Here is a 49,637-nt window from a genome sequence, read left to right as displayed (position 1 = left end):
CCACGATCGGTGTCCCGGCCCTCCGCCGTCTCCCCTCGCCTCGCGCCCCCGGCCTCCCTCAGGAGGCGGAGCCGCCGGCCCCGTCCTCGTCGCCGTCCTCGTCGCCGTCCTCGTCGCCTTCGTCGTCGCCCTCGTCATCGGCGTCGTCATCGGCGTCGTCATCGGCGTCCTCGTCCTCGTCGAAGACGGAGCTGACGTCGAAGCGGCAGACGATCCGCTCCGGATCGGCGTGCTCGAAGGGGGCGTTGAGCCACTCCCCCGGTTCCGGGAGTTCCTCGGCGGCGGTGACCCAGAGCGTGGAGTCTCCCTCCTCCAGGCCGAACTCCTTGTGCCGGGAGGCGATCTCGTCCGGTTCGTACTCGCCGAAGAGCACACCGAGCGCGGCCAGCGGCGAGACCCCGGCGCGGGCGCCGGGCCCGGTGGCGTCCGCCCCGCCGTCGATCTCGGCGATGCGGCGCGCCTGGGCGAGCAGCCGCTTCGGCTCCGCCACGGCGTAGTCCCGGCGGATCAGGAGGCTGAGCGCATGCGGTTCGTCGGGTCCGGCGTACGGCGGCAGCGAGCCGTCCGCTCCGGGGATCTCGAAGGGAGTGACCTCGTCGTAGCGGTCGTAGAGGAGTTCGTCGTACGCCTCGGCCGCCCCCGCGAGGGCGTTGAAGGCTTCGTAGACGGCCGGGTCGTCGTCACCCGTGCGGCGTTCGACCGCCGCGAGGTGACGGTCCAGTGCGGCTTTGACCGCCTCGGCGGCGGCGCGTACCTCGGCAGCGGTGGGCTGCGCAGCATCAGACATGGGACGCACGCTATCCGTAGCGGGCCCGTGCCCGCACAATAGATGCGATGCCGGAATACGAATTTGTCGACGTGTACGTGCCGCGCGGTGTCTCCCGCAAGGAGGCGACGCGGCTGTTGACCGACCATGCCGAGTACGGACACTGGGAGTTGGACCGTCTGAGCCTGCACCGGGACGGGAGCCGCAGAGTGCGGTTGAAGCGGCGGATCATCCGCCAGGTCCGAGCGACCTGGTAGAGCGACGAGAAGGGGCCCCGCGGTCTGCGGGGCCCCTGTGCGTGGTGCGTCGCGGGTCAGGCGGCGCTGCGGGACCGGCGGTAGATCAGCGAACCGGCGAGCAGCAGACCGGCGCCGGCGGGGACGATCACGCCGAGCGGACCGGAGCCGGTCTCGGCGAGCTCCTCGACGGCACGGGGCGGGGTGACGCTGTGCTCACCCGGGGTGTTCGGCCCACCCTCACTGCCGGGGTTGCCGGGCGTACCCGGGTTGCCGGGCGTACCCGGAGTACCAGGGGTACCGGGGTTGCCGGGGTTACCCGGAGTGCCAGGGTTACCGGGATTCCCCGGGTTGCCGGGATTGCCCGGGTTCCCAGGGTTGCCGGGGTTACCCGGGTTACCCGGATTCCCAGGGTTGCCGGGGTTCCCCGGATTCCCGGGGTTACCCGGATTGCCGGGGTTACCAGGGTTCCCAGGATTGCCAGGGTTGCCCGGGTTCCCAGGGTTGCCCGGGTTCCCAGGGTTGCCCGGATGCGTCGGCTCGATGCCGTTGCCGCAGCTGTTGCCCGCGGCGGCGTTGCCCAGGCCGATGCCCGTGACGCTATTGCCGCACACGTTGACCGGGACGTCGACGGGCACCTGGACGGTGTTGCCGGACCCGACTCCCGGGGAGTTGCCGGTGTGCCCGCCGGCGGAGGAACCGCCGCCCGGCTTGCCGGGCTTACCCGGCTTGGAGATGTTGGCGCACTTGTTTCCCATCGCCGGATTGAGCACTCCGACGACGTTGACGGTGTTTCCGCAGGCGTTCACCGGCACGTGCACCGGGACCTGGACGGAATTTCCGGACGCGACGCCCGGGGAATTCATGGCCGCACCGTGCGCACCGGAATCGGCGTGCGCGTAACCGCCGCCCACGGCGGCGAAGACGCCTCCGGCTGCCGCAACGGTGACAAGACCCTTGCGCGTGACCTGTCGCATAGCTTGTTCCCTGCCTGCTCGGCTTCGAAAGAGTGCCACCGGGTGGAACACCCGGGGCGGAAATGGCCACCGGCCCCGGAGTGCATGGCACGCACTCCGGGGCCGGACCGGCTCACACCCTCACGGGGCGAGGCACAACGTCAGGCGTTGACGCAGGTGTTGCCGAAGGCGGGGTTCAGCAGCCCGATCACGGAGACCGTGTTGCCGCACACGTTCACGGGGACGTGAACCGGCACCTGGACGACGTTGCCCGAGAGGACACCGGGGGAACCGATGGCCGCACCCTGGGCACCCGAGTCGGCAACGGCCATGCCCGCGCCCGCGAGAACCAGACCGCCAGTGGCAGCCGCAGCAGCGACGACCTTCTTGATCATTATTCCTCCTAGTTGGAAATGCGGCCCCAGCCGCGGACCGCACCACCTGTAACGAGGGGGAATGGTGGGGGCTACGAGCCCCCGAGTGCATTCACTCTTTCCGGTCACATGCAAACGCGCGGACGAATTCGCCGGACGGGGTCGGCGGACGGCCGTACCGGCGACGGTGTCAGCTGTCGGAGCGGAAGGCTCCGTGGACGCGCAGGTCCCCCTGGACGGAGATCTGTCCGTCGTCGGTGTGCATGATCCAGGCGTCCTCGTTGCGGACCGACAGGTGTCCGTCGGCGTTCACCTTGCCTCGGAAGCGGGACTCCCCGTGGACACGGAGAATCCCCTCGGTGGAGAGGTCTCCGGCGACGACGACCCCTCGGGCGGCCGCCACCTCACCCTCGGCGTCGAGCCGTCCGTGGACGATCAGCCTGGGCGGGCCGTCAGGACCGCGGCACCCTGGTCGGTGAAGGTGATGCGCCCTTCGTGCCCGGTTCCCCTCACCCACGGGGTGGAGACCCCGGCGGTCGCGGTGACGCCTTCGAACTCGGGGCTGCGCAGGTGCACCGTGGTGGTGAGGTGGTACCCGGGCCGATGCGGGCTCTGGGGGGTGGCGATCAGGGGGTACGTGGCGTCCCGCCGGGGCTCCTCACTCCTGGCCGGGCGACCAGTGCCAGGGGCCCGAGGCCTGCTGGACGGGGTGGAGCCGGCCGTCCGGCCCCTGGATCTGGTAGCGGAGGTCGTCGGGTCCGTCCCAGCGCAGCGTGACCTGCTCCGTCGCAGCCAGCGGGGTCTTGTCCGCGCGGAAGTTGCGCGGCACCCCGGGGGCCCGCTTCAACAGGCCCAACGTGACGAGGTGGTCGTTCCTGGCGCCGCGGCCGTGGGAGTCCTCCGCCACGGACAGCCGCACCGGTCCCTCCTCGGAGGAGACGGGGAAGCCGGTCAGCTCGATGACCAGGACCTCGCCCTTCCGCAGGCGGACACCCGAGAGCGCCTCCAACCGGTAGGTCCCGCTCGCGCTGTTCCAGCTCTCCGTGAGGCCGACCGAGGTACTCAGGGTGCTCCCGCCGAGACGGGCCTGAAGCTGCACCGGATCGGTGAGCGCCTCGTACGTGAACCGCTGAAACCTCCCAGAAGTGTCCGATTCATGATGAAGGCGGATACATCACCATCACTCGGGCCTCCTGAGCATCACAGTTGTCCGGCCACGACACCTGCGATGCTCAGTCACAGCCGTCGTCAGCAGGCGTCGATGAACCGGTCCAGGACCCGGGCGCCGAACTTGAGGCCGTCGACCGGCACCCGCTCGTCCACGCCGTGGAACATGCCGGCGAAGTCGAGCTCCGGCGGCAGCTGGAGCGGGGCGAAGCCGAAGCAGCGGATGCCGAGGTCGTCGAAGGACTTCGCGTCGGTGCCGCCGGACAGCATGTACGGCACGGCGCGGGCGATCGGGTCCTCGGCGCGCAGGGCCAGCTGCATGGCGTCGACCAGGGCGCCGTCGAAGCTGGTCTCGAGGGCCTTGTCGCCGTGGACGTCCTCGCGCTTCACGTTCGGTCCGAGGATCCGGTCGAGGTCGGCGAGGAACTCCTGCTCGTAACCGGGCAGGAAGCGGCCGTCGACGTGCGCGGTGGCCTGGCCGGGGATCACGTTCACCTTGTAGCCGGCGCCGAGCATGGTCGGGGCGGCCGAGTTCCGCAGGGTGGCGCCGACCATCTTGGCGATGCCGCCGAGCTTGGCGAGGGTGCCGTCCATGTCCTCGGGGTCGAGCGGGGTGCCGAGCGCGTCGGAGAGCTCGTCCAGGAAGGAGCGGACGGTCTTGGTGACCCGCACCGGCCACTGGTGGCGGCCGAGCCGGCCGACGGCCTCGCAGAGCTCGGTGATGGCGTTGTCGTCATTGGTCATCGAGCCGTGGCCGGCCGTGCCCTCGACGGTCAGCCGCATCCAGTGCATGCCCTTCTGGGCGGTCTCGACCAGGTAGAGCCGCAGGTTCTCGTTCACGGTGAAGGAGAAGCCGCCGACCTCGCCGATGGCCTCGTCGACCCCGTCGAAGAGGTCCCGGTGCTTGTCCACCAGGTGCCGGGCTCCGTAGGTGCCGCCGGCCTCCTCGTCGGCGAGGAAGGCGAGGACGATGTCGCGCGGGGGCTTGCGGCCGCTGCGCAGCCGGTCCCGGACGACCGCGAGGGTCATCGCGTCCATGTCCTTCATGTCGACGGCGCCGCGGCCCCAGACGCAGCCGTCGGCGATCTCCCCGGAGAAGGGGTGGTGGGTCCAGTCCTCGGCGTTGGCCGGGACGACGTCGGTGTGGCCGTGGATGAGCAGGGCAGGCCGCGACGGGTCCTCGCCCTCGATGCGGGCGACGGTGGAGGCCCGCCCCTTGTGCGACTCGATGATCTTGGGCTCGAGTCCGACCTCCGCGAGCTTCTCGGCGATGTACTCCGCCGCCGCCCGCTCACCCGGGCCGGAGTGGTCGCCGTAGTTGCTGGTGTCGATGCGGATGAGGTCGCGACAGAGGTCCACGACCTCGTTCTCGGCGGTCTCGGCGTTGCCGCTTCGGCCCGTGTTCGACTCGCTCACGCTGCTTCCTCCCACTACGTGCCCCACATGATTGCTTCGGTCCTCGTCCCATCCTCCCGCGTGCCCCCCTCCCGGCCCAAGGGCGGCCCTCGGCCGACACGCGGCTGTCACATGTCGGGGGCGACCAGGGGTGGTGATCGGCCACCCCGAATGTTTGCTATGGTTTTCCTCGTCGGAAGGGCCCAGCGGCCAGGAAGACAGACACCTTGTCCGGGTGGCGGAATGGCAGACGCGCTAGCTTGAGGTGCTAGTGCCCTTTATCGGGCGTGGGGGTTCAAGTCCCCCCTCGGACACCACACGAAGTCCCGGTCGATCTCATCGACCGGGGCTTTCGGCATGAGTGCGTACATGTGCGGTCACGAGGCGGAGCCGTGAGACGGAGAGCGAAGGCGCCGGTCGCGCCGTTGCCGCAGCGGGACGGGATCGATCCCGTGCGGCTGCGGCTGCCGGACGACCCGGACGGGGTCTGGGCGACCGTGCGGGAGCATCTGCTCGACCGGTACGGGGCGGCCGTCGGGGCCGGGCGGGTCGAGGAGATGCTCGGTGAGGGCCGGTTCGTCGGGGTCGACGGGCCGGTGGCCGGGGACGATCCGTACACCGTGGGCCGCTATCTCTGGTTCCACCGGGACTTTCCCGTGGAGGAGACGGTGCCGTTCCCCGTCGGGGTGGTCCACCGGGACGAGCGGATCGTCGTCGCGGACAAGCCGCACTTCCTCGCCACGATGCCCCGGGGGCGTCATGTCACGGAGACCTCGCTCGCGCGGCTGCGGCGGGAGCTGGAGCTTCCTTCGCTGCAGCCCGCGCACCGGCTCGACCGGCTGACGGCGGGCCTGGTGCTCTGTGTCGTGCGGCCGGAGGACCGGGGGGCGTACCAGACGCTGTTCCGGGACCGGCTGGTGCGCAAGGAGTACGAGGCGGTGGCGTCGTACGACCCGGCGGTGGGGCTGCCGGTGACGGTGCGGAGCCGGATCGAGAAGGAGCGCGGGGTGATGGCCGCCCGGGAGGTGCCGGGCGAGCCGAACAGCGAGAGCCGGATCGCGCTCGTGGAGCGGCGGGGCGGGCTCGGGCGGTACCGGCTGGTGCCGGAGACCGGGCGGACGCATCAGCTACGGGTGCACATGAACGCGCTGGGGCTGCCGATCCTGCACGATCCGATCTATCCGGTGCTCCGTGAGGACGGGCCGGAGGACTTCCGGCGTCCGCTGCAACTGCTCGCGCGGACGCTGGAGTTCACCGACCCGTTCACGGGTGCGCCGAGGCGCTTCGAGAGCCGGCTGGCTCTCAGTGGCCTCGGCTGATCCACTCCTGGAGCTGCGGGGCCTCGGCGCCGATCGTGGTGCTGTCGCCGTGGCCGGTGCGGACCACCGTCTCCGGCGGGAGGGTGAGGAGCTTCTCGCGGATCGAGTCGACGATCGTCGGGAAGTCCGAGAAGGACCGGCCGGTGGCGCCGGGGCCGCCCTGGAAGAGGGTGTCGCCGGTGAAGACCGTGCCCAGGTCGGGGGCGTACAGGCAGATGCCGCCGGGGGCGTGGCCGGGGGTGTGCAGGACCGTGAGGTCGGTGCCGGCGATGGTGAGGACCTGGCCGTCGGCGAGTTCGCCGTCCGGGCTGTGGTCGGGGTGGGTCTGCTTCCACAGCGGCTGGTCGGCGGCGTGGAGCAGGATGCGGGCGCCGGTGGCGGCCGCGAGCGCCGGGGCCGCGTCGATGTGGTCGTTGTGGGCGTGGGTGCAGACGATGGCGCGCAGGGCGCGGCCGTCGAGTGCGGCGAGGATGGCCTCGGCGTCGTGGGCGGCGTCGATGACGATCGCCTCGCTGTCGTCGCCGACGATCCAGACGTTGTTGTCGACGTCCCAGGTGCCGCCGTCGAGGCTGAAGGTGCCGGAGGTGACGAGGTGGTCGATGCGGGCGGCCATCAGAACACCACCACCGAGCGCAGGACGTCGCCCTCGTGCATGCGGCCGAAGGCCTTCTCGACGTCGCCGAGGCCGATGGTCTCGGTGACGAAGGCGGCGAGGTCGATGCGGCCCTGCTGGTGCAGGTCGACGAGCATCGGGAAGTCCCGGGAGGGCAGGCAGTCGCCGTACCAGGAGGACTTGAGCGCGCCGCCGCGGCCGAAGACGTCGAGGAGCGGGAGTTCCAGCTTCATCTCGGGGGTGGGGACGCCGACGAGGACGACGGTGCCGGCGAGGTCGCGGGCGTAGAAGGCCTGCTGGTACGTCTCGGGGCGGCCGACGGCCTCGATGACGACGTCGGCGCCGAAGCCTCCGGTGAGCTCGCGGATCGCCTCGACGGGGTCGGTGGAGCGGGAGTTGACGGTGTGGGTGGCGCCCATCGCCTTCGCCGTCTCCAGCTTCCGGTCGTCGATGTCGACGGCGATGATCTTCGCGGCTCCGGCGAGGCGGGAGCCGACGATCGCCGCGTCGCCGACGCCGCCGCAGCCGATGACGGCGACGGTGTCGCCGCGGCCGACGTTCCCGGTGTTGATCGCGGCGCCGATGCCGGCCATGACGCCGCAGCCGAGGAGGCCCGCGACCTCGGGGGCGACGGCGGGGTCGACCTTGGTGCACTGGCCGGAGGCGACGAGGGTCTTCTCGGCGAAGGCGCCGATGCCGAGGGCCGGGGACAGCTCCGTGCCGTCGAGCAGGGTCATCCTCTGCTTGGCGTTGTGGGTGTCGAAGCAGTACCAGGGGCGGCCGCGCAGACAGGCGCGGCACTGGCCGCACACCGCGCGCCAGTTGAGGATGACGAAGTCGCCGGGCTCGACGTCGGTGACGCCCTCGCCGACCGACTCGACGATTCCGGCGGCCTCGTGGCCGAGCAGGAAGGGGAACTCGTCGTTGATCGCGCCCTGCTTGTAGTGGAGATCGGTGTGGCAGACGCCACAAGCCTGGATCTTCACGACGGCCTCGCCGGGGCCGGGATCGGGGATCACGATCGTCTCGACCCGTACCGGTTCGTTCCTGCCGGGGGCGATGACCCCCTGGACGTGCTGCGGCATCGCGAACTTCCCTTCCTCCGACCGGATCTTGTAAGGCTCTTGCGTACCACTATCTCCTGACAAAAGGCGAGACCCCCGCAGGCCATGCCTGCGGGGGCCGCTCCGTTCCCGTGGGGGGAGGTCAGTCGCGGTGCGCGGCGGCGGTCGTACGGACCCGCTTGCGGACGAGGAACCAGCCGCCGACGAGGGCCGCCGCGATGAGCGGCAGGCAGTTGACGGTGGTGCGGCTGATGCCGCCGTCCATCCACATGAGGACGAGGACGGAGCCGAGGAAGACGAGGGTCACGATCTGGGTGTACGGGGCCCAGGGCAGGTTGTAGCCGGGGCGGGTCAGCTTGCCCTCCTGGGCGTTGCGCCAGAACAGCAGCGAGCAGACCATGATCATGGCCCAGGTGCCGATGATGCCGATGGAGGCGAAGTTGAGGACCAGTTCGAAGGCCTCGCCGGGCATCACGTAGTTGAGCGCGACGCCCATGACGCCGAAGGCGGCGGTGAGCAGGATGCCGCCGTAGGGGACGCCGCCCTTGTTCATGACGCCGGTGAACTTCGGCGCGGAGCCGGAGAGCGACATGGAGCGCAGGATGCGGCCGGTGGAGTAGAGGCCCGAGTTGAGGCTGGAGAGCGCGGCCGTGAGGACGACGAGGTTCATCACACCGGCGGCGCCGGGGATGCCCAGCTTGTCGAAGACGGTGACGAAGGGGCTCTGGTCGCCGGAGTACGCGGTGTACGGGAGGATCAGCGCGAGCAGGACGACGGAGCCCACGTAGAAGAGGCCCACGCGCCACATGATCGAGTTGATCGCCTTCGGCATGATCTTCTCGGGGTTCTCGGTCTCGCCGGCGGCGACGCCGCAGAGCTCGACCGAGGCGTAGGCGAAGACGACGCCCTGGATGAGCAGCAGCATCGGCATCATGCCGTTGGGGAAGATGCCGCCGTTGTCGGTGATGTTGGCGAGGCCCGGGGTGCTGCCGCCGACGTCGTGCGAGGTCACGACGAGGAAGATGCCGATCAGCATGAAGGCGACGAGGGCGCCGACCTTGATGATCGCGAACCAGAACTCCATCTCGCCGAAGTACTTCACGGAGATGAGGTTGGCGGCGAGGACGACCGCGAGGGCGATGAGCGCGAGGATCCACTGCGGGACGTCGCTGAACATCGACCAGAAGTGGGCGTAGGTCGCGGCCGCGGTGATGTCGGCGACGGCGGTGGTCGACCAGTTGAGGAAGTACAGCCAGCCGGCGGTGTAGGCGCCCTTCTCGCCCATGAACTCACGGGCGTAGGAGACGAAGGCGCCGGACGAGGGGCGGTAGAGCACGAGCTCGCCGAGGGCCCGCACGACGAAGAAGGCGAAGACGCCGCAGACCGCGTACGCGATGAAGAGGGAGGGGCCCGCCTGGGACATCCGGCCGCCGGCTCCCAGGAAGAGGCCGGTGCCGATCGCGCCGCCGATGGCGATCATGTTGATGTGGCGGGACTTGAGGTCCTTGCGGTATCCGGCGTCGCCGGCGTCGACGTGGGGGGCGGCCGGGTTCGCCGTGGCGGCGGACAGCGGGTCGGCCGCGGTGACGCGGTCACTCATGGAGTTGTTCGCCTTCGTGAGGGGGCTGTGCGGTACCCGGCCGTGCCTGGTGGGGGGGGGTGACCCCGGCACGGCCAGCGCACATCCTCACGGCAAGGAGCGGTAACTGACTGTGGCGCATGTCACTGAACGCCCATATTTGAGCTAGTTCAGAGCTTGACCGCACCTTGACGGCACCTTGACGGGGCCTTACGGAGCGAGGACGTCCAGTTCCTGGAGGGCGCCGACCGCGATCTGCCGGGTGAGCTCCTCGGCGCGGGCCGCGTCCCGCTCCCGTACGGCCTCGGCGACCTGGACGTGGAGGGTGACGGCGGCCGGGTCGGGGTCCTCGAACATCACGTGGTGATGGGTGCGGCCGGTGAGGACCTCGGCGACGACGTCGCCGAGGCGGGCGAACATCTCGTTCCCCGAGGCGTTGAGCACGACGCGGTGGAAGGCGATGTCGTGGACGAGGTACTCCTCCAGGCGCCGGCCGCGCGAGGTGGCGACCATGCCGAGGGCGTGCTCGGTGAGCTCGCGGCACTGCTCGGGGGTGGCGTTCTCGGCGGCCAGGCCGGCGGCGACGGGTTCGACGGCCGAGCGGAGCACGGTGAGCGAGCGGAGCTGGCGGGGGCGGTCGGCGCCGGCCAGGCGCCAGCGGATGACCTGGGGGTCGTACACGTTCCAGCCGGCGATGGGGAGGACGGTCACGCCGACGCGGCGGCGGGACTCCACGAGGTGCATGGACTCCAGGACGCGGACGACCTCACGGACCACGGTCCGGGACACGTCGAAGCGCTGGGCGAGCTCGTCGGTGCGCAGCACGGTGCCGGGCGGGTACTCCCCCGCGGTGATCGCGAGACCCAGGGTGGCGAGGACCTGCGAGTGGAGCCCCTGGGCCGGTGTCGTCATGGTGGCAAGCCTATGCGCGCTCGCGCGGATGATCACATCGGGAATTAAAAGTACTACTTTTATGTCACAGCCTCTTGAATACGTCGTACCCAATGGGTTTCATGGGCGCGACGGATCGATGTCGAAGAAGACAGCGAGGCACCACCCATGAGCACCACCCCCCAGCCCGGGACGAGGACGGTCGTCGTCGTGATGGGCGTCGCCGGGACCGGCAAGACCACGATCGGTCCGCTGGTCGCCGAGGCCCTCGGCCTTCCCTACGCCGAGGGCGACGACTTCCACCCGGCGGCCAACGTGGCCAAGATGTCGGCCGGCACACCCCTGGACGACAGCGACCGCGAGCCCTGGCTGGACGCCATCGGCTCCTGGGCGCACGACCGGGCCGGGCTCGGCGGTGTGGTGAGCAGCTCCGCTCTGAAGCGCAGCTACCGGGACCGGCTCCGCGCCGCGGCCCCCGGTGTGGTCTTCCTTCATCTGACCGGTGACCGGGAGCTGATCGAGCAGCGCATGGGAGCCCGCAAGGGCCACTTCATGCCGACGGCGCTCCTCGACTCCCAGTTCGCCACCCTGCAGCCGCTGCAGGAGGACGAGGCCGGCGTCGCCGTCGACGTCTCCGGCACCCCCGAGGAGATCGCCGCCCGGGCCGCCGCCGCGCTGCGCGCCCTCGCCGGCTGATCCCCTCCCCGCCCCCGTCCCCCGTTCCCCCGCTCGTACGAAGGACACCACCGTGACCAGTCTCAGCGTCGAGATCCTGGCAGCGGACGCCGCCGAACCGATCACCTCGGCAGGCAACGCCCAGCTCGGCATCGCCGTACTCGCCGGCATCGCCGTCATCGTCGTGCTCATCACCAAGTTCAAGCTGCACGCGTTCCTGGCACTGACCATCGGCTCGCTCGCCCTCGGCGCGTTCGCCGGTGCGCCGCTCGCGGACACCATCAAGTCGTTCACCACCGGCCTCGGCAACACCGTCGCCGGCGTGGGCGTCCTGATCGCCCTCGGCGCGATCCTCGGCAAGCTGCTCGCCGACTCGGGGGGCGCCGACCAGATCGTCGACACCATCCTCGCGAAGGCGAGCGGCCGGGCGATGCCCTGGGCCATGGTCCTGATCGCCTCGGTGATCGGTCTGCCGCTCTTCTTCGAGGTCGGCATCGTGCTGCTGATCCCGGTGGTGCTGCTCGTCGCCAAGCGCGGCAACTACTCCCTGATGCGGATCGGCATCCCGGCCCTCGCCGGCCTCTCCGTGATGCACGGCCTCATCCCGCCGCACCCCGGCCCGCTCGTCGCGATCGACGCGGTCGGCGCCAACCTGGGCGTCACCCTGGCCCTCGGCCTCGTCGTCGCGATACCGACCGTGATCATCGCCGGTCCGCTGTTCTCCCGGTACGCGGCCCGCTGGGTCGACATCCCGGCCCCCGAGAACATGATCCCCCCGCGTCCCTCCGAAGACCTCGAGAAGCGCCCCGGCTTCGGCGTCACCGTCGCGACCGTGATGCTGCCCGTCGTCCTCATGCTGGTGAAGGCGCTCGTCGACATCGTCGTCGACGACCCGCAGAACGGCGTCCAGAAGGTCACCGACGTCATCGGCTCCCCGCTGATCGCGCTGCTCGCGGCCGTCATCGTCGGCATGTTCACCTTGGGCCGCGCGGCCGGCTTCACCAAGGAGCGGCTGTCCACGACCGTCGAGAAGTCGCTCGCCCCGATCGCGGGCGTGCTGCTGATCGTCGGAGCGGGCGGCGGCTTCAAGCAGACCCTGATCGACATCGGCGTCGGCCAGATGATCCTGGACTTCTCCGAGAACTGGTCCATCCCGGCCCTGCTGCTCGCCTGGCTGATCGCCGTCGCGATCCGGCTGGCGACGGGTTCCGCGACGGTGGCGACGATCTCGGCGGCGGGGCTCGTGGCTCCGCTGGCGGCGGGCATGTCGACGACCGAGACGGCGCTGCTCGTCCTCGCGATCGGCGCGGGTTCGCTCTTCTTCAGCCACGTCAACGACGCCGGGTTCTGGCTGGTGAAGGAGTACTTCGGCATGAGCGTCGGCCAGACGATCAAGACCTGGTCGGTGATGGAGACGATCATCTCGGTCGTGGGCATCGGCTTCGTGCTGCTGCTGTCGCTGGTGTTGTAGCCCGGCGCCTCCGATACGGCTCCGAGGGCCGGTCGTGGCTGACAGACTGTCGGCCATGACCGGCCCTCACGCGCTGAAGCCCTTCCTCCTCGCCTTCCCCGGCCCCCTGCGGGACCGGCTCGTCGCGGCGGTCCTCTCCGGCGAGAAGACCGCCACGACGGGGCTCCTCGTGGAGTACGAGGTCGAGAACGAGGAACTGCCGGAGGCGGGCGAGCGGTCGGCGCTCATCGACTCGGACGGTCGCGAGGTGGCGGTCGTCGAGATCACGGAGGTCGAGGTCCTGCCGCTGGGCAGCGCGGACCTGCGGCTCGCGCTCGACGAGGGCGAGGGCTTCCTGTCGGTCGCGGACTGGCGCGAGGCGCACGAACGCTTCTGGCACAGCGCGGAGATGCGGGAGGGGCTGGGGGACCCGGGGTTCGTGGTGGACGACTCGACGATGCTGGTGGTGGAGCGGTTCAGGGTGGTGGAGGCGATTCAGCTCGACGGCTGACGGGCGAGGACGGCGAGGAGGGCGGCGGCGAGGTCGCGGATCCTCCGGTCCTCGGAATCGGTCGCCCGGTGGAGGAGCGGGAGGAGCTCGGGATCGTCGCGGCGGAGGTCTGCGAGGATGCGCAGCGCGATGAGCTGCACCGAGGGGTCGGTGTCGTGGACGAATCGGTCCTGTGTGACGGCCGCGAGTTCGGGACCGGAGCTCAGCGCCCGGAGAATGTCCAGGGCGGCGAACCGTGTGCCGCCGTGCTCGTCGTGCACGGCCCGGTCGAGGACCAGGCGCACCGCCTCGGCGTCGTCCGCGTAGGTGGCCAGCAGGTGGACGAAGGCCGCCCTCCGGCCCTCCTCGTCGGGGTGGGTCCGGGCCCGGTCGACGACCAGGTCCCGGGCGAGCGCGTGATCCAGCTCCACGAGCCCCGTCAGGGCCTGGTTCTGGACCGAGGCGCTCGGATCGTTCCGCACCCGGTCGAGCAGGACGTCCCCGACCGCCGCGTCGTCCGCGACGTGCGTCATGAAGAGCCGGAGCGCGGTCTCCCGGACCCAGCGGGACTCGTCCTGCGCCAGCCTGCGGGAGAGCAACTCCACGGACGACCCGTCCAGGGTGCAGCCCTCGGCCAGGCAGCGGAGGACCGCCCTGCGCACCGCGGGGTCCGGGTGACCGGAGAGCTCGTGCAGGAGCGCGTGGGTGTCGGAGGCGTCGGAGCCGATCTCCCGGACGGCGTCGACCGCCGCGGCCACGACCTCGGGGCTCTCGTCGTTCCTCATCCGCTCCTGGACGAGCGCGCGGACGGCCGGCTCGTCGCCGGCCCTCTCCACCACGGCGGACAGCGCCATGGCACGGAGTGCGGGATCGGGGTCGGCGAGAGCCTCCCGCAGGAATTCCGCCGCCCGTGCTCCGTCCTCGGCATGCGCGACGAGCGGGCGCACGGCATGTCGGCGGACGAAGGGGTCGGGGTCGTCGATCAGTCGGGCGATCTCGGCACGTGCCTCCGGGCTGTCGGTCCGGCGGCCCTGCAGGCACTGGAGTGCCGCGAGCCGCACCCGCAGGTCGTCGTCCGCCAGCTGCTCGAGGGCGAGCCGGACCACCCAGTCCGGGTCGACGTCCTCGACGAACGCCAGGTGTCCCAGCAGGGCCGACCGCACCTCGCCGCTCGTGCCCTCGCGCAGACAACGGTCCACCAGTTCCATGGTCGCCGGCTCACGGCCCGTCGAGCGGACGAGCAGGCGGGCGGCGCCGAGTCTCGCCATCGTGCTGTCACCGGTCATGACGGTCTCCGCGAGGTAGGCCGCGCGGGGCAGCTCTCCCCCGCCCCGGAGGCACAGGAGGATGTTCGTGGCGAGCTGGTCCGTCGAGTTCAGCGAGAGGGACCAGTCGCCGAAGGACCCCTCGTCAAGCCTCCATCCCTCGTGCCAGCGCGCGTACGCCTCCCTGCCCGTCCAGCGGTCGCCGAGGGCCGCCAGCGCCGGGCCCAGGGACTCCACATGTGCGTAGGGGTAGAAGACGGGCACGCCCAGCACCCTGGCGAACTCGAACAGCCGGACCACCGTCCGGACCGTGGCCGCGCTCTGCGCGGCCAGCGCCCCCGGTCGGCGCACCTCGGCCAGACAGCGGGCCACGAAGGCCACTTCGGCGAACGCGTCGTCGACTCGGGACCCCAGCGGTACCGCGATCGCGCGCGGCGCAAGCAACCGGTCGATCACCCCCGCCACGAACCGCTCGTCCAGCAGGCCCACCAGCAACAGCAGGATCTCGTGCCACGTCGGGTCGTGGAGCTTCGCAGCGAAGAGGTCCTGGAGGTCCTCCTCCGACAGGCTTCGTTCGTGGTTGAAGCGGTGCGCCAGGTCCGTCGCCGCCAGGTACTCCAGGAACGTGCGGTGGACGAAGCCGTAGATCTCGCCGCCGTAGCGGCTCAGGATGAAGTTGCGGTGGCGGAACTGGTCCAGCATCACGCGGGCCGCCGTCGCCGCGCGGTCCGGCGGGAGGGCGTAGCGGTCCTTCACGTACTCCTCGAAGCTCCTGAGGAGGTCCGGGCCGGCGATGTGGTTGCCGGAGATGCCGCCCTGGCCCTCCTGCATCTGGCGCGCGATGAGGCGCAGGAGTTCGCGTTTGTCCTCGGGGCCGAGGTACGGGAGGTGCTCCTCGACCTGGCGGTCCTTCAGGTACTTGCTGGGATCCCAGTGCTCCACCAGGACGTCGACGGCGTGCTCGTACACCGTCCGCCGGTCGCGCGGGAGTTCGCGGCGGCGGCCGATGATCGCCAGGATGGTGAGGATCAGCGGGTTGCCCGCGAGCTCCCGGACCGAGGTCGACGCGTCGACGGCCGTCGTGACGCGTTCGACCAGCCGCCGGGCCTGGTCCGGGTCGTCCGGGCACGCCAGCGCGAACCACTGCCCCGCGAACGCGCCGATCTGTTCCCGGTCGAGGTCCTGGAGCATGAAGTCGGTGAAGCCCGCGCCGTCCAGGACGGCCCGCTGGTAGCCGTAACCGCGTGAGGTGACGACGATCCTGGCCCGCGGGTGGCGGGCGGCGAAGCCCGCGATGCGGCGGGTGACCGCGTCCCTGATGTCCCCCTCGAAGAGCTCGTCGAGGCCGTCGAAGACGATGAGGGCGGAGTACGGGCCCTCCCCCGCCAGGAGCGCGGCCAGCGTCTCCGGCGGCAGTCCGAGGCCCTCCGTCGCGTACTGGTGGGCCAGGAAGTCCTCGAAGGTCCGCTCGCGCCAGGCCGGCTGCGCGTACTCGCGGAGTTCGACGATCAGCGGGAGGGTGCCGTGCAGTGCCGCGAGGCCCGGAGGGGGCTCGGGGGAGGTGAGGACGAGTGCCAGGTAGCGGGCGAGGGTGGACTTGCCGGAGCCCGGGTGGCCGAGCAGGACCACACGGTCGTGCTCGGGCCGGGTCAGGACGTCGAGCACGGGCAGCGGCGGCCGCTCCTGGTAGGCGCGGCGGACGCGGTCGACCGTCTCCCGGTCGATGCCGGGCGGCAGGTCGTGGAGCTCGGCCTCGGCCGGGTCCATGAGGCGGCGCAGGAGCTCCTGGGGCAGTTCCACGGGCGGCGGGTCGGCCCGTACGGACTGGGGGACGAAGACGTCCCGCAGGTGCAGGACCGGGCGCTCGTCCTGTTCCCGGAGGGGGGTGAGGACCTCCAGGTCGAGGCGGCCGTAGCGCTGGCGGACGCGGGTGGCGTAGGCCTCGCGGGCCGACTCGATCTCCGGTGATCCGTGCTGGGGCGGGACGGGTGCGAGCGTGACGTGGACATCGCCCCGGACGCCGCTGATCTGGGTGAGGGGGCCCTGGACGGTGGCTCCCGGCGCCGACTGGCGCGCCGTCCAGCGCTTGAAGAGACCCCTCACGGCGTCGAGGACGTCGGCGGTTCGACGCGGACCGAGCCGCCCACTCCGTCGATCTGGTGCAGGTCCCCCGCCGTCCTGGCTCCGTGGGCCGACTGCGTTCCGCCGCCCTGCCCCTCCGTGGGGGTGGCGGGGGTGGTGGGGGTCGGCGGGGTGCCCGTACCGCCGCCGGTCCTGATCACCACGTCCCCCGTGACGTTCCTGATCTGGTGCAGCGATCCCCCGGTCGCGGCCCGGTCCGCCGACTGGGCGGAGGGGCGGTTGAGCAGGCCCACCGCGGTCAGCGCGAAGCCCGCCACCGTGAAGAACAGGCTCAGGACGCTGCTCCACTTGTCGGCGGCGTCCAGGCCCTGGAGGACGAGGAAGGCCGCCAGGCCGCCCAGCGCCAGGAACCCGCCAACGGCGAGGAGCATCACACGTTTTGTCACACCGTCATCTTGCCCCGGCGGGGAGCCCTCCGTCAGCTCACCGCCTTGGCCGCCGCCCTGCCCGCCGCGCGGCCCGAGAAGATGCAGCCGCCGAGGAAGGTGCCTTCGAGGGAGCGGTAGCCGTGGACCCCGCCGCCGCCGAAGCCGGCCGCCTCGCCCGCCGCGTACACGCCTTCCAGGGGTTCGCCGCCCTCCGTGAGGACGCGGGAGTCGAGGTCGGTCTCCAGGCCGCCGAGGGACTTGCGGGTCAGGATGTTGAGGCGGACGGCGATCAGCGGGCCCGCCTTCGGATCGAGGATGCGGTGCGGGGCGGCCGTGCGGATCAGCTTGTCGCCGAGGTACTTGCGGGCGCCCCTGATCGCCGTGACCTGGAGGTCCTTGGTGAAGGGGTTGGCGATCTCGCGGTCGCGGGCGGTGATCTCCCGGCGGAGGGCGTCCTCGTCGATGAGGGGCTCCTCGGTGAGCGCGTTCATGCCGCGGACGAGGGCCGGGAGGTCGTTCTCGACGACGAAGTCGGCGCCCTTGTCCATGAACGCCTGGACCGGGCCCGGCACATCGGCCCGGGCGCGGCCGATCACGTCGCGGACGGACTTGCCGGTGAGGTCGGGGTTCTGTTCGGAGCCGGAGAGGGCGAACTCCTTGCCGATGATCCGCTTGTCGAGGACGAACCAGGTGTGGTCGTGGCCGGTCCGCATGATGTGTTCGAGGGTGCCGAGGGTGTCGAAGCCGGGGAAGAGCGGGACGGGCAGCCGCTTGCCGGTCGCGTCCAGCCAGAGCGAGGACGGTCCGGGGAGGATGCGGATGCCGTGCCTGGCCCAGATGGGGTTCCAGTTCTCGATGCCCTCGGTGTAGTGCCACATGCGGTCGCGGTTGATGTGGTGGGCGCCGGCCTTCTCGGCGATGCCGAGCATCAGGCCGTCGACGTGGGCGGGGACGCCGGAGAGCAGCTTGGCGGGCGGGGTGCCCAGGCGCTCGGGCCACTGGGCGCGGACGAGCTCGTGGTTGCCGCCGATGCCGCCGGAGGTGACGATCACGGCCTGGGCGCGCAGTTCGAACGCGTCGGTGGCCGTCCGGCTGCTCGCGGTGCCGCGCTCGGCCGCGGAGGGCTCCAGGATCTCGCCGGTGACGGTGTCGACGGCTCCGGCGGTGCGGCCGAGTGCGGTGACCCGGTGGCGGAAGCGGAGCTGGACGAGGCCGCGGGCGACGCCCTCGCGGACCTTCCGCTCGAAGGGGGCGACGAGGCCGGGGCCCGTACCCCAGGTGATGTGGAAGCGGGGGACGGAGTTGCCGTGGCCGTTGGCGTCGTAGCCGCCGCGCTCGGCCCAGCCGACGACGGGGAAGAACCGCACCCCGCGCGCGTGGAGCCAGGAGCGCTTCTCGCCGGCGGCGAAGTCGACGTACGCCTCGGCCCACTTCTTCGGCCAGTGGTCCTCGGTCCGGTCGAAGCCGGCGGTGCCGTACCAGTCCTGGAGGGCGAGGGCGTGGCTGTCCTTGACGCGCATCCGGCGCTGCTCGGGCGAGTCGACGAGGAAGAGGCCGCCGAAGGACCAGTGGGCCTGGCCGCCGAGGGACTGTTCGGGTTCCTGGTCGAGGAGGATCACGGTGCGGCCGGCGTCGACCAGCTCGGCGGTGGCGACGAGGCCGGCGAGGCCCGCCCCGATCACGATCACATCTGCGTCGTAGGACATGGACCGCATCTTGGATACACGGATGTATCGAGTCAACCTTTTCGCCGTTCCGCCGCGACTCCCACCCCCCCCTCCCGTTTTCTAATGGTGAGCATTAATATGGATGCATGGCGAGGACATCGGGGCCCGAGACCCGGGACAGACTGATCCGCGCGGCGGAGGAGCTCTTCGCCGCCCAGGGCGTCCACGGCGCGCAGCTGCGGGACATCGTGAGCCGCGCGGGCCAGGCCAATCCCTCCGCGGTGCAGTACCACTTCGGCTCGCGCGCCGGGCTGGTCGACGCCGTGATGGCCGGCCGGCAGGCCCGTACGGAGGGCGTGCTCGCCCCGCTGCTCGCGGCCGCCCCCGACGCGACGCACGCCCTGGTCGGCGCCCTCGTCGCCGCCGAGGCCAGTGAGCTGCGCACCGACCGGGGCCGCCGGTGCCTGCGGATCTCCGCGCAGCTCAGCCATGAGAGCGGCGTGCGCACCCGGACCCCCCATCCGACGCTCGCCGGCACCGGCTACTGGCGTCTGATCGAGCGGATCGCGGACCGGCTCGCCGCCGACGGCCTGCCCGAGCCCCTGCTCCTGGAGCGCCTCGACCTGGCGCTGACCGTGGTGGGCGCGGCGATGGCGGACCGGGCCAGGCAGTACCTCGACGGCACCGAACCCCTGACCGGTGAGGCGCTCTTCCTCGCCGATCTCGTCGAGACCACCACCGCCCTGCTGCGTGCCGCACAGCCGGAGCAGGCGCATCTCCCCCGAAAGGACCTTTCATGAACGACCTCACCGGCAGGACCGTCCTCATCACCGGCGGCGCCCGCGGTCTCGGCGCGGAGGCCGCCCGGCAGGCGGTCGCGGCCGGCGCGAACGTCGTCGTCACCGACGTGCTCGACGAGGAGGGCCGGGCGACCGCCGAGGCGCTCGGCGAGCGGGCGCGGTACCTCCACCACGACGTGACCTCGGAGGAGGACTGGGCGGCGGCCGTCGCGTACGCCGTGGCGGAGTTCGGCGGGCTGCACGGCCTGGTGAACAACGCGGGCATCTCCACGGGCGCGTTCCTGGAGACCGAGTCCGTCGAGCACTTCCGCAAGGTCCTCGACATCAACCTGACCGGTGTCTTCATCGGCATGAAGGCCGCGATACCGGCGATGAAGGCGGCCGGCGGCGGCTCCATCGTCAACATCTCCTCGGCCGCGGGCCTGATGGGCCTGGCGCTGACCGCCGGCTACGGCGCCTCCAAGTGGGGTGTGCGCGGGCTGACGAAGATCGGCGCGGTGGAGCTCGGCACGGCGGGGATCCGCGTCAACTCGGTCCACCCGGGCATGACGTACACCCCGATGACGGCCTCCGTGGGCATCGAGCGCGGTGAGGGCAGGTACCCGAACACGCCGATGGGCCGGGTCGGCGAGGCCGACGAGATCGCCGGGGCGGTCGTCTTCCTGCTGTCGGACGCCGCCTCGTACGTGACGGGCGCGGAGCTGGCGGTGGACGGCGGCTGGACCACCGGGCCGACGGTCAAGTACGTGATGGGACAGTGAGCCGGGCGGCGCGGCCCCGCGGCCCGGGCGGTTTGCTTGGATGGCGGGATGAGCGCCGCTGAAGAGATTCTCGATGTCGTCGACGAGCACGACCGGGTGATCGGGCAGGCCCCGCGCGGTGAGGTGTACGCGCGGGGCCTGATCCATCGCTGCGTCTTCGTCCGGGTCCGGGACGCCGAGGGCCGGATCTTCGTGCACCGCAGGACGCCGACGAAACTGGTCTTCCCTTCGATGTACGACATGTTCGTCGGCGGGGTCGTCGGCGCGGGCGAGTCCTACGACGAGGCCGCGCTGCGCGAGGCCGAGGAGGAGCTCGGGGTACGGGGCCTGCCCCGGCCCGAGCCCGTCCTGACGTTCTTGTACGACTCCGCGGGCGTGGCCGGCAAGTGGTGGTCGGCGGTCTACGAGGTGCGGTGCGAACTGCCGGTGAACCCGCAGGTGGAGGAGGTCGCCTGGCACTCCTTCCTGACGGAGGAGGAGCTGGCGGCGCGGCTCGGCGACTGGGCGTGGGTGCCGGACGGGCTCGCGGCGTACGAGCGGCTGCGGGAACACGGGGCGGGCGGGACGCGCCCGGTGGACTGAGCTCTCGCGCGGACCGGGCCCGGTGGTCACTCGCCCATGGGCGCCCGGCGGGCCGATCACTCGAACGTTAGGGTGCGCGTGTGAGCGATTTCGTACAGAGCCTGCGGCTGTGGTTCGCACCGCAGCGGATCCGGGACGAGGGAGACACCCCGGACTACCGGTTCTCCCTCGCCAACGAGCGGACGTTCCTGGCCTGGATCCGGACCGCGCTCGCCCTGGTCGGCGGCGGATTCGCCGTCGACCAGTTCCTGCCGGACCTGCGCTGGGGCGTCCGGGTCGGGCTCGCGCTCGCACTGCTCGCGGCCGGGGTGCTGTGCGCGCTGCGGGCGGTGAACCACTGGGTGCGCTGCGAGCGGGCCATGCGGCGCGGCGAGGATCTGCCGGGGTCCCGCTTCCCCGCGGTGCTGAGTCTGGTCGTGGCGGTGGTGGCGGTCGCGATGGTGGTGGTCGTGCTCTTCGGCTGGGCGGGGCGGTGACGGAGGCCGCCTCCGGGCTGGACGCGCGTGATCCCGGGCTCCAGCCGGAGCGGACCCGGCTCGCGTGGCGGCGGACGACCCTGTCGTGCACGGTGGTGGCGGTGCTCGCCGTCAAGCTGGCCGTGAGCGACGAGATCACCGCCGTGGGGATCACCGGGCTCGCGCTGTCGGCGCTCGTGTGGATCGGGTTCCTGGCCGTCGCCCACCGCCGGATCCGCTCCCTGAGCCCGGCCAGGCCGCAGCCGCTCTCCCGCCGCGGCGCGCTGCTCGCGGCCTCCTGCACGATCGCGCTCGCCGTCTTCGGGGCGGCGATGATCTGGTGAGCCGCCGGAGCCGGTGCCCCGGGGGACGGGTCAGGGGACGGTGACGACGACCTTGCCGTTCAGGCCGCCCGCGGCGTTGGCGCGCTGCGCGTCCGCCGCCTGTTCCAGGGGGAACGTCCTGGCCACCCGTACGGAGAGCACGCCTTCGTCGACCAGAGGTCCGCGAGGGCCGCGAGGTCGACCGGGTCGGGGCGGACCCAGAAATAGCGGCCCCCGAGGGCCAGGACCTCGCCGTCGGCGATCGAGGCGAGCCGCCCGCCGGTCGCGAGCAGCCCGGCGGAGATGCGCAGGAACGGTCCGCCGATGGTGTCGAGGACGGCGTCCACGCCCTGCGGGGCGAGGGTGCGGACCTGGTCGGCGAAGGTCGCCTCGTCGTACACGACCGGTTCGGCGCCGAGCTCCGCGACCCGTTCGAGGCCCGCCTCCCGCGCCGCGCCGATGACCCGGCAACCGAGGTGGCGGGCGATCTGCACGCCCATGGAGCCGACCCCGCCGGCCGCCGCGTGCACGAGGACGGTGTCGCCGGGGCCGACCGCGAGGGGCTGGTGGAGCGCCTGGTAGGCGGTGAGGCCGGCGAGCGGAAGGGCCGCGGACTCCTCGAAGCCGACCGAGCGCGGCTTGCGGGCGAGGGTACGGACGGGGGCGGCGACGTACTCCGCGAAGGTGCCCCGGGAGAGGAAGTCCTCGCGGACGTAGCCCATGACCTCGTCGCCCTCGGCGAACTCGGTGACGGAGACCCCGGGCCGGACGACGACACCGGAGACGTCCCAGCCGGGGATCACGGGGAAGACCGCGTCCATCATCCCGTCGAGGTACCCGGCCTGGCACTTCCAGTCGACCGGGTTGACCGCGGCGGCCCGCACCCTGACCAGCACCGCGTCGGGGCCGATCTTGGGGTCGGGAAGCTCGCCGTACTCCAGGACCTCGGGGCCGCCGTACCGGCGGTAGCTGATCGCCTTCATGCTTCGACCCTCGACGCAGCTCTGCCGGCCCGCAAGCCGGGGAGACTCTTCCCTGTCCGATCGGGCGCTCATGCCTCTCAACCGGGGGAATCCCTATGTCTGCCACCGAGTCCCACGACGCCTACGCTCCCCACGTGGTCACGCTCGCGCCGAACGTCCACGCCTTCCTCCAGCCCGACGGCGGCTGGTGTCTGAACAACGCCGGCTTCCTCGGCGACGCGCGCGAGGCGCTGCTCGTCGACACCGCCGCCACCGAACGCCGGGCGCGGCTGCTGCGGGAGGCGGTCCTCGCGGCGGGCCTTCCACTGCCGGGGACGATCGTCTCCACCCACCACCACGGCGACCACACCTACGGCAACGGGGTGTTCCTGCCCGAGGCGCGGATCGTCGGCCACGAGAACTGCCGGAGCGAGCAGCTCGCGGCCGGGCACCAGCTCCATCTGCTGTGGCCTCGGACCGACTTCGGGAAGATCGACATCGTGGCACCGTCCGTCACGTACCGCGAGCGCATGACGCTGTACGTCGGGGGGATCGAGGTGCGGGTGATCCACCCGGGGCCCGCGCACACCACGGGCGACTCCATCGTGCACCTCCCCGAGCAGGGCATCGTCTTCACCGGCGACCTGGTCTTCCACGGCGGGACGCCGTTCCTGCCGATGGGCTCGCTGGCCGGGTCGCTGCGGGCGCTCGACCTGCTGCGCTCGCTCGACGCGCCGACGGTGGTCCCGGGGCACGGCCGGGTGACCGACCCCTCGGCGTACGACGCGACCGAGCGGTACCTGCTCCGGGTGCGGGAGATCGCGGCGGAGGGGTACGCGAAGGGGGCGACGCCGCTGGAGACGGCGCGGCGGGCGGAGCTCGGCGAGTTCGCCGCGTGGCGGGAGAGCGAGCGCCTGGTGGCCAACCTGCACCGGGCGTACGCGGAGCTGGCGGGCCTGCCGGAGGGGTCGCCGCTGGATCCGGTGGCGGTGTTCGGGGACATGGCGGCGATGAACGGGGGCGTGCCGGTGGCCTGCCACGCGTAGCCCTTGGGCGGGCGGCGGCCTGGTGCGGTTCCCCTCGGTGCCGGGCCTGTTCGGTGCGAGGCCCGCTGGTACGGGGCGGCACCGGGCGGAGGCGCCCGCGAGGGCGCCGTCCCGTGTGCCCACCCGTCCCGCACCAGCGGACGGGTGGGCACACGCGGCTACCGACTGCGGGGCCGCCACTCTGGGTTCGCCGCCCGCATCGCCGCCGCGTCGTCGCGGTCCCGGTACCTCCCGTCGTCCTCCCGCCAGCGGCGGTGCAGGGCGGCGAGCGCCTCGCGGTCCAGTTCGACGCCCAGGCCGGGGGCGTCGGAGACGGTGAGGCGGCCCTCGCGGAAGACGGGGCGGGTGGTGACGACGTCCTCGGTCTGCCACGGGTAGTGGGTGTCGCAGGCGTGGTGGAGTTCGGGCAGGGTGGCGGCGACCTGGGTCATGGCGGCGAGGCTGATGCCCAGGTGGGTGTTGGAGTGCATGGAGAGCCCGACGCCGTACGTCCGGCAGAGTGCGGCGAGTTCGCGGGTGCGCCCGAGACCGCCCCAGTAGTGGTGGTCGCAGAGGACGATCCGTACCGCCCCCTTCGCGAAGGCCTCCGGGACCTCCTCGAAGGTGGTCACGCACATGTTGGTGGCGAGCGGGATCTCGGTGCCGGCGGCGATCTCGGCCATCGCGCCGGTGCCGCTCGCCGGGTCCTCCAGGTACTCCAGCACGTCCGCGAGTTCACGCGCGACGGCGAGGGAGGTCTCCACGGACCAGGCGCCGTTGGGGTCGAGGCGGAGCGGACGGCCCGGGAACTCCTCGGCGAGCGCGCGGATCGCGGCGATCTCCTGGTCCGGTGCGAACACCCCGCCCTTGAGCTTGAAGGACCGGAAGCCGTACGCACGGTCGAAGCGGCGGGCCTGGGCGACGATGCCGGCGGGGTCGAGGGCCGCGCCCCAGTCGTCGACGGGGCCGCCGGCGGGATGGGTGGCCCAGCGGTAGAAGAGGTAGGCGCTGAACTCGACGGAGTCGCGGACCTTGCCGCCGAGGAGGGCGTGGACGGGCAGGCCGAGGGTCTTGCCGAGGGCGTCGAGGCACGCGGTCTCGAAGGCGGAGACGACCGAGAGGCGCAGCTTCTCGGCGGTACGGACACCGCGCAGACCGCTCGCGTCGACGCCGGCTTCGTCGCCGGTGCCGGGACCCGTGCCGCGACCCGTGCCGGAGCGGGAGCCTCGGCCCGGATCCGTGGCCTCCGCAAGCGCGAACAGGGCGTTCACATCCGCGACCGGACGCCCCGGGAGCGCCTCGGCCAGCGGGCGGGCCAGGTCCAGGTAGACGCCGTCGCCGTACGTCTCCCCCAGACCGCTCACACCGCCCCGGGTGATCACCTCGACCACGAGGCGGGGCGTGTACGGCTGATGCACCCCCTGGACGTTGAGGAGAGGCGGGTCGGAGATGAGGATCGGAGTCAGCCGGACTTCGTCGACGATCAGGCTCGCATCCATATGTGAACCCTATTCATGGATGAGATCGATGACCAGAGGGTGCGGGACGGTTTCACGACTCCCCCTGGACGACATACCGACTGGTCGGTCATCATGAACGCCGACCGAAGCCGATCCGGAGGTACGCACGTATGAGTTCCGCCCCGCCGCCAGGCCTCGACCCCGAGCAGCTGCGCCGCTTCCTCGACCGCGAGCGCCCCGGCCTGGTGTCCGGCCCCCTCGAAGCCCGGCTGATCGAAGGCGGCCGGTCGAACCTGACGTACGTCGTGACCGACGGCACGGGCCGTTGGGTCGTCCGCCGGCCGCCGCTCGGCCACGTCCTCGCCACCGCCCACGACATGCGCCGCGAGCACCGGGTCATCAGCGCCCTGCACGCCACGGACGTGCCCGTGCCGGAGACGCTGCTCCTCTGCGAGGACGACTCCGTGCTCGGGGCGCCGTTCTACGTCATGGAGTTCGTCGACGGGACGCCGTACCGCTCGGCGGCGGAGCTCGCCCCGCTCGGACCCGAGCGCACCCGCGCCGCCGCCCTCGGCCTGGTCGACACCCTCGTCGATCTGCACGCCGTGGACCCGGCCGCCGTCGGGCTCGCCGACTTCGGGCGCCCCGAGGGCTTCCTCGACCGGCAGCTGCGCCGCTGGGGCAAGCAGCTCGACGCCTCGCGCGGCCGTGAGCTTCCCGGGATCGACGAGCTGCACGCCGCCCTCGGCCGCGCGCTGCCCGTCTCGCCGGCGCCCACCGTGATCCACGGCGACTACCGGCTCGACAACGTCCTCATCGACGGGGACGACCGCATCCGGGCCGTCCTCGACTGGGAGATGTCGACCCTCGGCGACCCGCTGACCGACCTCGGTCTGCTCGTCATGTACAGCACGCCGCTCGACCTGCCCGACTCCCCCATCTCCACCACGGCCACGGCCCCCGGGCACCCGACCGCCGCCGAACTGGTCGAGCGCTACGCCGCCCGCTCGGGCCGCGACACCTCCGCCCTCGCCTGGTACACCGCCTTCGCCTGGTTCAAGCTCGCCGTGATCCTGGAGGGCATCCACTACCGCTGGACCCTCGGGCAGACCGTCGGCGCGGGCTTCGACCGCATCGGCGAACTCGTCCCCGTCTTCATCGAGCACGGCCTGACCACCCTTCAGGAGGGCTGAACCGCCATGGACTTCGCCTACGACGCGCGCACCGAGGAACTCCGCGAGAGGCTTCTCGCCTTCATGGACGAGCACGTGTACCCGGCCGAGCGGACGGCAGAGGAGCAGCGCGCCCTGCTCGCCTCCCCGTGGGACACCCCGCAGGTCGTCGAGGAGCTGAAGGCCGAGGCCAGGCGGCAGGGCCTCTGGAACCTCTTCCTGCCGGACGCGGAGTACGGTGCCGGGCTGACGAACCTCCAGTACGCGCCGCTCGCCGAGATCACCGGCCGCAGCCCGCACCTGGCCCCCACCGCCCTCAACTGCGCCGCCCCCGACACCGGGAACATGGAGCTGCTCGCCCAGTTCGGCGACGAGGCGCAGAAGAAGCAGTGGCTGGAGCCGCTGCTCGCGGGCGAGATCCGCTCGGCCTTCGCGATGACGGAGCCCGAGGTCGCCTCCTCCGACGCCACCAACATCGAGACCCGGATCCGCCGGGACGGCGACGAGTACGTCGTCACCGGACGCAAGTGGTACATCTCCGGGGCCATGAACCCCGACTGCAGGATCTTCATCGTGATGGGCAAGACCGACCCCGACGGCGCCGACCCGCGCCGCCAGCAGTCGATGATCCTCGTGCCCCGTGACACCCCCGGCGTCGAGGTGCGGCGCGCGATGCAGGTGTACGGCTTCGAGGACCACTCCCACGGCGGGCACGCCGAGGTGGTCTTCGACGACGTCCGCGTCCCCGCCTCGCACCTCATCGGCGAGGAGGGCGGCGGCTTCGCCATCGCGCAGGCCCGGCTCGGCCCCGGCCGCATCCACCACTGCATGCGGCTCATCGGCATGGCCGAGCGGGCCGTCGAGCTGATGTGCCGCCGGGCGGTCTCCCGTACCGCCTTCGGCAAGACGCTCGCCCAGCAGGGAGTCGTGCAGAACTGGATCGCGGACGCGCGGGTGCAGATCGAGCAGCTGCGGCTCCTCGTCCTCAAGACGGCCTGGCTCATGGACACCGTCGGCAACCGGGGCGCGCACACCGAGATCCAGGCCATCAAGATCGCGACCCCGCGCGCGGTGGTCGACATCATCGACAAGGCCGTGCAGGCGCACGGGGCGGGCGGGGTCTCGCAGGACTTCCCGCTGGCCGAACTGTGGGCGGCGGCGCGGACCCTGAAGCTCGCGGACGGTCCGGACGAGGTGCACCAGCGCTCGCTGGCGCGCCGGGAGCTGAAGAAGTACCTGTAGCCGGCCCGGGCATCCTCAGCCCAGACGCAGGCAGAGGATGCCCGTCGCCGTGTGGACGCACAGCCGTTCGTCGTCGATCCAGTCCGTGCCCAGGATCTCCCCGCCCACGTGGATCCGGTGCAGGACCTCCGTATTGTCGGCGGCGAACAGCGTCAGCACCCCGTCGGCACCGGCGGTCAGGACCGTGGGGCGGCCCTTCCTGGTCTGCAGCCGGAGCGCGGTGACGCGGACCCGGTCGGGACGCGGGACGATGTCCGGCTCTCCGGGAGGCACCCCGAACGAGGCGGGGAAGCGGGTGCGGACGGCGAGTTCGCCGTCGCTCGTGACGTACCCGAGGGCGGGGCCCCGCGGCCACCGGCCCAGGTCGTGGACGAAGTCCACCGAGGCCGGCTCCATGGTGAACCGGACGGTGTCGTCCGGGAGCGAGCGCACCGTCAGGTAGGGCCGGGGCGGCGAACCCTCCTCGTTGCCGCCCGAACTCTCGCTCCGGTATCCGGCGACGGCGGCGAAGACCCTTGCGCCGTCCGGCACGAGCCGCACCGAGCGCACGTCGTACAGCCCGATCTGCAGGAGGCCCTTCAGCCGGCCGTCGACCGCGTACAGGCCGAGCCGGCGCTCGGCGATCTCATGGAGGCCGGTACAGGCGACGAAACGGGGCTCGCCGTCGCCCGGCACCGGGAAGGCCCCGAACAGTCCGCGCGTCGGGGGGAAGGAGGTGGACGGCCCGCTCGTCCAGGTCCTCACCCCGACCGGTCTCCGATGACGCCTCTTCTTCGCCAGCCGGTCCCGGAGGAGGACCGGGGCACCCGGGTGGACGTCGACGGCCGGTCCGTCGTCCCGCTCCGCCAGGCGGTCCAGGAGGGTGCCGCTCGCCCCGTCCAGGAGGCGGGTGCCGTCGGCGTCCTGGACGACCACGACGGGCCGGCCGGAGCTCAGCCCGACCCGGACGGTCGTCTCGGGGTCGTGCGGGTTCTCGCCGTCCTCGGGCGGCGGCCCGAGGTGCCAGACCTTGGCGGCCCAGGCGTCGGAGCCCAGGGAGACCAGCCGGACCCCGTCCGGGCCGTGGCCGGCCGCGAGAAGGCGGGACGTGGGCGCGTCGGTGCGGGTCCAGCCGAGGACGGCGCCGTCGGCGCCCCGGGCGGTCACCGCGTACGCGGTCGCCGAGAGGCACACCGGCCCGGCGCCTGCCTCCGGTCCGGAAACCGGCCCGGTACCGGGGGCGATCAGCAGGGGGACGCCGTGGGGGCGTCCGGACCACTCGACGACCCGAAGGCCGTCGGGCCGGACGGTGGACCAGGTCCCGAACGACGGCCCCCAGGTGGCCACGGCGGCCGCGTCCCGGTGGAGGGCGAGAGCGTCGACGTACCGTCCCCGCAGGGTATGGTGCCGCTTCCGCTCGACGGTCAGGGTGTCCGCGGGCGCGTCGGCGAGGTCCCAGACCGTCAGACGCGCCTTGCGCATCCGGTTGGTCCACCGGTGCCCACGGGTCACCGCCACCCGGAGCCGCCCCTCGTGTTCCGCCACGGCCAGACGGTCGCCGTCGAAGGGACGCCACAGGAGCGCCCGACGGCGGCCGGCGCGCAGGGTGAGCGGCGGGCGCTCCCCCGACGCGGTCGCGAGCGTGACCTCGCCGTCCCGGTCGAGGGCCGCCACCAGGCACTCCCCGCCGATGTCGGTCACCGCGTGGTCCACCGTCCGGGGCGGCACGGGCACGGCGCCGATGAGGTCCCGGCTCTCCACGTCCCAGACCCAGATCCGGTCGTCGGTCCTGAGGGCGGCCCAGGGCCGCGTGGCACAGCCGTGGACGGCGGTGATCCGGCCCAGTGCGGTGGGGAGTTCGGCGAGGAGTTCGCCGCCCTCGGTGTCCCAGGCCCGTACGGTTCCCCCGCGCTCGGCGGTCACCAGGGCGGGACGGCCGTGCACGGGGACGACGGCCGCGCCGTGCACGCCGCCCGCGAAGGTGCCGAGGGTGGTGTACGGCACGGGTGTCACCTCCGCCCACGCGGTGTCCCAGGACAGCTGGGGGTAGCGGAGCCGGATGGCCCCGGCCAGTTCCTCCGCGCCGGACTGGAAGGCCGAGAGGCGCAGTTGGGCGGCGCGGGTGGCGGGCTCGGTGGCGGCGTGCAGCAGGGCGGCGCAGTGCCCGACGGCCCGCGCGGCGGCGCGGGCGCGTTCGGTTCCGGCGCGGTTCAGGACCCGCTGGAGCGCGGAGACCGGGGCGGTGAGCAGGTACCCGGGGTCGAGGGCCAGGGTGTCGAGCAGCTCTGTCCCCTCGGCGTGCTCGGCGAGATGGCGGCGGACGTACGGGGGTGCGGCGGCCCAGTCGGGGCCGTCCGGGCCCGCCGGGACCAGTGCGGCGAGCGCGTGGGCGACGCGGCTCCGGGCGGCCGGGTCGAGCGTGCCGCGCAGCGCGTCGGCGTACGCCTGGTGGTACAGCCGGTAGACCGCGCGCCCGTCGGCGTCGAGCTCCTCGACGAGGTGCTCGCCGGCGGCGCCGATCAGCCAGGCGATGTCCTCCCAGACGAAGCCGGGGCCGGCCGGCTCCGCCGTGCAGGCCCCGGCGATCGCGCGCCACACGCCGTCCGGGGGAAGACCGGGGCCTTCGGCGAGGGCGAGGGCGGCGAGCAGGGGGAGGCCGCGGGCGTGGTCGGCGCCGAGCTGGTGGCGCAGCACCCGCAGGAAGGTGACGCCGGGGGTCTCGCCGACCTCGGGCACGCGCGCGTGCCAGCCGGGTTCGGAGGTGTCGACGGGGCGGGCCGCGCGGCCGAGGTGGCGGGCGGCGATACGGGCCGAGAGGAAGCTGCCGCGGGCCTTGGCGGCTATCTCGCGGGCGACGGCCTCGGCGGCCTCGTCGTCGTACGGGCCGCGGCTGCCGGGCCCGTCGGGTGCCTGGAGCAGGCGGCGGGCGTAGGCGGCGACGTCGTCGGCGCTGCTCTCCCGGGAGTCGTCGAGGTCGAGGACGGCGGGTTCGCCGCCGAAGGCGTCGACGACGTGGGGGCGCGTGCCGACGAGGAGGCGGACGCAGGGGATGCGGAGCAGGGGGCACAGCAGGTCCGCCGCGATCCGGCGGGCCTCGGTGTCGTCGCCGTGGGCCTCGCCGGCCTCGTCGAGGGCGTCGATGATCAGGTGCAGCGGGGTCCGGCGGCCGGCGAGGGCCCCGAGGAGCGCCTGCGGGGTGTCTGCGGTGACCGCGGCGGCGTCGGCCACGGCGGCGACCAGGTCTTCGAGGAAGCGGTGCCGGGCGTGGACGGCGGTGAGGGCCGGGGCGTCCGCCGTGCGGCCGCCCGAGCGGAGGAGCAGTTTGCCGAGGAGGGCGGACTTGCCGACGCCGGGGCCGCCGGTGACGAGCAGTCCCCGGCCCCAGGCGCGGTCACCGTGGGCCAGCCAGTGGGCCATCCGGTCGAGTTCGGCGGCGCGGCCGACGAAGTAGGAGCCGCGGCGACCGGGCACGGTGTGTTCGAAGCCCTGTCCGCGCGGGGCGAAGTGGTTCTCCAGGTCGGCGCGGCGGCGCAGGCCCTCGGGGCCGGTGCGGCCGAGCCGGGCGGCGAGTTCGGCGACGTCGCCCTCGTCGTGGCGTGCCTCGGGGCGGTAGCCGGTGTTCTCGAAGGAGAAGAAGGCGTAGCCCTCGGTCTCGACGTGGGCGCGGGCGGTCTGGCGTATCCCGGCGCCGCGGTAGACGTCGTTGACGGTGTCGACGACCTGTTCGACGGAGAGGTACTGCTGCTTGAGGGAGAGGGAGAGCCGGGCGAGGGCGGTCTCGAGGGCGGCGGCGAAGACCATCGGGGAGGCGGGTACTCCGGCCCGGGCGACGGCGATCACGGCGAAGTCGGTCAGTCGCCGCCCGTCGGCGCGGCCGGTGCCGCAGGTGTCGGCGGCGCCCTGCCGGAGTGCGGCGCGCAGCTGTTCGGCGGCGGCGGCCGCGTCGGTGCCGCCCTGTCCGGCCCAGCAGGTGTCGATGACGAGGAGGACGCGTTCGGCGCCGGACTCGAGGACGTAACGGGTGAGGTCCTCGGCGGCGAGCGCGGTGCCGGCGAGCCGGTCGGGGTGGCTGTCGGCGCAGAGCAGGTAGTGGCGGCCGGTGCCGTCGACGCCGTGCCCGGTCCAGTAGAGGACGACGGCGGTGCCGGGGCCGTCGGTCCGGTAGGCCCAGTCGAGAACGCGGTCGCGGGTGACGGCGAGTCCCTCGTCGGTGATCCGCTCGTCGACGCGGTAGCCGAGTCCGCCGAAGAGCCGGACGGCGGCGTGTAACTCCTCGGGCATCAGCGGGAGTTCGGGTGCGTGCCGATAGCTGCCCGTGCCCACGACGACGAGTCTGCGGTCGATGGCCGCCCGTCCGTCCGTCGATTCCGCCCCGCCCGCCCCGTCCACGGGCCAGTTATACCCGAAGGGGCCGTCAGGGCCGCAGGGCCCGGAGCAGCAGGTCGGCGAGGTGGCCGGCGACCTGCTCGGGGGTGAGCGGGCCGTCCGGGCGGTACCAGGTGGAGAGGTGGTGCACCGAGCCGAAGTGGTAGTCGACGACCAGGTCGGCGGGGGTCGCCGAGGAGAACACCCCGGTCCGCTGCCCCTCCTCGATCAGGGCGCGGAACCGCTCGTGGTAGCGGCGCCGCTCCGACCTGACCTGCTTGTTCTTCTCCGGGCTGAGGTGGTGCATGGAGCGGAAGAAGATGGCGGCGTCGTCGAGGTTCTCGATGGTGGTGACGACGACGTCGGCGGCGGCGTCGCGCAGCCGGTCCCCGATGGGCGCGTCGGCGTCCGCGAAGGCGTCGAGGCGCTCCTGCTGGAGGCGGAGGACGCGGGAGTAGACCTCCTGGAGGAGGTCCTCTTTGGAGCCGAAGTAGTGGTAGAGCGCGCCCTTGGTGACCCCGGCGGCCTCGACGATCTCCTGGACGGAGGTGCGGTCGTACCCCTGCTCCGCGAAGAGCCGGGTGGCGGCGGCGAGGAGCCTCTGGGGGACGGGTGCGCCGCTCCCGTCCGTCGTCCTGGCCATGCTCCGCCGCCTTCCTGGTGGTCGTTCTCGGTGGTCGTACTCGATGGTCGTTCTCGATGATGCTTTTCGGTCAGGGGAACACGTTCCCGCCGGTAGATCTTCGCATCCGATCGGGCCGGGCTAGCGCGTACCCGTCTCCCAGGTCTGCTGGACGTGGTTCATGGTGCCGAGCCAGCGCTCCGGGTCGGTGGCCCGGTTGCGGTAGTAACCGGCCACCTCGGGGTGCGGCAGGACGAGGAAGCGGTCGGCGGAGATCGCGTCGAGGAGGGCGTCGGCGACGTCCTCGGGCTCGATGGCGGTGGGGGCGAGGACGAGTTCGCCGGCCGTTCCGGCGGCCGTGAGCATGTCCGTACGGACGCCCTGCGGGCAGATGGCGTGGACGGCGAGTCCGCGGTGCCGGTAGGTGAGGGAGAGCCATTCGGCGAAGGCGTACGCGCCGTGCTTGGAGACGCTGTACGGCGCCGCGCCGATCATGGTGAGCAGTCCGGCGGCGGAGACCGTGGACACGAAGCGGCCGCTGCCGCGCTCCAGCCAGTCGGGGAGCAGGGCGCGGGCCGCGCGGACGTGGGCCATGACGTTGACGTCCCAGGCGGCGGCCCAGACGTCCTCGTCGGCGAAGGCGTCGCCGGGCGAGGAGAGGCCGGCGTTCGCGCACCAGATGTCGACGGTGCCGCCGAGGGCCTCGCGGGCCTCGTCGACGACGGCGGAGGCGTCACCGGGGACGGCGAGACCGCCGATCTCCTCGGCGACCGCCTTGGTGCGGACGGGGTCGAGGTCGTTGACGACGACCCGGGCCCCCTCGGCCGCGAACCGGCGCGCGAGGGCGGCACCGATGCCGCCGCCCGCTCCCGTGACGACGACTCCGGCGCCCTCGACCTGGTTCGTGCCCTCGCTCATGGACCCACCTCTCCGCTCGACGGCCCGTGGCCGGTGATGACCTGTGGCCGGTGATGACCTGTGACCCGTGGGACGCGGACAGACTAACCAGTCGGTATGGAAAGACGGAAGAGTGTCGGCCGCTTGCCTCGTTCCCGTGGGCGGTCAGGACCGCTAGCGTGCGTGCCCATGTCACGCGCCCCGGCCGGGGACGGCGATCGAGGAGGTTTCGCATGGGCCTGTCGCGACGGAGTCTGCTGGCCGCCGGGGGCGCCCTCGGGGCGGTGGCGGCCACCGCGCCGACCGCTTCGGCCGGCGCACCCGGCACCCCGGCGGAGGGGCGGGCACACGGACACGCGCGCGTACGGACCGGATTCGAGCGCCTCGCCGCCGACGGGTACGCGCAGCTCGCCGGGGAGCGGGTCGGCGTCGTCACCAACCCGACCGGCATCACCCGGGACGCCCGGCACGTCGTCGACGTGATGCACGCCGACGAGCGGGTGGACCTGGTGGCCGTCTTCGGCCCGGAGCACGGTTTCCGGGGCACCGCGCAGGCGGGCGGCTCCGAGGGGCGGTACGACGACCCGGCGACCGGGCTGCCCGTCTACGACACGTACCTGAAGAGCGGGCAGCCGCTCGCGGACGTCTTCACCGCCTCCGGCGTGGACACCGTCGTCTTCGACATCCAGGACGCGGGCGCCCGCTTCTACACCTACATCTGGACGCTGTACGACTGCATGGCGGCCGCCGCGCTCGCCGGGAAGAGGTTCGTCGTCCTGGACCGGCCGAACCCGGTGACCGGGCGGGCGGCGCTGGGCCCCGTCCTGGACCGGGCGTTCGCCACCTTCGTCGGCCGCGAGCCGATCGCGCAGGCGCACGGCATGACGGTGGCCGAGCTGGCCCGGCTCTTCAACGAGGAGTTCCTCGCGACGCCGGTCGCCCTGGAGACCGTGCGGATGACGGGCTGGCGGCGGACGGACTTCTTCGACGCGACCGGGCTGCCCTGGGTGCCGCCCAGCCCCAACATGCCGACGCCGGAGACCGCGCTCGTCTACTCCGGCACCTGCCTCTTCGAGGGGACGAACCTCTCCGAGGGCCGGGGCACCACCCGCCCCTTCGAACTCCTCGGCGCGGAGGGGATCGACCGGCGGTGGGCGGAGGCCGCGAACGCGCTCGGCCTGCCCGGCGTCCGGTTCCGCGAGGCGTACTTCGCGCCGACCTTCTCCAAGTTCCAGGGGAAGACCGTGGGCGGCGTGCAGCTGCACGTCCACGACCGGGAGTCCTTCGATCCGGTACGGGCCGGGATCGGGCTCCTGGTCACCGCCCGGAGCGCGTGGTCCGGCTTCGCCTGGCGGGCGGACAACTGGATCGACAAGCTGACGGGCTCGACGCGGGTACGGACGCTGATCGACGCGGGCGCCGGGGTGGACGAGGTGGTCGGGGCGTGGCAGGCGGACCTGGCGGCCTTCCGGGCGGTGCGGAAGGAGTATCTGCTGTACCGCTGAGGCCGGCCGGCCCGGAGCCGGCGGGTCGGACGGCGCGGCAGGCGGGGCGGGGCGGGTCGAACGGCGCGGCGGGCGGGGTGGGGTTGTCCCCATGATCGACACGGGTGCGGGCGGGATGTCCCGGCAACGGCCCGCCGACCAGGCTTGACGCATGAACCCTTCCGGCTCCTCCTTACGACGCCGACTGCCCCTCGTCGGACTCCTCCTGGCCGCCTGCCTCGGCTCCCTGGCACCCGCCGCCGGGGCCGCCGGCGCACCGGCCGCTCCCGATCCCGCGCGTGAACTCGCCCGGACGGCCGCGCCGTTCACCGATCTCCGGCCGCTCGACCGGATGATCGGCTCGGCCAAGGTCGTCGGCGTCGGCGAGGCCACGCACAGCTCGGCGGAGTTCTTCACGGCCAAGCACCGGATCTTCGAGCACCTGGTGGAGCGCAAGGGCTTCACCACCTTCGCCCTGGAGGCCAACTGGTCCACCGGGCTGCTCGTCGACGAGTGGGTGCGCACCGGCCGCGGCGACATCCGGGCGATCATGCGGGACGAGTTCCAGGAGTCGTACCGGCTCTGGAACACCGAGGAGTACCTCGACCTCTTCCGCTGGATGCGACGGCACAACCAGCTCCACCCCGACCACCAGGTCCGCTTCATGGGCAACGACCTCGGCTACGCGGGCGCGAACCTCTTCGACCGCGTGACCTCGTACGTGGCCCGCACCCATCCCGCGCTCCTCCCCCGCTTCCAGGAGCTGTACAGCGGTTCGCGCCCCACGGGCGGGGTCGAGGCCTGGATGAAGGGGTACATGACCAAGCCGCGCCCCGAGCGGCAGCGGATGGCCGCCGACGTGAACACGGCGCTCGCCCTCCTGGAGCGGCAGCGGCCCGCGAAGGACCCCCGCGCGCGTGAGGCGGCCCAGTGGGCGGTGCAGCACGCCCGGGCCATCGCCCAGGTCGGCACCGAGTACGCCCACGACATGTTCACGGACGCGGGGATCGCCCAGGCCATGCTCTACCGCGACCGGGTCATGGCCGAGAACACCGTGTGGTGGCAGCGGCAGACCGGCGACCGGATCGTGCTCTCCGCGCACAACGGGCACGTCGGCTACGAGACCCCGAAGCCGGACCAGTACCCGCGGATCCAGGGCGCCTTCCTGCGGGACGCGCTCGGCCGGGACTACGTCAGCGTCGGCGCCTCCTTCGGACAGGGATCGTTCAACGCCCACGACACCGAGGCTCCCGGCGAGCCGCTGCGGCCCTTCACCCTCGGCACGCTCGGCCCGGACAGCGGCGCCCACACCCTGGACCGGGTCTCGCCCGCCGCGTTCTACCTGGACCTGCGGCACGCGACACCGGCCGCGCGCGACTGGCTCGGCACCCCCCGGCCGACCCGGGGCATCGGAACGGCGTACCCCTGGCCGGACACCGTGCACGAGGCGCGCCTCTCCACCGCGTACGACCTGCTGATCCACTTCCCCCGGATCACGGCGGCGCGCATCCGCTGAGGCGGGAGGTGCGGGTGGGCCGGCCGTGGCAGTACGGGAGTCGGCCACGGTCCGTCCGAAAAGGTACGCCTCCCGGTCGAGGTCTGGCCGGGGCCACGCGCGGGCATGCTGGCCCTTGAGCCGCCGCCCGCGCTTGGCGCGTCCGGGTGCGACGGCCACCTCGACGGAGAGGGACGGGTCGGGCCGTGACCGGGATGAGTGTGGAGCCGTACCGGGAGATCACCTTCGACAAGGAGGGCGACGGGCCCGCGGGGCAGCCCGCGGCCCTCGCCGCGCTGGCCCGGCAGGGCCTCACCGACCTGGTGGTGTTCGCGCACGGGTGGAACAGCTCCCCGGCCGGCGCCACCCGGCTCTGCTCCGACTTCTTCGAGCCCTTCCCCGGTCTGCTCGCCCCCGGCGTCGAGGCCGGGTACGCGGGCGTGATCTGGCCGTCGATGATGTTCACCGGCGAGCCGGTCCCCGACTACCGGGCCCTCGTGACGGTCCTCCCGGAGAAGGAGCCGGTCCTCGACCGGCTCACCGAACTCCTCGTGACGGCGCCCGCGGACGAGGCGGCCTTCGCCGAGTTCGGCACGCTGCTGCGGGAGCTGACGGACGTGGCCGTCGACGGGGACGGGCGGGCGGGCGCCACCGGCACCGGGCCCCGGGAGCCGGTGCCGGAGTTCCTGGTCGCGGACCCGCTGGAGGTGTGCGCCCTGTTCACCGAGGCGCTGGAGGCGGACACCGGCCGGACGGACACCGGCCGGGCGGAGGACGCCGCGCGGGACTCCGGGCAGGACGCCGGGCGGGGTGTTGGTCCCGTGGAGGGCTTCGGCTCCGCTGAGGGCTTCGGCTCCGCGGAGGGCCGCGGCTCCGCCGAGGGCTTCGGGGAGGGGCTCAAGCGGTACTGGAAGGGGGCCCGGGAGGTCCTGCGGCAGGCCACGTACTACGTGATGAAGAAACGGGCCGGCCACGTCGGCGAGTTCGGCCTCGGGCCGCTGCTCGGCGAGGTCGCCCGCGCCGCCCCCCGCCTCCGCGTCCACCTGGTCGGCCACAGCATGGGCGCCCGGCTCGTCGCGTACGCGCTGAAGGGGCTGCCGTCGCGGGCCCGTCCGGTCGCCTCCGTGACCCTCCTCCAGGGTGCCTTCTCGCACTACGCCTTCGCGGCCCGGCTGCCGCACGACCCCGGGCGCCCCGGCTCGCTCCGGGACCTGCAGAACCGGGTCCGCGGGCCCGTGGTGGCCTGCTACTCGCGGCACGACACGGCGCTCGGTGTGTTCTACCCGCTGGCGTCCCGGCTCGCGGGAGACTCGGCGTCGCTGACCCGGGCAGCCGGTCTGCTCGGTGCGGACGACCCGCGCTGGGCGGCGATCGGGCACGACGGCGTCCAGGCGGTGCCCGGGACGGTCGTGCGGCCGCTGGCGACGGTGCTGCGCGAGGGAGTGCCGGCTTCGGGCTGCGTGAGCGTCGACACGGCGGACGTGGTCCGCTCCCACAGCGACATCTGCCGGTGGGAACTGGCCCAAGTGGTGGTGTCGGCGGCACGGACGGGCAGGTAGAAGGGGGTACGAGCGGCTCCACGCACCTCCTCGGGACCTCACCGTCCCATCGCGCGGGGCTCCTGCGCGCCTCGCCGGACTCTTCCGTTCCGCCCTTCCTCGGAGGCCTCTCGGCCCTCGCTGATGGCTGCCATCCGAATTTCGATGGAACACGACGGGGCGCTCGTTCGTCCCTCTGATATCGCGGAACGACCAGCGACGGAGGTGGCGGGAGATGGCCGGTTTCCGGAGTCTCGCGAGACAGGTGCGCGATCCGGGGTGCGACACGGCCCTGCGCAGGTACTCGCTGCGCAAGTGTCTGGAGCGGTTCGCGCCGTACGGGCACCGGGCTACGTGGGACCACTTGTGCCGCAGGCACAGGTTCGGACCCGAGGACCGGGAGCTCGACCCCGGGCGGCTGATCGCCGCGCTCGACGAGCTGGAGGAGGCGCGGGCCGTGTGGCTCGCGTACGAGGAGGAGTTCGCCGCCCGGCGGCGGCGTGAGAAGCAGGAGGGGCTGCGCAGGCTCGGCGCCCTCGACGACTGGCACCGGCGGGTCTGGGGCGGCAACGGCGTGGTGCGGTGCGGCGATCCTGCCGTGCATCCGTCGGAACCGCTGCCCGAGGTGCTGCGGCGGCTGATCACCGCCCTGGAGAGCGACCCGGGCGAGCGGTGCCCGGTGTGCGCGGGGCCGCGCATCGAATGGGCCGGTCCCGGGGACTCGTACGAGCCGTGGCTCGGCCCGGTCTGCGGGGACTGCGGGGTGGGTGTGCCGCGCGCGGTCCTCACCTCGGGGGTGCTGGCCCGCGCCCGCGGGGAGCGGAGCAGCTCGCTGGCGTCGGCGGCGTGAGTCCGCCGGGAGCCGGCGTACCGCGGGTACCGCCGTCTCCACCGGGGGCCCCGGTGCTGCAGGTCTGCCTCAACGGGACACGGGGGCCCGGGGATTCGGCGGCGGTGCCGATGTCGCCCGACGCGCTCGCGGAGTCCGCGGCGCGGGCGGTGGCGGCGGGCGCCGGGGAGGTGCGGGTGCATCCCCGGACGCCGTGCGGGGGCACGTCGCTCTCGCCCCGGGTGCTGGGACCCGTCCTGACCTCGGTCCGGGCGGCGGTGGGCCGGGGGGTGCGGGTCACGACCGCCGCGGCCGCCGAGCCCGACGCGGGGCGCCGGGTGGAGCGGATCCGGTCCTGGGAGGTGCTGCCCGACCTGGTGTCGGTCGACTGGCACGAGCCGGGGGCGGAGGAGACGGCGGCGGCGCTCCTGGAGCGCGGGATCGGGGTCGAGGCCGGGCTGTGGACCCGTACGGACGGGCATGAGCGCTTCGCCCGCTCGGCGCTCGCGCCCCGCGTACGACGGGTCCTCGTGAAGGTCCCGTGTCTCCCGCACCTCCCCGACCCGTCGGCCGGGAGCGGGGCCGGGGAAGGCCCGCGCTCCCTCCTGTCCGGGCTCGAACGGCCGCCCGGCGTCCCCGTGTTGCTGCACGGCGAGGACGCCTGCGCCTGGCCGGTGCTGCGGCTCGCCCGGCGGCTCGGCCTCGTCGCCAGGATCGGCCTCGAGGACACCGTGCGGCTGCCGGACGGCACCCGCGCGCGCTCCAACGCGGAGCTGGTCGCCGCGGCCCTCACGGGCCCCGGCCATGATCCGCCGGACGGGCCCTAGGGGGTGTCTTGTCGATCAGGCCGGATCAGCCGCGAGCCCGGCCTGATCGGCAAGGCGCCTCCGAGGAGGCGCTGCCGCCGATCACGCCGTGCGCCGGCCCTTCGGCGGGGCGCTCCTAGGCTCCGTCGCCGGCCGCGGCGGGATTGCGTACCGGCAGCAGGCGGGAGCCCGCCATCCGCTCGCCGAAGGCGTCGTCGGGGTTGGACAGCACGCAGGTCTCCAGGGAGAGGCAGCCGCAGCCGATGCAGTCCGTCAGGTGGTCGCGGAGCCGGCCGAGCTGCTTGATGCGCTCGTCCAGCTCGGTGCGCCAGGCCGCCGAGAGCCGGGCCCAGTCCTCGTTCGTGGGCGTGCGCTCCTCCGGGAGCTGGGCGAGGGCCTGCCGGATCGTCGCCAGCGGGATCCCCACGCGCTGCGCGGCGCGGACGAAGGCGACCCTGCGCAGGGTGTCGCGGCCGTAGCGGCGCTGGTTGCCGGTGGTGCGGCGGCTGCTGATGAGCCCCTTCGCCTCGTAGAAGTGGAGGGCGGAGACGGCGGCCCCGCTACGGGCGGAGAGCTGGCCGACGGTGAGCTCGTGGATCTTCTCTGGAATCTGCGGCACCCCGCGACCCTACTGGTCCGTTGACAGCGGACCGCGCACCCCACATGCTGAGCAAGCGCTTAGATACCGACCGTTGGGTATGCCGTACCAGGTGGGGCATGCCGGACCAGAAGGGAACAGGAACATGGCCGAGCCGAGGATCTTCACCTCCGCCGAGGAGCTGCGCGCGGGGGTCGGCGAGCAGCTGGGGCACAGCGACTGGGTGGAGATCGACCAGAAGCGGATCGACCTCTTCGCCGAGGCGACCGGCGATCACCAGTGGATCCACGTGGACCCGGAGCGCGCGGCCACCGGCCCGTTCGGCACGACCATCGCGCACGGCTATCTGACCCTGTCGCTGCTCCCGCTGTTCGTTCCGCAGGTGCTGCGGGTCGAGGGCATGAAGATGGGCCTCAACTACGGCACGGAGAAGGTGCGTTTCCCCGCTCCCGTGCCGGTCGGCTCGCGACTGCGCGCCACGGCCGTCCTGACGAAGGTCGAGGAGGCCGGCGGCGGTGTGCAGGTGACGGCGGCCGTGACGGTGGAGCGCGAGGGCGCCGAGAAGCCCGTCTGCGTCGCCGAGTCGGTCTCCCGCTACTACTTCTGAGCGCCGACCATCCTGAGGACGAGGTCGGCGTAGAGCGCGCCGACCTCGTCGGGCGACCGGCGTCCCTGGGCGTTGAACCAGCGCGAGACGTCGATGCAGAGCGAGAGCACGGCGACCGTGGTGCCCGCGACGTCCGGCACGTCGAACTCGCCCGCCGCCACGCCCTCTTCGATGATGCCGCGCACCGCCGCGTCGGACCGGCGGCGCAGTTCCACGATCTCGGCCCGGTGCTCGGGACCGAGGGCGTCGAGCTCGTACTGCACGACCCGTGCGGTGGTGTGGCGCTCGGCGTGCCAGCGGACGAAGGAGCGCACGGCGTCGGCGAGGCGCTCGGCGGCCGTGCCGTCGCCGGCGGCCGCGGCCCGGAGGATCTCCAGGGCCTTGTCGTGACCGATGCGGCTGATCCGGTGGAGCAGCTCTTCCTTGGTCTTGTAGTGGATGTAGAGCGCGGCCGGGCTCATCCCCGCGCGGCCGGCGATGTCCCGGGTGGTGGTGGCGTGGTAGCCGCGCTCGGCGAACGCCTCGACGGCGGCCACCAGCAGTCGCCGGGCCGCCTCGGGCGTGACCTCGCCCCAGGGCATGTCCTCGCCCCCGGGCGTCTCCTCCGCCGCGCTCATCCCACACTCCCTCTCGGACCCCGTCAGGACGCACACCATACCAACGAGGGTGAGCAAGCGCTTAGAGACCGGGAGCGGCAGCTCAGGGCCCGCCGGACGGTCAGAGCTTCTGGAAGGGGTCGTGCTCGGCGAGCAGCTTCTCGAGACGCGCCTGGTCGACCCGGCTGACGATCTGCCCGGCCTCCTGGCGGTCGCGGACGACCTTGGCGAGCGTGAAGGCCGAGGTGGTGAGGTAGAGGACCGCGACGGCGAGGAAGGCGCGCACCCAGGCGCTGGCCTCCAGCTGGTAGATGCCGATGGCCACGGCTCCGAGGGCGAGCGAGAAGGAGGCGACGGCCTGGGCGTAGTAGGCGGCGGTGTTCTGCTGCTTGACCGGTGTGTCACTCATGGGCACAGCATCGGACGGATGTGGCCGGTGCCACATCCGTCCGCGTACTCAGCGAGGTACTCAGAAGCGCGGGCCGACGGGCCCGGACGGGGTCAGAACGCCGAGACCCCCGTCAGTGCCCGGCCGATGATGAGTTTCTGGATCTGGCTGGTGCCCTCGTACAGGGTCATGACGCGGGCGTCCCGGAGGAGCTTCCCGACCGGGTACTCGTCGATGTAGCCGTATCCGCCGAAGACCTGGAGGGCGTTGTTCGCGGAGCGGACGGCGGCCTCGGAGGCGTACAGCTTCGCCTTGGAGGCGGCGGTCGCGAAGTCCTGGCCTCGGTCGATCAGGTCGGCGACCCGCCAGGTGAGCAGCCGGGCGGCGTCCACGTCGACGGCGATGTCGCTGATCAGTTCCTGCACGAGCTGGTACGAGGCGATGGGCCTGCCGAACTGCTCGCGCTCCCCGGCGTACCGGACGGCCGCGTCGAGGGAGGCCTGGGCGATGCCGACGCAGCCGGCGGCCACGGACATCCGGCCCTTGGCGAGGGCGGACATGGCGACGGTGAAGCCCTTGCCCTCGGGACCGAGCATCGCGGCGGCGGGAACGCGGACGTCCTCGAGGACGAGTTCGGCGGTCGCCTGGCCGCGCAATCCGAGCTTGCCGTGGATGGCGCGACGGGTGAGGCCCGGGGTGTCGGTGGGGACGAGGAAGGCGGAGACGCCCTTGTGGCCGGGGGTGTCGTTGGTACGGGCGAAGAGCAGCACGACCTCGGCCCAGGTGCCGTTGGTGATGAACATCTTGGTGCCGCTGATGCGGTAGTCGTCGCCGTCGCGCACGGCCCGGGTGGCGAGGTTCCCCGCGTCGGATCCGGTGCCGGGCTCGGTGAGGCCGAAGCAGCCGAGCGCCTCGCCGGACGCGAGCCGGGGCAGCCACTCCCGCTTCTGCTCCTCGCCGCCCCAGGCGGCGATGGTCTTGGCGACCAGACCGAGGGAGACGGAGACGATGCCGCGCACGGAGGAGTCGCCGCGGCCGAGTTCCTCGGTGACGAGGCAGTACGCGAGGTGGTCGCCGCCGGAGCCGCCGTACTCCTCCGGGATCGTGAGTCCGAGGAAGCCGACGGCGCCGAGCTTCTTCACGATCGCCCGGTCCACCTCCTCGGCGCGGTCCCACGCGACGGCGTGCGGGACGACCTCGCGCGCGACGAAGTCCTCGGCGAGCCGCCGTACGGCTTCCTGCTCCTCGCTGAGTTCCAGATTCATGCGGCGCCCACCTCACCCGACCATTTAATTACCACTGCTAGTTTTCGTGGTGCAGGCCTACTATGTGCGCCATGGCCCGACCGCGCAAGCCCCTGCTCAGCCGAGACCGCATCGTCGAGACGGCGGGCGCGCTCGTGGACGCGGAGGGCCTCGACGCGCTCTCGACCAGGCGGCTCGCTGCCGAGCTCGGGGTCAGCGGCCCCTCCCTCTACAACCACTTCCGCACCAAGGACGAGATCCTCGACGCCGTCGCCGACGCGGTCAGCGCGAAGATCGATCTGTCGATGTTCGCGGAGGAGGACGGCCGCGACTGGCAGACGGCGCTGCACGACTGGGCCGTCTCCTACCGCGCCGCCCTCGCCGACCACCCGCACATCGTCCCGGTCCTCGCCCAGGGCCCCGGCCGCCGGCCGGCGGGCCTGCGCGTCGCGGACGCCGTCTTCGGCGCGATGGTCCGCGCGGGCTGGCCACCGGCCCAGGCCACCTCCATCGGCGCGCTGATGCGGTACTTCATCACCGGCTCGGCCCTCGGCTCCTTCGCGCGCGGCTTCGTCGACGACGAGGCGGCCTACGACCCGGCCGACTACCCCCACCTCGGCCAGGCCCACCGGCTCGCCGAGCACCGCCAGAAGGTCGACGAGGGCGCCTTCGCCACGGGCCTGCGCGCGCTGCTCGACGGGCTGCGGCTCCAGTACGAGGCCCAGGGGCGCGAGTCCACGGCGCGGCCCGCGGCCCGCCCCTCCGCCCCGTAGGACAGTTCGGCCACCGCCGAACCGTGCGTGCGGGACGCTGGACGCATGGCAGCCACCGACCTCGCCGCGCTCGCGGCGCTCTTCGCGGACGAGACCCGCGCCGCGTTCCTGCTCGCCCTCCTCGACGGACGGGCGTGGACCTCCGGGGAACTCGCCCGGCACGCGGGCGTGGCCCCGTCCACCGCAAGCGAGCACCTCGGAAAGCTCGTCACCGGCGGGGTGCTCACGGAGGAACGGCAGGGACGCCACCGGTACGTGCGCCTCGCCGACCCGGGGATCGCCCATCTCGTCGAGGACCTGGCCGCCCGGTCCGAGCCCGCGGTGTCCCCGCCGCCCCGCTCGCTGGGCGCCGCGAGCGCCGGGCGGGCGATGGCCCGGGGCCGGACCTGTTACGACCATCTCGCCGGGCGGCTCGGCATCGCGATCACCGAGGCGATGACGGTCCGCGGACTGCTGCGCCAGGACACCGGCTTCGCGCTCACGGACCGGGGCCTGGCCTGGTTCGACGAGCTGGGCGTCCCTCTCGTACGCCGGGGGCGGCGGCCGGTCGCGCGCGGCTGTCTCGACTGGACCGAGCGCCGGCCGCACCTCGCGGGGCTGGCGGGCGCCGCGCTGTGCCGGCACGCGCTGGACGACGAGTGGTGCGTACGGATCGGGTCCGAGCGGGCCGTGAAGGTGACCGGGCGGGGCGAGAGCGCGCTGTATACGAACCTGGGCATCGCTCCGGAGGAGCTGCGATGAGGCGGCTGCCGCGGGGCGGCCCCGGCCCGCGGGCGGGAGCGGGAGCGGGGCGAGCTCCTGCCCCGGAGGCGGGAGCGGGCCGGACTCCGACTCAGGCTCCGGCTCACGCCCCTGCTCAGACTCCGGCTCCTGCTCCGGCGCTTGGTCCGACTCCCGCCCCCGCCCCCGCCCCCGCCCGAGATATTGCGGTGAGCGCCGAAGGGTCCGCGTCCTACGGTCGAGCCATGCAGAAGCAATCCTCGCGGCTCGCCCTCGCCGCCGCCGGTGTCACGGTCGTCCTGTGGGCCTCCGCCTTCGTCTCCATCCGCAGCGCAGGAGAGGCCTACTCCCCCGGGGCGCTCGCGCTCGGGCGGCTGCTCGCCGGCACCCTGGTCCTGGGAGCCGTCCTCCTGATCCGGCGCGAGGGGCTGCCGCCCCGGGCGGCCTGGCGGGGGATCCTGGTCTCGGGCCTGCTCTGGTTCGGGGTGTACATGGTGGTGCTCAACTGGGGCGAGCAGGAGGTCGACGCGGGCACGGCGGCGATGGTGGTGAACATCGGGCCGATCCTGATCGCACTGCTCGGCGCCCGCTTCCTGAAGGAGTCCCTGCCGCCGCGGCTGCTCGCGGGCATGGCGGTCTCCTTCGCGGGCGCGGTGGTCGTGGGCCTCTCCATGTCCCGCGCCTCCTCCGGCGCGCACGCCTCGCTGCTCGGCGTGCTCCTCTGCGTCCTGGCGGCGGTGGCGTACGCGGGCGGGGTCGTGGCGCAGAAGCCGGCGCTCGCCCACGGCAGCGCGCTCCAGGTGACGACGTTCGGGTGTCTGGTGGGGGCGGTGGCCTGTCTGCCGTTCGCCGGGCAGCTGGTCGACGAGGCGGGCCGGGCCCCGCTGTCGGCGACCCTGAACATGGTCTATCTGGGGGTGTTCCCGACCGCGCTCGCGTTCACGACCTGGGCCTACGCCCTGGCCCGGACGACCGCGGGGCGGATGGGCGCGACGACGTACGCCGTGCCCGCCCTGGTGGTGTTGATGGCATGGCTGTTCCTCGGGGAGCTGCCGGGGCTGCTCACCCTCGCCGGGGGCGCGCTGTGCCTCGCGGGTGTGGCTGTATCCCGTTCACGGACGCGGGCCTCCGCGGGTGCCGGAACGGCTGAATCCACCTGACAGGGCATGGCTCCGGTTCCGGACACTTCACACGCCCCCGGCGTCGGGTGTGCGCCCGCGACCTGGGGTGGAGATGCCCGTCAAGCCCCAGTTTCGGCCGGTGGGGCGAGAGGACACGTTTCATGGCCCCCCGGCCGGATAGTTTCGAGTCGGTCACAGGCGCGGGCCGGAACATCACGCTCCGGCACCTTCTCGCAAGCCGACGGGGGAGTCATGGCGATTCAGCAGCGGGCGGAACGTACAAGACAGGAAATCCTGTCGGCGGCCGCGAGGGTGTTCGACAGGCACGGGTACGAGCGGGCCTCGCTCGCCAGGATCGCCGGCGAGGCCAGGGTGACGACCGGCGCGCTCGTCTTCCACTTCGCGACGAAGGCGGAGCTCGCGACCGCGGTCCACGGGCGGGCCCACGCGGCCACCCGGATCACGGTCGAGTCGGCGTGCCTGTCCACGGAGGGCGTCGGCGGCACGGCGATCGACAAGCTGGTGATCGCCACGCACGCGCTGATACGGCTCTTCGAGACCGATCCGACGGCGCGGGCCGGTGAACGCCTCGCGCGGGAACTGCAGTTAGCCGACCCGGGGTTCTCCCGGGACTGCCCCTGGCGGCGCGAGGTGGCGCGCCTGGCACGCTACGCGGAGGCCGAGAAGGCCCTGCGTCCCGGCGTGGACGCGACGGCGGTCGCGGCGCTGATCGGCTATGTGATCACCGGGGTCGAGCTGGAGATGCGCTGTCCGAACGGTCCCTCCGACGAGTGCTGGCCCACCGAGGACCCCAGGAGCGCCGACAGCGGCGCCCTGCACGGTCCCGCCGAGCAACGGCTCGACCGCATCTGGAAGTTGATTCTCCCGGGCCTGGTCCACCCGGCGGGGCGACGGCCCGGCGCATAGCCACGCGGACACCCCGGAGAGCGGCGTCGGCGGGCCGCCGGCGCCGCGCGCCGCCCCGCCTCACGCCCCCGAACGCAACAGCTGGCGCGCGAAGTCGGCGAGGGAGCGGCCGATCCGTTCGGTCGACAGGCCGAGTTCATGCCGCTGGAACTGGTAGAGCTCGGGTGACAGCGGGCTGAGCGCGATGTCGATGAGCGGATCCGGGTCCTGGATCCCGTGGTCGACGAGCAGCGTGCGGACGTGCACGCGCCAGAAGCCGTACGCGCCCGTCCGGAAGCGCGCGGGTCCGGTCTCCGCGCCGAGGGCCAGCGGCAGATGCCGTTCCAGGAGATCGAGCATCGCCAGGTAGAACGCCGCCAGCCGCTCCCCCGCGGGCGCGCCGGGGCCGAGCGGCGGCGGGCCGTAGATGAGCTGCCCCTGGAGCCGGCGCTCGTGCTCGTCGAGCAGCGCCACGGCGACCGACGAGGGATCGGGGAAGCTCCGGTAGAGCGTGGCCCGGCCCACCCCGGCGGCCTTGGCGATCCGGTCCATGGTGACCGTCCGCGGATCCTGCTGGGCGAAGAGCTGCTCGGCCGCGGCCAGGATCTGGGCACGGTTGCGTTCCGCGTCCGCGCGTCTGCGCGGAGCGACCGGCTGGTCGTCCGCGGCCTGAAGATCGCCGAGGAGCCCGCCGACCCGGTGGACGGAGGCGGCTCCACGACCCCGCTGCTCTTCGTCGCTCATGGACCAGACCTTACTTCCCCTGGAGCTAAGTGGACACCTTGTCCGTTTGCCATGTCTCGTGGCATGCTAAACGGACTCAGTGTCCACTTATCCGCTCGCCATCCCGCCCCAGGGAGATCCAGATGCACACCGCGCTCCTCGCCGCGGCCCTGCTGGTCGGCTGCCTCCTGGCCGTCCAGGCCTCGGTGAACCTCCAGCTCAACTCGGCCGTCGGCACCCCGTACGGCGCCTCGACCATCCAGCTCGGCGTCGCGACCGGTCTGCTGACCGTGCTCGCGGTGGCGGCCGGAGCGCTCGGCGCGCTCGGCAAACTGCCCGACGTCGAGCCCTGGCAGCTGCTCGGCGGACTCGCCAGTCCGCTCTACATCACCAGCGGCATCCTGCTCTTCCCACGGCTCGGCGCCCTCGCCGCCGTCGGACTCTTCGTCACCGGCCAGATGTTCGCCTCGCTCGCGCTCGACCTCTTCGGTCTCCTCGGTCTCGAGCAGCAGGACCTGAGCGCCGGGATCGTCATCGGCGCCGTGGCCGTGCTCGCCGGCATCGTCGTGATCATCCGGGGCATGAAGGCGGCGGCGCCTCCCGGCGCCCCCAAGATGTCCAGCGCCGGCCGCGCCGGCTGGCTCGCCCTCGGTGTCGTCGCCGGAGCCGTGCTGCCCGTGCAGGGCGCGGTCAACGCCCAGCTGCGCGCCCAGCTCAAGCAGCCCGTCACCGTCGCCGTGATCAGCTTCGCCGTGGCGACCTTCACCATCGCCGTCGTCCTGCTCGTGCTGTACGCGACCCGGAAGACGCCCAAGCCCAAGATCGCCCCGCTGAAGAAGATGCCCTGGTGGGGCTGGCTCGGTGGCGCCTGCGCCGCCGCCTACGTCACCGGGACCTTCCTGCTCATCCCCGAGATCGGGGCCGCGGTGACCATCGCGCTCACCGTGACCGGGCAGCAGCTCACCTCGGCCCTGATCGACCACAAGGGCCTCTTCAAGCTCCCCCAGCGCTCCCTCACGAAGCCGCGCGCCCTGGGCCTCGCCCTGCTGATCGCCGGCTCCCTGACCATCCAGCTCGTCTGACCGAGGCCGGCACTCCCCCGGGACCCCACCCGGGGGCCACGGCCCGCACGGTGCGCCATGAAAGGTGTGTCATGAAAGCGTCCTACACCGCCGGGCCGGACCTCCACGTCCTCCCCTCGGCACTCCCCATCCCCGGCCTCGGCGACCAGCCGGTGAACGCCTTCCTCCTCCGGTCCGGCCAGCCGGTCCTCGTGGACACCGGCATGCCCGTCGACCGGGAGGGCTTCCTGGACTCCCTCTGGTCGCTGATCGATCCGGCCGATCTGCGCTGGGTCGTCGTCACCCACGACGACCGCGACCACACCGGCGCCCTCGCCCGGATCCTGGAAGCGGCGCCGAACGCGAAGGTCCTCGCCAACGCCATATCGCTGACGCGAATATCGGAAGAGTTCAGCATTCCGCAGGAACGGGTCGTCACCGCCAACCCGGGAAGCCGCGTGAAAGTCGGCGACCGTGAGCTCAGTTTTCACCGGCCGCCCACTTTCGATTCACCCGGAACCCTCGCCGTGTTCGACCATTCCGATGGAACGCTCTACAGCTCCGACAGTTTCGGGACCGTCGTCGAGGAAATCAGCCACGAGTTCACCGACCTTTCGGAGGCGGAATTCTTCCACGGCTTCGAGGTCCTCAACCGGGCGATAGCCCCGTGGACCGCGCTGGTCGACGAGACGAAATTCCTCCGGCCGGTGCACGAGCTGGCCGCCCTGCGCCCCGCGAAGCTGCTGAGCGCCCACGGGCCGACCGTCCGCGAGGCCGCCGTACCGCGGCTCTTCGAGGCGATGGCCCGCATCCCCTCCCTGCCCGCCTGGCTGCCCGGCGCCGACCTCGACCTCGAGGCCGCGCTCGACGCCGTCGAGCCCCCCGCCGCCTGAGATCCCCGCACGAACCGAGGAGAACCATGTCCGACCCGACCACCGCCGACCTGACGCCGCCGCGCGGAGTCGTCACCGTCTTCTCCGACATCTGGTGTTCCTTCGCGCACATCGCGATCCACCGGCTGCACACCACCCGGGCCCGTCTCGGCCTGGAGGAGCAGGTCGCCTTCGACCTGCGCGCCTTCCCCCTCGAACTGCTCAACGACGCCCCCAGCCCGCGCCCCGGCACGGACAGCGAGGTCGCCCGGATGGCCAGCCTCGAGCCGGCCGCCGGCTGGCAGCTGTGGCAGGCCAAGGACTGGCTCTACCCGTCGACGACCCTGCCCGCCCTGGAGGCGGTGCTCGCCGCCAAGGAGCAGAGCCTGCGCGCCTCGGAACAGCTCGACCTGGGGCTGCGCCGGGCGTTCTGGGCCGAATCGCGCTGCATCAGCCACCGCAAGGTGATCCTTGACGTGGCCGCCGAGACCGGCGCCGTCGACGTCGACGCCCTCGCCGAGGCCCTGGACGACGGGCGGGCGCGCCGGTCGCTCGCGGACCAGGCGGTGCTCGCGGCGAGCGACCGGGTGGACTGCAGCCCCCATCTGTTCCTGCCCGACGGCTCCGACCACGCCAATCCCGGCATCGAGGTGGACTGGGAGGGCGCCTACGGCATCGGCTGGCCGGTGATCGGCTCGGACGACCCGAAGGTGTTCGAGGACATCCTGCTGAAGGCCGCCACTGAATAGTTGAATACGCCGCAATAAAGCGGCCGCACCACCGGAACGACGGCCAGGCATTCCTTTACGAGGAA

48 protein-coding genes, 1 tRNA gene and 1 pseudogene are annotated in these 49,637 nt (G+C 72.7%); 27 read left to right on the top strand and 23 right to left on the bottom strand.

Features of this window, described 5'->3' with window-relative positions; all coding sequences use genetic code 11:
- Window positions 1-58: 58 nt before the first annotated feature.
- Window positions 59-787 carry a hypothetical protein gene (locus ACFQ79_RS25300; protein ID WP_383587216.1) on the bottom strand — a complete coding sequence of 243 codons (729 nt, stop codon included), beginning with the start codon at window positions 785-787 and terminating at the stop codon, window positions 59-61.
- A 47-nt stretch (window positions 788-834) separates the two neighbouring features.
- On the opposite strand from ACFQ79_RS25300, the gene ACFQ79_RS25295 reads away from it, so the two are divergent.
- Window positions 835-1,023: a DUF5703 family protein gene (locus ACFQ79_RS25295; RefSeq protein WP_015032473.1), complete on the top strand. Its 189-nt coding sequence runs from the start codon at window positions 835-837 to the stop codon at window positions 1,021-1,023.
- A 56-nt stretch (window positions 1,024-1,079) separates the two neighbouring features.
- On the opposite strand, the gene ACFQ79_RS25290 is transcribed toward ACFQ79_RS25295, so the two are convergent.
- From ACFQ79_RS25290 to ACFQ79_RS25270, 5 genes are all read right to left on the bottom strand, one after another.
- Window positions 1,080-1,979 carry a chaplin gene (locus ACFQ79_RS25290; protein ID WP_383587214.1) on the bottom strand — a complete coding sequence of 300 codons (900 nt, stop codon included), beginning with the start codon at window positions 1,977-1,979 and terminating at the stop codon, window positions 1,080-1,082.
- Between the two features lie 140 nt (window positions 1,980-2,119).
- Complete coding sequence (gene chpH / locus ACFQ79_RS25285; protein WP_030315925.1) at window positions 2,120-2,353, bottom strand: chaplin ChpH; 234 nt, start codon at window positions 2,351-2,353, stop codon at window positions 2,120-2,122.
- Window positions 2,354-2,522: 169 nt separating this feature from the next.
- Window positions 2,523-2,735, bottom strand: a complete 213-nt coding sequence (locus ACFQ79_RS25280) for a hypothetical protein (protein ID WP_383587211.1) — start codon at window positions 2,733-2,735, stop codon at window positions 2,523-2,525.
- 255 nt (window positions 2,736-2,990) lie between these two features.
- Entirely contained in the window at window positions 2,991-3,431 is a 441-nt protein-coding gene (locus tag ACFQ79_RS25275) for a hypothetical protein (protein WP_383587208.1), read from the bottom strand.
- 149 nt (window positions 3,432-3,580) lie between these two features.
- Window positions 3,581-4,915, bottom strand: a complete 1,335-nt coding sequence (locus ACFQ79_RS25270; RefSeq protein WP_319318433.1) for a M20/M25/M40 family metallo-hydrolase — start codon at window positions 4,913-4,915, stop codon at window positions 3,581-3,583.
- 208 nt (window positions 4,916-5,123) lie between these two features.
- On the opposite strand from ACFQ79_RS25270, the gene ACFQ79_RS25265 reads away from it, so the two are divergent.
- Window positions 5,124-5,211, top strand: a tRNA-Leu gene (locus ACFQ79_RS25265).
- A gap of 75 nt (window positions 5,212-5,286) precedes the next feature.
- Complete coding sequence (locus tag ACFQ79_RS25260) at window positions 5,287-6,213, top strand: pseudouridine synthase (RefSeq protein ID WP_383587204.1); 927 nt, start codon at window positions 5,287-5,289, stop codon at window positions 6,211-6,213.
- Here the strand turns inward: ACFQ79_RS25260 and ACFQ79_RS25255 are convergent.
- The 4 genes from ACFQ79_RS25255 to ACFQ79_RS25240 all read right to left on the bottom strand — a co-directional run bounded on the left by ACFQ79_RS25255 (window position 6,197) and on the right by ACFQ79_RS25240 (window position 10,381).
- Entirely contained in the window at window positions 6,197-6,826 is a 630-nt protein-coding gene (locus tag ACFQ79_RS25255; protein ID WP_383587201.1) for an MBL fold metallo-hydrolase, read from the bottom strand. The two genes, ACFQ79_RS25260 and ACFQ79_RS25255, sit on opposite strands and share 17 nt — an antisense overlap.
- Window positions 6,826-7,911, bottom strand: a complete 1,086-nt coding sequence (locus tag ACFQ79_RS25250) for an S-(hydroxymethyl)mycothiol dehydrogenase (RefSeq protein ID WP_318206927.1) — start codon at window positions 7,909-7,911, stop codon at window positions 6,826-6,828. Before ACFQ79_RS25250 ends, ACFQ79_RS25255 begins: the two co-directional genes overlap by 1 nt.
- 121 nt (window positions 7,912-8,032) lie before the next feature.
- Entirely contained in the window at window positions 8,033-9,490 is a 1,458-nt protein-coding gene (locus tag ACFQ79_RS25245; protein WP_383587198.1) for an amino acid permease, read from the bottom strand.
- Window positions 9,491-9,679: 189 nt separating this feature from the next.
- Entirely contained in the window at window positions 9,680-10,381 is a 702-nt protein-coding gene (locus ACFQ79_RS25240; protein WP_073915142.1) for a FadR/GntR family transcriptional regulator, read from the bottom strand.
- A gap of 147 nt (window positions 10,382-10,528) precedes the next feature.
- On the opposite strand from ACFQ79_RS25240, the gene ACFQ79_RS25235 reads away from it, so the two are divergent.
- From ACFQ79_RS25235 to ACFQ79_RS25225, 3 genes are read left to right on the top strand one after another with little or no spacing between them, the layout of a single operon-like run.
- A complete protein-coding gene (locus tag ACFQ79_RS25235) occupies window positions 10,529-11,056 on the top strand; it encodes a gluconokinase (RefSeq protein ID WP_383587194.1) in 528 nt (175 codons plus the stop codon).
- Between the two features lie 52 nt (window positions 11,057-11,108).
- Complete coding sequence (locus ACFQ79_RS25230) at window positions 11,109-12,506, top strand: gluconate:H+ symporter (protein ID WP_383587191.1); 1,398 nt, start codon at window positions 11,109-11,111, stop codon at window positions 12,504-12,506.
- Between the two features lie 55 nt (window positions 12,507-12,561).
- On the top strand, window positions 12,562-12,996 hold the full coding sequence (locus tag ACFQ79_RS25225) for an ASCH domain-containing protein (protein ID WP_383587188.1): 435 nt from the start codon (window positions 12,562-12,564) through the stop codon (window positions 12,994-12,996).
- Here ACFQ79_RS25225 and ACFQ79_RS25220 read toward each other — a convergent pair.
- The 3 genes from ACFQ79_RS25220 to ACFQ79_RS25210 are packed head-to-tail and all read right to left on the bottom strand — an operon-like array spanning window position 12,981 to window position 18,456.
- Window positions 12,981-16,343, bottom strand: a complete 3,363-nt coding sequence (locus tag ACFQ79_RS25220) for a HEAT repeat domain-containing protein (protein WP_383587186.1) — start codon at window positions 16,341-16,343, stop codon at window positions 12,981-12,983. The two genes, ACFQ79_RS25225 and ACFQ79_RS25220, sit on opposite strands and share 16 nt — an antisense overlap.
- A complete protein-coding gene (locus tag ACFQ79_RS25215) occupies window positions 16,340-16,768 on the bottom strand; it encodes a hypothetical protein (protein WP_383587182.1) in 429 nt (142 codons plus the stop codon). Before ACFQ79_RS25215 ends, ACFQ79_RS25220 begins: the two co-directional genes overlap by 4 nt.
- A gap of 32 nt (window positions 16,769-16,800) precedes the next feature.
- Window positions 16,801-18,456 carry an FAD-binding dehydrogenase gene (locus ACFQ79_RS25210; protein ID WP_383587179.1) on the bottom strand — a complete coding sequence of 552 codons (1,656 nt, stop codon included), beginning with the start codon at window positions 18,454-18,456 and terminating at the stop codon, window positions 16,801-16,803.
- A 107-nt stretch (window positions 18,457-18,563) separates the two neighbouring features.
- Here ACFQ79_RS25210 and ACFQ79_RS25205 point away from each other — a divergent pair, with 107 nt between their 5' ends.
- From ACFQ79_RS25205 to ACFQ79_RS25185, 5 genes are all read left to right on the top strand, one after another.
- The gene (locus ACFQ79_RS25205; RefSeq protein ID WP_383587176.1) at window positions 18,564-19,217 is read left to right on the top strand and encodes a TetR/AcrR family transcriptional regulator; all 654 of its coding nucleotides are present in this window, start codon (window positions 18,564-18,566) and stop codon (window positions 19,215-19,217) included.
- Window positions 19,214-19,978 carry a glucose 1-dehydrogenase gene (locus tag ACFQ79_RS25200; RefSeq protein ID WP_383587173.1) on the top strand — a complete coding sequence of 255 codons (765 nt, stop codon included), beginning with the start codon at window positions 19,214-19,216 and terminating at the stop codon, window positions 19,976-19,978. The genes ACFQ79_RS25205 and ACFQ79_RS25200 overlap by 4 nt, the downstream gene beginning before the upstream one ends.
- 48 nt (window positions 19,979-20,026) lie before the next feature.
- Window positions 20,027-20,560: an NUDIX hydrolase gene (locus tag ACFQ79_RS25195; protein WP_383587171.1), complete on the top strand. Its 534-nt coding sequence runs from the start codon at window positions 20,027-20,029 to the stop codon at window positions 20,558-20,560.
- An 80-nt stretch (window positions 20,561-20,640) separates the two neighbouring features.
- Window positions 20,641-21,036: a YidH family protein gene (locus tag ACFQ79_RS25190; protein ID WP_073915163.1), complete on the top strand. Its 396-nt coding sequence runs from the start codon at window positions 20,641-20,643 to the stop codon at window positions 21,034-21,036.
- Window positions 21,033-21,359 carry a DUF202 domain-containing protein gene (locus ACFQ79_RS25185; protein ID WP_383587168.1) on the top strand — a complete coding sequence of 109 codons (327 nt, stop codon included), beginning with the start codon at window positions 21,033-21,035 and terminating at the stop codon, window positions 21,357-21,359. The genes ACFQ79_RS25190 and ACFQ79_RS25185 overlap by 4 nt, the downstream gene beginning before the upstream one ends.
- A gap of 30 nt (window positions 21,360-21,389) precedes the next feature.
- On the opposite strand, the pseudogene ACFQ79_RS25180 reads toward ACFQ79_RS25185, so the two are convergent.
- Window positions 21,390-22,321: pseudogene (locus tag ACFQ79_RS25180) on the bottom strand (NADP-dependent oxidoreductase).
- A 95-nt stretch (window positions 22,322-22,416) separates the two neighbouring features.
- Here ACFQ79_RS25180 and ACFQ79_RS25175 point away from each other — a divergent pair.
- Window positions 22,417-23,346 carry an MBL fold metallo-hydrolase gene (locus ACFQ79_RS25175; RefSeq protein ID WP_383587165.1) on the top strand — a complete coding sequence of 310 codons (930 nt, stop codon included), beginning with the start codon at window positions 22,417-22,419 and terminating at the stop codon, window positions 23,344-23,346.
- Window positions 23,347-23,504: 158 nt separating this feature from the next.
- On the opposite strand, the gene ACFQ79_RS25170 is transcribed toward ACFQ79_RS25175, so the two are convergent.
- Entirely contained in the window at window positions 23,505-24,824 is a 1,320-nt protein-coding gene (locus tag ACFQ79_RS25170; protein ID WP_383587162.1) for an enolase C-terminal domain-like protein, read from the bottom strand.
- Between the two features lie 131 nt (window positions 24,825-24,955).
- Here ACFQ79_RS25170 and ACFQ79_RS25165 point away from each other — a divergent pair, with 131 nt between their 5' ends.
- Both ACFQ79_RS25165 and ACFQ79_RS25160 read left to right on the top strand, forming a co-directional pair.
- Window positions 24,956-25,978 (top strand): phosphotransferase, encoded by a 1,023-nt coding sequence (locus ACFQ79_RS25165; RefSeq protein WP_383587159.1) that lies wholly within the window; start codon window positions 24,956-24,958, stop codon window positions 25,976-25,978.
- Between the two features lie 6 nt (window positions 25,979-25,984).
- On the top strand, window positions 25,985-27,199 hold the full coding sequence (locus ACFQ79_RS25160) for an acyl-CoA dehydrogenase family protein (protein WP_383587156.1): 1,215 nt from the start codon (window positions 25,985-25,987) through the stop codon (window positions 27,197-27,199).
- A gap of 15 nt (window positions 27,200-27,214) precedes the next feature.
- Here the strand turns inward: ACFQ79_RS25160 and ACFQ79_RS25155 are convergent, their stop codons facing one another.
- The 3 genes from ACFQ79_RS25155 to ACFQ79_RS25145 all read right to left on the bottom strand — a co-directional run bounded on the left by ACFQ79_RS25155 (window position 27,215) and on the right by ACFQ79_RS25145 (window position 33,083).
- Complete coding sequence (locus ACFQ79_RS25155) at window positions 27,215-31,567, bottom strand: hypothetical protein (RefSeq protein ID WP_383587153.1); 4,353 nt, start codon at window positions 31,565-31,567, stop codon at window positions 27,215-27,217.
- 25 nt (window positions 31,568-31,592) lie between these two features.
- On the bottom strand, window positions 31,593-32,186 hold the full coding sequence (locus ACFQ79_RS25150; RefSeq protein WP_187622794.1) for a TetR/AcrR family transcriptional regulator: 594 nt from the start codon (window positions 32,184-32,186) through the stop codon (window positions 31,593-31,595).
- A gap of 120 nt (window positions 32,187-32,306) precedes the next feature.
- Window positions 32,307-33,083, bottom strand: a complete 777-nt coding sequence (locus tag ACFQ79_RS25145) for an SDR family oxidoreductase (protein ID WP_383587151.1) — start codon at window positions 33,081-33,083, stop codon at window positions 32,307-32,309.
- A 212-nt stretch (window positions 33,084-33,295) separates the two neighbouring features.
- Here ACFQ79_RS25145 and ACFQ79_RS25140 point away from each other — a divergent pair, with 212 nt between their 5' ends.
- The 5 genes from ACFQ79_RS25140 (at window position 33,296) to ACFQ79_RS25120 (ending at window position 39,235) form a co-directional block, all read left to right on the top strand.
- A complete protein-coding gene (locus tag ACFQ79_RS25140) occupies window positions 33,296-34,567 on the top strand; it encodes an exo-beta-N-acetylmuramidase NamZ domain-containing protein (protein ID WP_383587148.1) in 1,272 nt (423 codons plus the stop codon).
- Between the two features lie 151 nt (window positions 34,568-34,718).
- Window positions 34,719-36,062 (top strand): erythromycin esterase family protein, encoded by a 1,344-nt coding sequence (locus ACFQ79_RS25135; RefSeq protein ID WP_383587145.1) that lies wholly within the window; start codon window positions 34,719-34,721, stop codon window positions 36,060-36,062.
- Window positions 36,063-36,256: 194 nt separating this feature from the next.
- Window positions 36,257-37,600, top strand: coding sequence for a serine-threonine protein kinase (locus tag ACFQ79_RS25130; RefSeq protein ID WP_383587222.1), 1,344 nt, complete (start codon window positions 36,257-36,259; stop codon window positions 37,598-37,600).
- A gap of 214 nt (window positions 37,601-37,814) precedes the next feature.
- On the top strand, window positions 37,815-38,429 hold the full coding sequence (locus ACFQ79_RS25125; RefSeq protein ID WP_383587142.1) for a hypothetical protein: 615 nt from the start codon (window positions 37,815-37,817) through the stop codon (window positions 38,427-38,429).
- Between the two features lie 110 nt (window positions 38,430-38,539).
- Window positions 38,540-39,235 carry a 3-keto-5-aminohexanoate cleavage protein gene (locus tag ACFQ79_RS25120; protein WP_383587219.1) on the top strand — a complete coding sequence of 232 codons (696 nt, stop codon included), beginning with the start codon at window positions 38,540-38,542 and terminating at the stop codon, window positions 39,233-39,235.
- Between the two features lie 115 nt (window positions 39,236-39,350).
- On the opposite strand, the gene soxR is transcribed toward ACFQ79_RS25120, so the two are convergent.
- Window positions 39,351-39,833, bottom strand: a complete 483-nt coding sequence (soxR, locus tag ACFQ79_RS25115; RefSeq protein ID WP_383587138.1) for a redox-sensitive transcriptional activator SoxR — start codon at window positions 39,831-39,833, stop codon at window positions 39,351-39,353.
- Between the two features lie 124 nt (window positions 39,834-39,957).
- On the opposite strand from soxR, the gene ACFQ79_RS25110 reads away from it, so the two are divergent.
- Entirely contained in the window at window positions 39,958-40,419 is a 462-nt protein-coding gene (locus ACFQ79_RS25110) for a MaoC family dehydratase (RefSeq protein WP_319318511.1), read from the top strand.
- On the opposite strand, the gene ACFQ79_RS25105 is transcribed toward ACFQ79_RS25110, so the two are convergent.
- From ACFQ79_RS25105 to ACFQ79_RS25095, 3 genes are all read right to left on the bottom strand, one after another.
- Window positions 40,410-41,036 carry a TetR/AcrR family transcriptional regulator gene (locus ACFQ79_RS25105; RefSeq protein WP_383587134.1) on the bottom strand — a complete coding sequence of 209 codons (627 nt, stop codon included), beginning with the start codon at window positions 41,034-41,036 and terminating at the stop codon, window positions 40,410-40,412. The two genes, ACFQ79_RS25110 and ACFQ79_RS25105, sit on opposite strands and share 10 nt — an antisense overlap.
- Window positions 41,037-41,136: 100 nt before the next feature.
- Entirely contained in the window at window positions 41,137-41,424 is a 288-nt protein-coding gene (locus ACFQ79_RS25100) for a YiaA/YiaB family inner membrane protein (protein WP_073915196.1), read from the bottom strand.
- 92 nt (window positions 41,425-41,516) lie between these two features.
- On the bottom strand, window positions 41,517-42,668 hold the full coding sequence (locus ACFQ79_RS25095; RefSeq protein ID WP_383587131.1) for an acyl-CoA dehydrogenase family protein: 1,152 nt from the start codon (window positions 42,666-42,668) through the stop codon (window positions 41,517-41,519).
- 71 nt (window positions 42,669-42,739) lie between these two features.
- Here ACFQ79_RS25095 and ACFQ79_RS25090 point away from each other — a divergent pair, with 71 nt between their 5' ends.
- The 4 genes from ACFQ79_RS25090 (at window position 42,740) to ACFQ79_RS25075 (ending at window position 46,188) form a co-directional block, all read left to right on the top strand.
- Window positions 42,740-43,420, top strand: a complete 681-nt coding sequence (locus tag ACFQ79_RS25090; RefSeq protein ID WP_383587128.1) for a TetR/AcrR family transcriptional regulator — start codon at window positions 42,740-42,742, stop codon at window positions 43,418-43,420.
- A gap of 45 nt (window positions 43,421-43,465) precedes the next feature.
- Window positions 43,466-44,161, top strand: a complete 696-nt coding sequence (locus ACFQ79_RS25085; RefSeq protein ID WP_383587125.1) for an ArsR/SmtB family transcription factor — start codon at window positions 43,466-43,468, stop codon at window positions 44,159-44,161.
- Between the two features lie 224 nt (window positions 44,162-44,385).
- Window positions 44,386-45,300: a DMT family transporter gene (locus tag ACFQ79_RS25080; RefSeq protein ID WP_383587122.1), complete on the top strand. Its 915-nt coding sequence runs from the start codon at window positions 44,386-44,388 to the stop codon at window positions 45,298-45,300.
- Window positions 45,301-45,513: 213 nt separating this feature from the next.
- A complete protein-coding gene (locus ACFQ79_RS25075) occupies window positions 45,514-46,188 on the top strand; it encodes a TetR family transcriptional regulator (RefSeq protein WP_383587119.1) in 675 nt (224 codons plus the stop codon).
- Between the two features lie 60 nt (window positions 46,189-46,248).
- On the opposite strand, the gene ACFQ79_RS25070 is transcribed toward ACFQ79_RS25075, so the two are convergent.
- Window positions 46,249-46,911, bottom strand: a complete 663-nt coding sequence (locus ACFQ79_RS25070; protein WP_383587116.1) for a TetR/AcrR family transcriptional regulator — start codon at window positions 46,909-46,911, stop codon at window positions 46,249-46,251.
- Between the two features lie 122 nt (window positions 46,912-47,033).
- On the opposite strand from ACFQ79_RS25070, the gene ACFQ79_RS25065 reads away from it, so the two are divergent.
- The 3 genes from ACFQ79_RS25065 to ACFQ79_RS25055 all read left to right on the top strand — a co-directional run bounded on the left by ACFQ79_RS25065 (window position 47,034) and on the right by ACFQ79_RS25055 (window position 49,572).
- On the top strand, window positions 47,034-47,972 hold the full coding sequence (locus ACFQ79_RS25065; protein WP_383587114.1) for a DMT family transporter: 939 nt from the start codon (window positions 47,034-47,036) through the stop codon (window positions 47,970-47,972).
- Between the two features lie 71 nt (window positions 47,973-48,043).
- The gene (locus tag ACFQ79_RS25060) at window positions 48,044-48,844 is read left to right on the top strand and encodes an MBL fold metallo-hydrolase (protein WP_383587111.1); all 801 of its coding nucleotides are present in this window, start codon (window positions 48,044-48,046) and stop codon (window positions 48,842-48,844) included.
- Between the two features lie 26 nt (window positions 48,845-48,870).
- Window positions 48,871-49,572 (top strand): DsbA family protein, encoded by a 702-nt coding sequence (locus tag ACFQ79_RS25055; protein WP_383587108.1) that lies wholly within the window; start codon window positions 48,871-48,873, stop codon window positions 49,570-49,572.
- Window positions 49,573-49,637: the final 65 nt, after the last annotated feature.

The organism is Streptomyces sp. NPDC056480 (genome assembly GCF_042795405.1).
Classification (GTDB): Bacteria; Actinomycetota; Actinomycetes; order Streptomycetales; family Streptomycetaceae; genus Streptomyces.
Note: the sequence above shows the minus strand (reverse complement) of the source record. Positions and strands in the feature narration are given on the sequence as shown.

Coding starts and splice junctions, on each gene's coding strand:
- ACFQ79_RS25060 (WP_383587111.1), top strand. CDS start 48,044: ATGAAAGCGTCCTACACCGCCGGGCCGGACCTCCACGTCCTCCCCTCG.
- ACFQ79_RS25195 (WP_383587171.1), top strand. CDS start 20,027: ATGAGCGCCGCTGAAGAGATTCTCGATGTCGTCGACGAGCACGACCGG.
- ACFQ79_RS25290 (WP_383587214.1), bottom strand. CDS start 1,979: ATGCGACAGGTCACGCGCAAGGGTCTTGTCACCGTTGCGGCAGCCGGA.
- ACFQ79_RS25110 (WP_319318511.1), top strand. CDS start 39,958: ATGGCCGAGCCGAGGATCTTCACCTCCGCCGAGGAGCTGCGCGCGGGG.
- ACFQ79_RS25120 (WP_383587219.1), top strand. CDS start 38,540: ATGTCGCCCGACGCGCTCGCGGAGTCCGCGGCGCGGGCGGTGGCGGCG.
- ACFQ79_RS25080 (WP_383587122.1), top strand. CDS start 44,386: ATGCAGAAGCAATCCTCGCGGCTCGCCCTCGCCGCCGCCGGTGTCACG.
- ACFQ79_RS25165 (WP_383587159.1), top strand. CDS start 24,956: ATGAGTTCCGCCCCGCCGCCAGGCCTCGACCCCGAGCAGCTGCGCCGC.
- ACFQ79_RS25255 (WP_383587201.1), bottom strand. CDS start 6,826: ATGGCCGCCCGCATCGACCACCTCGTCACCTCCGGCACCTTCAGCCTC.
- ACFQ79_RS25300 (WP_383587216.1), bottom strand. CDS start 787: ATGTCTGATGCTGCGCAGCCCACCGCTGCCGAGGTACGCGCCGCCGCC.
- ACFQ79_RS25130 (WP_383587222.1), top strand. CDS start 36,257: ATGAGTGTGGAGCCGTACCGGGAGATCACCTTCGACAAGGAGGGCGAC.
- ACFQ79_RS25245 (WP_383587198.1), bottom strand. CDS start 9,490: ATGAGTGACCGCGTCACCGCGGCCGACCCGCTGTCCGCCGCCACGGCG.
- ACFQ79_RS25090 (WP_383587128.1), top strand. CDS start 42,740: ATGGCCCGACCGCGCAAGCCCCTGCTCAGCCGAGACCGCATCGTCGAG.
- chpH (WP_030315925.1), bottom strand. CDS start 2,353: ATGATCAAGAAGGTCGTCGCTGCTGCGGCTGCCACTGGCGGTCTGGTT.
- ACFQ79_RS25160 (WP_383587156.1), top strand. CDS start 25,985: ATGGACTTCGCCTACGACGCGCGCACCGAGGAACTCCGCGAGAGGCTT.
- ACFQ79_RS25100 (WP_073915196.1), bottom strand. CDS start 41,424: ATGAGTGACACACCGGTCAAGCAGCAGAACACCGCCGCCTACTACGCC.
- ACFQ79_RS25075 (WP_383587119.1), top strand. CDS start 45,514: ATGGCGATTCAGCAGCGGGCGGAACGTACAAGACAGGAAATCCTGTCG.
- ACFQ79_RS25240 (WP_073915142.1), bottom strand. CDS start 10,381: ATGACGACACCGGCCCAGGGGCTCCACTCGCAGGTCCTCGCCACCCTG.
- ACFQ79_RS25235 (WP_383587194.1), top strand. CDS start 10,529: ATGAGCACCACCCCCCAGCCCGGGACGAGGACGGTCGTCGTCGTGATG.
- ACFQ79_RS25210 (WP_383587179.1), bottom strand. CDS start 18,456: ATGTCCTACGACGCAGATGTGATCGTGATCGGGGCGGGCCTCGCCGGC.
- ACFQ79_RS25250 (WP_318206927.1), bottom strand. CDS start 7,911: ATGCCGCAGCACGTCCAGGGGGTCATCGCCCCCGGCAGGAACGAACCG.
- ACFQ79_RS25085 (WP_383587125.1), top strand. CDS start 43,466: ATGGCAGCCACCGACCTCGCCGCGCTCGCGGCGCTCTTCGCGGACGAG.
- ACFQ79_RS25170 (WP_383587162.1), bottom strand. CDS start 24,824: ATGGATGCGAGCCTGATCGTCGACGAAGTCCGGCTGACTCCGATCCTC.
- ACFQ79_RS25205 (WP_383587176.1), top strand. CDS start 18,564: ATGGCGAGGACATCGGGGCCCGAGACCCGGGACAGACTGATCCGCGCG.
- ACFQ79_RS25125 (WP_383587142.1), top strand. CDS start 37,815: ATGGCCGGTTTCCGGAGTCTCGCGAGACAGGTGCGCGATCCGGGGTGC.
- ACFQ79_RS25140 (WP_383587148.1), top strand. CDS start 33,296: ATGGGCCTGTCGCGACGGAGTCTGCTGGCCGCCGGGGGCGCCCTCGGG.
- ACFQ79_RS25200 (WP_383587173.1), top strand. CDS start 19,214: ATGAACGACCTCACCGGCAGGACCGTCCTCATCACCGGCGGCGCCCGC.
- ACFQ79_RS25135 (WP_383587145.1), top strand. CDS start 34,719: ATGAACCCTTCCGGCTCCTCCTTACGACGCCGACTGCCCCTCGTCGGA.
- ACFQ79_RS25150 (WP_187622794.1), bottom strand. CDS start 32,186: ATGGCCAGGACGACGGACGGGAGCGGCGCACCCGTCCCCCAGAGGCTC.
- ACFQ79_RS25055 (WP_383587108.1), top strand. CDS start 48,871: ATGTCCGACCCGACCACCGCCGACCTGACGCCGCCGCGCGGAGTCGTC.
- ACFQ79_RS25145 (WP_383587151.1), bottom strand. CDS start 33,083: ATGAGCGAGGGCACGAACCAGGTCGAGGGCGCCGGAGTCGTCGTCACG.
- ACFQ79_RS25065 (WP_383587114.1), top strand. CDS start 47,034: ATGCACACCGCGCTCCTCGCCGCGGCCCTGCTGGTCGGCTGCCTCCTG.
- ACFQ79_RS25295 (WP_015032473.1), top strand. CDS start 835: ATGCCGGAATACGAATTTGTCGACGTGTACGTGCCGCGCGGTGTCTCC.
- ACFQ79_RS25175 (WP_383587165.1), top strand. CDS start 22,417: ATGTCTGCCACCGAGTCCCACGACGCCTACGCTCCCCACGTGGTCACG.
- ACFQ79_RS25225 (WP_383587188.1), top strand. CDS start 12,562: ATGACCGGCCCTCACGCGCTGAAGCCCTTCCTCCTCGCCTTCCCCGGC.
- ACFQ79_RS25095 (WP_383587131.1), bottom strand. CDS start 42,668: ATGAATCTGGAACTCAGCGAGGAGCAGGAAGCCGTACGGCGGCTCGCC.
- ACFQ79_RS25105 (WP_383587134.1), bottom strand. CDS start 41,036: ATGAGCGCGGCGGAGGAGACGCCCGGGGGCGAGGACATGCCCTGGGGC.
- ACFQ79_RS25070 (WP_383587116.1), bottom strand. CDS start 46,911: ATGAGCGACGAAGAGCAGCGGGGTCGTGGAGCCGCCTCCGTCCACCGG.